The sequence below is a fragment of the Streptomyces yaizuensis genome, assembly GCF_034961445.1.
In the GTDB taxonomy this organism is placed as follows: Bacteria; Actinomycetota; Actinomycetes; order Streptomycetales; family Streptomycetaceae; genus Streptomyces; species Streptomyces yaizuensis.
Genome location: NZ_BSBI01000008.1, coordinates 56616 through 114286, shown reverse-complemented (window position 1 = coordinate 114286; position 57671 = coordinate 56616). Strand labels below are relative to the sequence as shown.

Sequence of the window (57671 nt, the reverse complement as noted above, 5' to 3'; positions counted from 1 at the left end):
CCGGCGGGCGGCCCTGGAACGGGAGATCGCCGCCGGTGAGCTGGAGCGGGAGCGCGCGCGGGAGGCCGTGGAGTCGCTGGCGGCCCGGCGGGCGGAGCGCCGGGCGGCACAGGAGGCGCGGCTGCACGGGGTGGGGAGTCTGTACGAGTCGGCCGCCGCGGCCTATCTGGACGGCGTGGCCGGATCCGCCGGGGACCCGGCGGTCACGGAGGCGGCGGCCCGGCTGGCGCGGCAGTGGCCGCTGCTGCCGGCCGCGCCCGCTGCGAGTGCCGGGCGGGCGTCCCTCCCGGGCCCGGCGCCGGCACCGGAAGGCGCCGGAGCGGTACGGGGGTGAGACGCGCGGCGGCGTACGCGTGACGGCGTACGCGTGACGGCGCTGTGGACGGTCCCGGTGGGGAGCGTCCACAGCGCCGTCGTGTGCGTGCCGTGCCGTGCCGTGTCGCGTACGGGCGGCTGCGGCGGCTGTGCGCGGCTACGGGTCAGCCGACGTCCTGCCCGCTGTCCCGGTCGCCCTGGCCGGCCTTGTCGCTCTTGCTGTCCTTGCTGTCCGCCGGTTCGCTGCCGCTGTCGCCGTCGTCGAACCGGACGTCGAGGACGGCGTCCAGCTGGGCCGCCCACTCCGTGATCTGGCCCCGGCTGCGGGCCTCCACGTCGTTCTCGAACCAGCGCTGGGGCGAGGTGTAGACCGTGACACCGAATCTGCGGCCGAACCGCGGGATGCCGATCTCGACGGCCTTGATCTCGTCCCAGCCGAACTCGGCCTCCTCGGTGTCCAGCCGGAAGGTGATGCCGGATCCGTCGGCGACGATCGCGCCGCGCCGGTCGCTCACCTCGAAGACGGGCCCGTCGTCGTCCTGGGCCCGCTCCTGTTCCTGCTCCGGCTCGGAGTCCGGCTCCGGCTCTGCCTCCGAATGCGGCTCCGCATCCGGTCCTGGTTCCTTCGCGGTCACCTCCTTCACGGGGGTGTCGTCCTGCGGATCGCCGTCCTGCGCCGGTACGCCGTCCGCCGGGGCCTCGGCCTCGGTCACGCGGCTCTCCGTCCGCTCCGCGCCGCCCCGGTCGGGGCGGGCGGGAACGAGCCCGGGGATGAACGCCGGGTCGACTCCGGCCGCGTGCGTCGGCGGGGTGCTCTGACCTATGTGCTGCTGCTCCACGGCGAGCAGTATGGCGGAGATTGCTGTGACGGGCACCCGCCGACGGGGTGGACTCTTTGCTTCCGTTTATCTGAGCGGCAGCGCACGCGGCCGTACGGGCGGCTCACGGAGCGGGCGGACACCCGGGCGCGGGCGCTTCCCGCGCACCTCCCGCGCCCCTCCCGCGCACGTCGCGGCTGCAAGGTTTCGACAAGGGCACAGCAAGGCTTTCGCCCGTACGGCCGGGGATGCTCTGGTCAGGAGCACATCACACAACACCGGGGGAGACAGTGGCGATCGAGAACATTCCCGACAGCGAGCGAACCGGGGGCGGCCGTGGCACCACCCAGTGGCTGACCCTGCCCAACTGCAAGAAGGTCCTGTTCGTCGTGCACACCGAGGTCTACGGGCAGCGGCTGCGCGACCTGCTGCCCCTGCTGGAGTCCGATCTGCGGGTCCAGGTCGGCTTCACCATCGCCCCGCACGCCTTCAACCCGGGCGCGGAGCGCTCGCTGCGCTCCCTGGGCGGCGCCGTGCTGCCGTGGGAGGAGGCGCTGCGGACCACGTTCGACCTGGTGCTCGCCGCCGGTTCACAGGGTGTGGACAAACTCCGCGGACCGCTGATCCGGCTGCCCCACGGCGCGGGACACATGAAGCTCTCCCGGCTGACGGACGACCGCGACCCGGGCGAGGCCGGTGCCGGGGCCGGTGCGGAGCGCGCCGTCGGCGGACTCGGCCGCAAGTACCTGGTCCGCGACGGCCGGGTGGTGCCCAGGGCGCTGGCCCTGGCCCACCGGGACGACCTCGTCACCCTGGAGCGGTCCTGCCCGGAGGCGCTGCCCATCGCGGAGGTCGTCGGCGACGCCACGTACGACCGGATCACGGCGAGCCGGCCGCTGCGGCGGCGCTACCGGGCGGCGCTCGGGCTGCGGCGCGGACAGCGGCTGGTGCTGTTCTGCTCGACCTGGGGCACCGGCTCGTCCTTCAACCGGCTCGACGCGCTGCTGCCCCGGCTGCGGACCGAACTCCCGCCCGACCGGTACCGGGCCGCCGTCCTCGTCCACCCCAACGTCTGGTCCGGGCACGGCGAGTGGCAGGTACGGTCCTGGCTCGCCGCGGCCCGTCGGCAGGGCGTCGCCGTCGTCCCGCCCGAGGCGGACTGGCGCACCCTGCTGATCGCGGCGGACCACGTCGTCGGGGACCACGGCTCGGTGACGCTGTACTCGACGCTGACCCGGGCGGCGCCGCTGCTGGCCCGCTTCCCGGCGGAGGACGTCGACCCGGCGTCGCCGGGTGCCGAGCTGGCCCGGATCGCCCCCGCGCTCTCGCCGTCCCACCCGCTCACCGAGCAGCTGGCGTACGCGCGGGCGGCGGCCCGGGCGGCGGCGCCCGAGTACGCGCGGATAGGCCGCCGGATCTCCTCGGAGCCCGGCCGCTCCGGCCGCAACACCCGCCGGCTGATGTACCGGCTGCTGGGCCTCGGCGAGCCCGCGTACGAGCCCGTGCTGCCGCCGCTGCCGCTCCCGGAGCCCTGGGACGCCGCGACGGCGGGCGAGGTCCCGGCGTAGCGACGGCAGGTTCCGCGCGACGACCCGTACCCGGCCTCCCAGCCCCGGCGGCCGGGTACGGGAGGCGCGGGCCCGTGGTCAGGAGGGATCCGGCGGGCCCAGGTCCGCGCCCACCCGCTGCCACAGCTCGCGCACCCGGGCGGCCTCCTCGCGGTCCACCGTCTCGTACCGGGCCAGGGAGAGCGCGTACCACTCACGGGCCGCCGCCCGGTCCCCGCGCTCCTCCGCCGTCCGGCCCAGCAGCGCCAGGACACGGCCCTGCCAGTGGACGGAGCCGGTGTCCTCGAACTCGGCGAGCGCGGCGCGGAGCAGGGCCTCGGACTCGGCCGCCCGGTCCGCCCGGTCGGGGGGCGCCGTCCGCGCGGCGGCGGACGCCTGCCCGTGGGCGAGGCCCAGGAAGGCCAGGGCGCGGGCCGCGTCGTAGGGGTCGTCGACGGCGAGCAGCTCGTCGCGGGCCCGCCGCAGATCGGGGAGCGCGTCGTCGGGGCGGCCCTGCTCCAGGGCGATGTCGCCCCGGCACAGGCGGGTGAGGGCGGCGCCCCGGCGGTGGCCGATCTCCTCGCGCAGGACGAGGGCCGCGTCGAAGTACTCCAGGGCCTCGGCCGTGTGCCCCGCGAGCCGCAGGGTCTGGCCGAGGCCGTGCAGCGCCTGTGCCTCGGTCCGCCGGGCGGCCAGGAGCGCCCCACGGCCCGTGCCGGGGCCCGTGCCCGTCCCGCCGTCCGTCCCGGTCGACGCGAGTGAGGCGACGTCCTCACGGGCCGCGTCCAGCGCCTCCCGGAACCACTCCACCGCCTCCGCGTACTGCCCCGCGTTGCGCAGCCCCGCCCCGCCGGACGTCAGCATCCGCCGCACGGCGCCGCCGTCCCCCGCGCGCCGGGCGGCGGCGAGACCCCTCTCGTGCGCCTCGATCCACAGCTCGTACGGGCGCAGCCGCAGGAACAGCGGCCACATCGCGTCGGCGAGCTGCCAGCAGGCCGCGTCCCAGCCCCGGGCGTCGGCCGTCCGCAGCACCGCCATCAGATGCGAGCGCTCCGCGTCCAGCCAGCGCAGCGCCCCCGGGGCCTCGGTGAACGGCGGCGGTGCCCCGGCGGGCCGTTCGTAGTCGCGGGCGAGCGTCCGGTGGGTGGGGCTCAGCAGCTCCTCGGCGGCGGTCGCGGCCCGCAGGTAGAACTCCACCGTGTTCCGTACGGCGCCGGTGGCGTCGGCCGTGGTCTCCGACCGGGCCGCCATGCCCCGGGCGTGGGTGCGGACCAGGTCGTGGAAGCGGTAGCGGCCGAGGCCGGTGCGCGGGTCGGGGCCCAGGTCCTCCACGAGGCTGACCTCGGCCAGCTCGTCCAGGAGGAGATCCGCTCCGGCCGGGGGCACGGCGCAGGCGGCGGCGGCCACCGGGGCGCTGAGGACGGGCACCGGGGCCAGGCTCAGCCGCCGGTAGAACCGGGCGAGGTCGGGGGTGAGCAGCCGGTACGACTCGTCCAGGGCGGTGCGTACCGCGTAGTCGCCCTCCACCCGGAGCGCGTCCAGGGCGCGTTCGCCGCCGTCCCGCAGCGCCGCCGCCATCACGGACAGCGGCTGGCGGGGGCGGGCGGCGAGCCGGGCGGCCGTGACGCTCACCGCGAGCGGGAGCCCGGCGCTCGCCTCCACCATGGCGAGCGCGGCGGCGGGCTCCCGGTGCACCCGCTCCGCGCCGATGCGGCGGCGCAGGATCTCCAGCGCGTCCTGGGTGTCGAGCACGTCCAGCGGGCAGAAGACCGCTCCGTCCAGTCCGAGTCCGGTCAGCCGTCTTCGGCTGGTGACCACGGTCAGCGACCCCGCCGAACCGGGCAGCAGCGGACGGACCTGGGCGGCACTGAGCGCGTTGTCGAGCAGCAGGCCGATCCGGGCGTCGACGGCGACCGAACGCCACAGCGCCGCGCGCTCGTTCAGCGACAGGGGGATCTGCTCGTGGCCCAGCGCCCGCAGCAGCTCCGCCAGGATCTCGCCGGGCTCGGCGGGGCCGCTGTCGGAGTGGGCGCGCAGATCCACGTACAACTGCCCCTGGGGGCAGGCGTCCGCGAGATCGAGCAGGCAGCGGCAGGCCAGCGAGGTCTTCCCGATGCCCGCGGGGCCGCTTATCACCGCCACGACCGGGGCCCGGCCGCCGGAGCGCAGCACGCTCTCCAGCTCCTCCAGCTCGCGCCGCCGGTTGGTGAAGTGCTCGGGTACGGGGAGGATCTGGCGCGGGACGGTCGGCGCGCGGGGCGGCGCGGGGGCGGCGGGAGGGGCGTGGAAGTGGACTCCGCCGTGGACGTCGTGGGCCTGGACGACCGGGCCGTCGATCCGGGCGGACGTGCCGATCGAGTTCTCCACCCGGTCCAGCCGGTCCACCCGGTCCACCCGGGCGATGCGGTCGATGTGGTCGCTGCGGTCCGCCTGCTCGCCGTCGTCGCCGCGCTCGATGTGACCGGGACGGTCGGGGCGGCTGGAGCGGTCGGCCGCGGTGAGGGTGGCGCCGAGCCAGCGCCGTAACTCCCGGGCCAGCAGGGGCCGGAGCAGCGCCGCTTCGGCCAGGTCGCCGGTCAGGATCCGGACACGTTCGTCGTCGCCGGGGCCCCGGTCGGCGGCGGCCCAGTGGGCGACGGAGTCGACCAGGGTGTCGTCGGCACGGCCGCGCACGGCCGCCACCAGCTCCGCCAGGGCGCCCGGCCGGGCGGTGGCCAAGATCAGTGCGGCCCTCAATTCCGTGGCCTTAACCTGGTCCATTCACCGGCCCTCCCTCCGGAAGTAATTCCGGTATTCGACGCCTCTCCGTCTCCCTACCCGCACAGGGATTCGTTTAGACCGGTGACGGATCGATTCTGACCGCTTGGGCGTTCGAATCGACTGATTAAGCCAAAAATGCAGAAAGGTAACACCGCTGTTTGAATGCCATTAACCGTATGGGATCCTCTGATGTCAACCAGGGCGTGCTGTGACCGGTCGACGGGGGCGGACATGGAAGGTGCCGGGAGTGGGGGCCGGGCCGGTGCCGGGGCCGGCGTCGGGGACACGGATACCCGTCCGGACGTCGACATCCACCTCCTGGGGCCGGTCCGTATCGGCGCCGGCCCGGCGGCCGACCTCGTCGGCCCGCCGAAGGAACGGCTCGTCCTCGCCGCACTCGCCGTCGACGCCGGCCGGCCCGTCCCCCGCGACACCCTGATCCGCCGGGTGTGGGACGAGGAGCGGCCCGCCAAGCCGTACGCGAGCCTCTACCCCCTGGTGACCCGGGTGCGGAAGCGGCTGGAGGCGGCCGTCCCCGGCGCCCGGCTGGACGGCCACCGCCACACGTACACCCTGGCCCTGGCCCCCGAGCGGGTCGACTCGCACCTCTACCAGACCCTGACGGCCCGCGCCCGCGCCCTTGTCGACACGGGCGACGACACCGAGGCGCTGGAGCTGTTCCGGCGGGCCGACGCGCTGTGGCGCGGCGAGCCGCTGGCCGGGCTCACCGGTGCGTGGGCGGAGGCCGTCCGCTCGCTGCTGACGGGAAAGCGCCGCGCCGCGCACACCGGCCGGATCGCCGTCCGGCTGCGCCAGGGGCACTTCGCGGAGGTCGTCCCCGAACTGACCGCCCTGGTCGGCCGGTACCCCGCCGACTAGACCCTCGCCGGTCAGTACATGGTCGCGGCGTACGGCTGCGGACGGCAGCAGGAGGCACTGCGCGGGTACGCGGCCCTCCGCCGACGGCTGGGCCGGGAGCTGGGGGCCGACCCCGGCGAGCCGCTGGCCCGGATCCACCGCCTCATCCTGGACGGGGCACCGGTGCGGGAGCTGCTGAGCTCCCCGGAGGCCGGGCCCGCGGCGCCCAGGACGCTGCCGCGCCACGCCGAGCGGCTCGTGGGGCGGGAGGAGGAGCTGTCGGCGATCGTGCGGGCCGCGACGGCGCCGTGGGCGGGCGCACCACCACCGGGAGCGGGAGCCGGGGCGGCCGGGACCGGGACCGGAGCCGGGACCGTACCGGCGCCCCGTACCGCCGCCGACACCCTCGCCTTCGCCGCCGCTCCCGGCCCGGGGGCCGGACGCGGCGCCGTCATCGCGCTCCAGGCCGTCTCCGGCATGGCGGGCGTGGGCAAGTCCCTGCTCGCCTGCCACGCGGCGCGCCGCCTCGCCCCGTACTTCCCCGACGGCCAGCTCCATCTGCATCTGCGGGCCCATCTGCCCGGCCTGCGGCCGCTCACCGCGCGGGAGGCGCTGACCTCGCTCCTGCGGGACCTCGGGGTGCCGCCCACGGACATCCCCGACGACCTCGCCGCCCTGACCGGCCGCTGGCGGACCCTCATCGGCTCCCGGCGGGCCGTGATCGTGCTCGACGACGCCGTGGACGCCCAGCAGCTGGAACCGCTGCTGCCCGGCGCCTCGCCGTCCCTGGTGATCGTCACCAGCCGGCGGCGGATCACCGGGATACCCGGTCTCGTCCCCGTCCGGCTCGGGGTGCTGCCGCCGCAGGACGCCATCGCCCTCTTCCGGGGCCTCGCGGGCGAGGAGCGCACCCGGCACACCGGCGAGGTGCTCGACCTCGTCCGGCTCTCCGGCTATCTCCCGCTCGCCATCGAACTCGCCGCGTCCCGGCTCGCCTCCCGCCCCTCCTGGACCACCGGCCATCTACTGAGCCGGATCACCCGCAGCGCCAGCCGGCTGGGCGAGTTCCGCGACGGCGACCGGGCGGTCGCCGTCACCTTCGATGTCTCCTACCGGACCCTGCCCGAAGCGGAACAGGAACTGTTCCGGCTCCTCGGCCTCCGCTTCGGCGCCGACTGCGACGCGTACGCCGCCGCCGCGCTCGCGGGCGTCGGCGTCGACCGCGCCGAACGGGCCCTGGAGCACCTGCTCGACGCCCATCTCCTCCAGGAGCCCGCACCCGACCGCTTCACCCTGCACGACCTGCTCGCCGAGTACGCCCGCGAGCTGGTGGCGGCCGATCCGGCGCCCGTGCGCGAGCGGGCCGTGCGGCGGCTGGTCGACTTCTACGTCCAGGCGTCCCACGCGGCGGACCGGACGGTCTTCCCCCGGCGGCTGCGCCCCGGGCTGACCCGGCCCCCGTCCGCCGTCCCGGTGCCCGACTGGGACGGCCCGTCCGCCGCCCGCCGCTGGTACGCGGCGGAACGCGCCGGACTCGTCGCGGCGGAGCGCCACTGCCGGGAGCACGGCCGCGACCGGGAGGCGGCCCTGCTCGCCGACTCCCTGGCGGGCTTCCTCATCGAGGAGGGGGCGGCGACGGAGGCGCAGGAGATGCACCGGGCCGCCGCCCGGCACTGGCAGGCCGCCGGCGACCCGCGCGCCCGCACCCACTCCCTCGTCGAACTGGCCACCGCCCTGTCCTCCCGGGCCGGGTACGAGGACGCGCTCCGCATCCACGAACAGGCCCTGAGCGGCGCCCGGGAGCTGGGCGACACCGCCGTGGGCACCGAGGTCGTCCACCGCATCGGCGTGGTGCTGTGGCACCTCGGCCGGTTACCCGAGGCCCTGGAGCGCCAGCGCGAGGTGCTGGCGCTGCGGCTGCGCGCCGGCGACCCCGTCCAGGTCGCCCGCTGCCGCAACAACCTGGGCATCACGCACCTGTATCTCGGCGACTTCGAGGACGCCCAGGAGTACTTCGACGCGGCGCTCGCCGCGTTCGGCGCCGCCGGCGAGACCCATGAGTCGGCCCGGGTGCTGAACAACCTCTCCGAGTTGAACGAGCGCACCGGGAACCTGGCCGCCGCCCGGGATTTCCTGCACCGGGCCGTGGACCTCTTCGTCGAATCGGGCAGCGGCTCGGAGCTGGCCATCGCCCGCGTGAATCTCGCCGGCACCATGACGTCCCCGGCCGAGCTGCACACCATGGTCGATCTCTATCAGGAATCCCTCGGTACCTTTCGCCGGCTGGGCGATCAGCGCAATGTCTCGATCACCCTCCAGAAGATGGGCTGCGCCATGCACGCGGCGGGCGAGTACCGGGTGGCGTCCCATCACCATCTGCGCGCCCTGGACGTGGCCCGGGGCATCGGCGCGGCCCATGAGGAGATGCAGGCGCTGTACGGGCTGGGTCTCGCCGAGGCGGGGCTCGGCCGCACCGGGGCCGCCGTCGTGCACCTCACCGCCGCCGTCGAGGCCGCGGAGCGGGCCGGAGCGGCCCGGGAGGCGGCCAGGGCCCGCGCGGCCCTGAGCGGGCTGACCGCCCGCGCCGGCGATGCCGCCGATGCCGCCGGAGCCGCCGACCGCCCCCGGGAATGCCCCGCCTGAAGCATTCCGCATTACCAGAAGAGGGCCGGTGAGGGGGCGTTTCCCGGGAAATCCGGAGGCCGGTTGCGTCCATGATCCAGTTGGGGTAGATATTCGCCGGGGCGGGTGAATGCGCCCGCCTGTCCGAGGCGTAAGAAATGGGCAAAAGAAAAACATGTTCGAAAGCTCTGTGGTGCGGGCCGCCGGAAAGACGGGGGCCGTGCTCGTCGTGATGTCGGCGGTCGTCATGGGCACCGCCATATGCATCCCGTCGTCGGCGACGGCGGTCCCGTCGGCGGCCGAGAACCGTCCAGTGGCAGGGGACGACGGCAACGGCACTCCGGCGGCGGCGGACGGCTTCGCCTGATCCCGTCACCGCCCGACACGGTACGGGGCCAGCAGCGGCCCCGTACCCCTCTCGTGACGGTGGCGGTGACGGTGACGGTGACGGTCACGGTGACCGTGACCGGTCCGCGGGGTCGGGATCAGTCCGCGGGATCCGGGTCGTCGTCGGAGTACGCGGCGGTGGTCGCCCCCGCCAGCACCAGCTGCGTCAGCGGCATCCCGTCGTCCGTGTCCAGGACGACCCGGTACAGCCCCTCCGAGGGCACGGTGACCCGTGCCGCGAGCGCGTCCCCGTCCCCGTACAGCCGCGCCTCGACACCGGGCCCCTTCGTACCCACCTTCTCGACGGAGCACTCCAGTTGCCCCAGACCCTCCGCCCCGTCCACCCGCAGCGTCCACGGGACGCCGGGCGTCACGAGGTCCGGGACCCGGAGCCCCAGCGTCCCCGGGGCCATCGTCGGGCCCAGGTGCTCGTCCTCCGCGAGGAACGACGCCACCGCGTCCAGCGCGGCCTTCCCCTTCGCCAGGGCGCCGTGGTGCAGGGCGAACGGCACCCGCACCCGGGTCGGTGACGCGGACTCGGTGTGCACCGTCCCGTCGCCCCCGGCGTTGAACCGCAGCGGCAGGCCGTCGGCGCCCCGGATCACCTTGCCGTCGCTGTGGGGCCGCCAGCAGTAGGTGTGGTCGGCCACGACACCGTCCCGCAGGGTCAGCGACTGCGCGGTGCGCTGGCTGATGCCGACGACCGCCCGGTGCCCCGGCAGGGCGGCCCCGCCGATCCGCGCGTGGAAGTTCCGCGACTCCCGCGCCAGCTCCGCGTCCCCGCCGAGCGACGCGACGTCCGACGGGGTCAGCGCCCGCACGTCCCGGCCCTCGTCCAGACAGACGAAGGTCGGCAGCAGGTCGTGCAGCCCCGGCATCGTCGCCGCCAGCCGCCGCAGCCTGCGGTGCGGCAGCGGAACCGGCGCCCCGCGGCCCGAGTTGAGGATGACCGTCGCCGCCACGGAGCCCCGGAAGGGCGTACCGAGGGTCAGCACCCCCCGGGTGTCGCCCGCCAGGTCGCCGTCGCCGCCGTCGAGGAGCGCCGCCAGGGTGAGCAGCCCGCCCATGGAGTGCGCGACGAAGACGAGCCGGCCCTCGCGTTCGTCGACGCGCTGCCGGCGGGCCGCCGTGTGCGCGGCGGTCCCGCGCCACCACTCCAGGTGTTCCCGCGCCGCACGCGCCAGCAGGCGCGCGTTCACGGCCACCGGCAGCCGCCAGTCGTACGGGAACTCGCGCACCGCCTGCGGCACGGCCACGTTCCGGGCGACGGTGTCCAGCAGGGCGGAGTAGGGCTCCACCCCGCGCAGCACCGGGCTCCACCCGGGGACGCGCAGCAGCCGGGTGGCGCGGATCCGGCCCAGCCGCCCCTCGCGCTCCTCCGGCCGTACGTGCAGCGCGCCGAGGCCGCCGGGCGTCGTCCACGCCCGCAGCAGCCACCCCGCGTCGGCCAGGCCCCAGGCCACCCGGTCCTTCTCCGTGTCGTACAGCTCGCTCCCCATGATGCCGGGGACCACGACCACCGCGTCCTGGGTGGTGCCGGGGGGTATCACGGGGACCGGCGGATCGTACGGGATCGTCGCATCGGGCTGCGTCGGCTCGGACATGACGAGAAGAATAGGGACCATGGCACGGCCGGGGGGTGAAATCGCCATGATCGAGGGCAGGTTGCCGGACGGCGTGCGGGAAGCGGAGGACGTGCGGGAGGCGGAGGACGCCCTGACCCTGGTGACCGTGGCGGTCCGCGACTATCCCGACGGCGACCCGGAGTTCGCGGACGGCATCGACGAACAGCTCGACCTGCTCGCGGACTGGTGGTGCGACCCCGAAGCGCCCCGCTCCTTCCACCGGGTGCCTCAGCCGGACCTGCTCGAACGGCACGACGTGGAGCGCCATCTGCATGAGGCACGGGTGCGCGAGATCGGGGGAGAGGCACTGGTCCTGTTCATTACCGGCCATGGGAAGCGGGGCGCGTCCGGAACCCACTATCTGCAACTGCCGTGCACGCAGAGCCGGCGCCAGCTCGCGACGGCCTTCCGCACCAGTGAGATCGTGGCCGCCGCCCTCGACTGCCGCGCCCGGCACGTCCTGGTCGTCATCAACACCTGTTACGCCCGGGGCATCGCCGACGAGCTGGACCGGCTCCGGCAGGACATCGGGGCGGCCCGCCGCGGCGGCGGCAGCCTGGACGTCATCGCCACCTGCGACCACGACCAGCTGGTCCACGTACGGCGGTTCCCGTCGGTGATGCGCCGGGTCCTCACCCGGCTGCGCACCACCGCGCAGATCACCACGGAGTGGCTGAGCGTCGGGCAGCTGATGGCGGAGTTCGAGAACGAGCTGGGGTCCGGCGAGGACCGGAGGCGCCACCGGCTGCACCGCGTCGTCGACGGCAGCGGGCTGACCACGCCGACACCCTGTCTGCCGAACCCCGGCTACCGCCCCGCACGGGCCCTGGTGGCGCCCGCGCGCCGGCAGGTCGCCACCCCCGCCGACGACACGGACGTGTGGCTCGACCGCGCCAGCGGGCGCACCGAGGACTCCGACCCCGGCTGGTACTTCAGCGGGCGGCGGCTCCTCAACGAGCGGCTGACCGCCTTCCTCACCGGGCCGCCCGGGGCGCTGCTGCTGACCGGTACGGCCGGCAGCGGCAAATCGGCCGTGCTGGGCCGGGCGGTGACCCTCAGCGACCCGGCGTTCCGCGCCGACCCCCGCGCCCCCGGGGCCGTCACCTCCGCGCCGCCGGGGACCGTACCGCCGGTGGGGGCGGTGTCCGTCGCCGTCCTGGCCCGCCGCCGCGCAGCCGCCGACCTGCTGCGGGACATCCTGCGCGGGCTGGACGCCGAGCCGCTGCCGACGGGCCCCGGGGACGATCCGGTGGAGCGGTGGAGCGGGCAGCTCGACGCGCTGCTGCGGGCGCCGGGGGAGCCCGTCACGGTGGTCGTGGACGGCCTGGACGAGGCCGCGGACCCCTTCCCCGTCGTCCGCGGCGTCCTCGCCCCGCTCGCGGCCCACTGCGCCCCCGGCACCGGCCCGGGGCGGCTGCGGCTGCTCGTCGGCGTACGCGGCAGCCGCCCACCCGGTACGGGAGCCCTCGCATCCCCCAAAGGCCCCGGCGCCCCCGACGAACCGGGCCTGCTGGCCGAGTTGCGCGCGGTCCTCCCGGCGGCCGAGGTCGTGCGCACCGACGGCGACGACAGCCGCCGGGACATCGCCGACTACATCCGCGCGCTGATGGGCGACGAACCGGCCCCGGCACAGGCGGAGCCCGACGGCTCCCCGGCCGATGTGGTCGCGGACCGGGTGTGGCCCTCGTTCCTGGACGCCCGGCTCGCGGGCGAGCAGCTGCGGGACGCCGCCGACCCGGCCGCGCTCGTCAGCGACCCCGGGTGGCTCGCGCTGCTGTCGGAGGGCACGCAGGGGCTGCTCCGCCGCGATCTGGCGCTGGTCGCGGCGGAGGGGCTGCCCGCCGACGTGGCCCTGGCGCTGCTGCGGGCCAGTGCCTTCGCGCTGGGCGCCGGCATCCCGTGGTCGAATGTGTGGCCCACGGTCGCCGGGGCCCTGCTGGGGCGCCCGCTGACGGACCCGGACCAGGCGATCGGCACCCTCCTGGGCAGCAGGCTCGCCGGGTATCTCGCCCACGGCCACGAGGACGACCGCCTGGTGTACCGGCCGGCCCACCAGACGCTCGCGGACGTCCTCCAGGACCCGCGCCGCTCCCTGCTCGCCGAAGCCGTCGAACCCGCTGAAATCGCCGAACCCGCCGGGGACGCCGGGGACGCCGGTGGGTTCGACGGCGCGGAGGTCGGCGGCGACGGGGTTCCCGCCGCACGGAACGGGGAACACGGCACGCGAGCCTCCGCGGACGCCACGGCCCGCGGGCTGCGGCCCGCCGAGGAGAGGGGGGACGCGGCATGAACGACACACCGCTGTGGGACGCCCCGGGAGAGGCCCACCGGCTCATCGCGAAGGCCCTGGCGGAGCTGGTCGCGGACGACCCCGCCGTACCGCCGCACCCGTACATCAGCCGGCACCTCGCCGACCACGCTGCCCGGGGCGACGTCCTGGACGACGACCACGTACCGCCCGCGCTGCTCCCCTGGGAGAGCGGCAACAACGTCCGCGCGCTGCTGCGGCGGTCCGGTCCCGGCGACCATCAGGAGTGGCTGCGGGCGTGGGCCCGGATCGAGCCCTTCGCCCGGGACGCCGACCCCGAGTCCCGGCTGACCAGCCTTCAGCTGGCCCACTTCGCCGCGAGCGGCCGCCGGGTGCCGCTGGCGGCGCGGCCCGGGGCCCGCGGGCGCACACCGGGCTCCCGGATCACCCCGCTGTGGAGCGACTGGACGGCACAGGACAACGTCCTCGCCGTCTGCGGTGTCCCGGTCGAGTCCCTGGCGTGCCTCACCACCGCCGACGGCAGGACCCTGCTGGCCGGCGGGGACAGCGAGGGGACCATCCGCCGGTGGGAGCGGCACGGTGTCCCGTTCGGGACGCCGCTGCGCACGGGCGGCGGTGCGATCCGCCATCTGCTGCCGCTGGGGGACGGCCGGCTGGTGTCCGGCGGCGCGGACGGGGCGGTACGGCTGTGGCACGGCGAACGCGGTCTGCCGCTCGCGGCGCCCGTGCACCGCCCGCACACCTGGGTCAGCGCGCTCGCGCTGCACACCCCGCCGCAGTCGCCGCCGTGCGTGGTCGTCGCGTACGGGGACGGCGCTCTCGTGGCGCTGGACGCGGTGCGCCTCGCCCCGGTGGACATCGCGCTGCCGCTGCCCGCCGCCGACGGGGCACCGGTCGTCGTCGCGGCCGTCGCATGCGAGGGGCAGGAGGGGCAGGAGGGGCAGGAGGGGTGCGAGAGGCCAGAGAGGCCAGAGAGGCCGGAGAGGTGGGAGGGGACAGAGGGGCAGGGCACGGCGCTGGTTCTCGCGCAGGGGCGGCGCGTCACCCTCCACCGGCCGGGCCGGAAGCCGGTCCACCTGGCGGAGCACCGGGACGAGGTCCGGGCCGTCGTCCCGCTGACCACCCCCGGCCGGTTCGCGACCTGCGACGACTCCGGGGCGGTCCGGATCTGGGACGCGGCCGCCGGCCGGGAGACGGCGGCAGCGGCGCAGTCCCCCGCCGGTGCGGTCATCGCCGTCGCGCCCGTGACCGTGGACGGCCGGGAAGCTGTGGTCGCGGCGGGCATCGACCACACCCTGCGGGTGTGGGACGCCGCGACGGGCAGCCCCGTCGGCGCCCCGCTGGCGGGCCACACCGCCCCTCCCGTGGCCCTGGCCGCGCTCCCGGGCGCCACCGACGCGTACATCGTCTCCGCGAGCGGCGACGGGACACTGCGCCGCTGGCGGCTCGCCGGGCACGGCAGCCGCCCGCGCCCGCCGCTGCGCCGCCCCGTCACGGCGGCGGCCCTGCCCGGCCGGGAGATCGCGGGTCCGGGACTCCTCGTCGCCGTCGCCGACCGGACCGGGGCGACGCTGTGGGACGCGGAGACGGGACGCGGCCGCCCCCTCCCCGTCCGCAAGAGCCCGGTGACGGCCTTCGCCTGGGCCGCAGCGGTCCGGCCCGACGAGGGCCCGCTGCTCGCGACGGCGCACACCGACAGCGCGGTACGGCTGTGGTCCCTGGACGCCGGCGGCGGCACCCGGGCCCCGGTGCCCGCCGGTGAACTGCTGCGGCACAGTCTCCCCGTACAGGCCATGGTGGCCTTCCCCGCCGACGACCGATCCCTTTTGGCCACGGCCGGCGCGGATGGCTGGGTCTGTCTGTGGGACCTGGCCGGGCGGGAGCTGCTGCGCCGCTGGACCGGCCACCGGCTGAGTGTCCGGGATGTCACCGTGCTCACCGGCGCCGGGGGCACCCTCGTCGTATCGGCCGGCGCGGACGGGGCGCTGCGGTTCTGGGATCCCGCCGCTGGCGCGTCCGCCGCCGGCCCGGTGGTCCACTGCGGTCAGCGGGGCGTGCACGCGCTGGCGGTGGTGGAGCCGGGGGACGGGGAGGGCGCGCTGCTCGCGTCGGGCGGCGAGGACGGCACCGTACGGCTCTGGGACGCCGTGACCCTCGCGCCGTCGGGGGACGCCCTGGACGCCGCCGACGGTCCGGTGACGGCGCTGGTGGCCTTCCGTACCCCGGCGGGCCGGACCGTTCTGGCGGCGGCGGGTCCGGGCGGCACGGTCCAGCTGTGGGACGTCGCCGCGCGCAGGCCCCTGCTGCGGCTGGTGACGGGCAATCCGCTGAGCGTGCTCGCGGTGCGGTGGGACGACGGGGCCCCGTCCGGTCACGACGGCACTCCGGTGCTGTTGGCGGCGGGACAGGCGGGGGTCTGTGTGCTCGGTGTGCACCTGGAGCGTGGTTGAGATGACCATGCGCCGCCCGTGTGCCTCCGCACTCCCCGCATGCGCCTGCCCATGCCCGGGCAACCGGTCACCCCCCGCCCCGCCCTTCGGGACAATGATCCCTCCCCCCGCATCGGTCCGGGGGAGTCGCCGAGGACGCGGAGCGTCACCGCCCGAGGGCCCGGCCCACCCGGCCGGCCGCCCCACACCCATGACAGCAACCATCGGCCCAGCAGCGAGGACGTATGAGCAGTGCCCCGGCGGCAGTGAGAGCCGCCCGCTTATCCTTCGGCGCCGACCACGAGACCCGCACCGGTCACACCGGTCGCACCCGTGCCCGTACGGTCCGCCCCGCCGTCCCGGCCGAGGCCCGCGCCGGTGCGGACCAGGGGAAGGCGGGTGCGTGATGTCCACAACCGGCGAACCGCCCGTGACGCTCCTCTCGCCGCCGGAGCGCGGCGTCTGGCGTCTGGGCAAACGGAGCAACCCGGTCGAGTACAACCTGCTGGAGCCGGCGACCAGCGAGGGTTCCAGCGCCGGCCGGTTCAGCCTCGCCACCTACGGAATGCTCTACTGCGCGAGCGACCCGGACGGCTGCTACGCGGAGGCCCTGGCGTACTTCCGCGTCGGCCCGGAGGTGCGCGCGACGTCCGGCCCCGACTACGCCGACTGGCCCGCACATCTGATGAAACCGGGTCATCTGCCCCAGGGCTGGCGGCAGAACCACTCCCTGGTCCGGCTGGTCCCGGCCGGGGACGCGCGCTTCCTCGACGTCGACTCGCCGGCCACCCGCGAGTGGCTCACCAAGGAGCTGCACCACGAGCTGAAGGCATGGGACGTCCAGGGCGTCCTCGGTGACGACGACATCCACGGCAGGAACCGGCAGATCGCCCGTCAGATCGCGGCCTGGACCGTGGCCCAGCGCAACGGCGACGGCCACCGGCTGGCGCAGGGCATCGCCTACCGCTCCGGCTACGGGGGCAGGCAGTGCTGGGCCGTCCTGAGCGATGTGGACCTGGTGCGGGCGGAGACACACCCCATCCGGCTGGAGGACGGGGCGTTGCAGGACGTGGCGAGGGAGTACGGCCTCCGGCTCTTCTGACCCCGGGCCGGACTTCTCCCCCTTCTCCCCCTTCTCCCCCTTCTCCCCTTTCTCACCCTTCTCTCCCTTCCATCGCTTTTCCTCCTGTCCCGCGGTGGTTGGACCGCCCGGCCGTCGCCCGATCGGGCGGTCCGTCCGCCGCGCCCGGCGGCGATGTGCGTCACAGATCGGCGGGCCCGTACGCGGTGACCAGGCCACGAGGATCGAGGCGGGCTGGAGGGAGGGGTTTACGGGGTGATTTCCGGTGGGAAAAGGGTGGAGTGATCTGGGTGGGCAGGGGTAGACTCTCGTCAACAGAGCAGAGGAGCAGCGATGTTGACACTCGGCCACTTAGATCTGGGCCCCCCGCCGGTCACCGGTGCGCGCGCCCTGGCAGCGGCGGCCCCGAGTCACCGCGATCTCCTCTGGTGCGTCCGCGCGCCCGGCCCCGTTGTGGTGGGCGTGTGTCATGGACAGGGCGACCGCATAGCTCTCTGGCGTCCGTGACCATCCGCCTTTCGTACGGCCTGCCGGAGCCGGCCGGTCACTCGCCCCGCGCGGGCTTGAGTGCCCCGTCGCGACGGACTCGCGTCCCCCGACCGCTCACGCAGCCGAGTCACGCTCGGGCAGGCAGTACCACGATCACCCCTCGCCGCACCGTCCCCGACGGCCGTCGGTGAGGAGGAGAACCGAGGAGATCATGGGAACCCTGACAGTGCAGCGTGTCGAGACCGAGGCCCACGCCGACACGGTCAAGACGAAGGTCGCCGACATCGCCCGCTTCCTCCAGGAGAACTTCGGCCAGAAGCTGGCCGCGTTCATCGCGGATATCGAGGACCCGAAGCAGGTCGGCAAGTGGAGCAGCGGTCAGAACAGCCCGCGCGTCGACTCCGAACTGCGGCTGCGAGCCGCGTACCAGGTTTTCCGAATGATCACCCTCGCCGAGAACGACCACACCGCCCGCGCCTGGATGATCGGGATGAATCCCCAGCTGGAGGACGACTCGCCGATCCGCGCCATCGCCGACGACCGGCACAAGGACGTGATGGCGGCCGCCCGCGCCTACATCAAGGGTGATCTGTAGCCCGCGTACCGCCTCCGCCCCCCCACGAACGCGTCGATCCCGGCCGCCCACGGGCGCCCGGGATCGACGCGTTCGCGGGGGCGAGGGGCCCCCCGCGCCGGCCGGTGCGCCGGCCGTTCAGGAGAGTCGGGGGAGTCGGGAGAGTCAGGGAGTCAGGGGAAGTCAGGAGAGTTCGGCGAGATCCCGGGCGGTGAGGGCGATTGTCCCGGCCGCCATGTTCTCCTCCAGATGGGCGACGGAGCCGGTGCCGGCGATGGCGAGGGTCACTGGTGAGAGGGCCAGCAGCCAGGCGAGGGCGATCTGGGGGACGGTGGCGCCGTGCCGGGCCGCGACCGGGGCCAGGGCACCGCCAGCGGCATCGGAGGCACCGGCCGTACCGCCGCCCAGCGGGAAGAACGGGGCGAAGCCGATCCCGGCGTCCGCGCAGACGGCCAGGAGGTCCGCGTCGCCGCGCCGGGCGGTGTTGAAGTGGTTCTGGACGGCCGCGACCGGGGCGATCGCGCGGGCCTCGGCGAGCTGGGCGGCGGTGACGTTGCTCAGGCCGAGATGCCGGATCAGGCCCTCCTCGCGCAGTGCGGCCAGCGCCTCGAACCGCGCGGCGACGGAGCCGGGGCCCGTCCCCGCCGGGCCCCCGACCCGCAGATAGACCAGATCCAGCCGGTCCACGCCCAGGGAGTCGCGGTCGCTCTCGACCAGGCCGCGCAGCTCCCCGGGGCCCGCCTCGGTGACACCGCCGGCGCCGAAGAGCGGGCCGACCTTGGTGGCGACGACCAGCCCGGGCCGGTAGGGGTGGAGGGCCTCGCGGATGAGGTCGTTGGCCCGGACCGTGCCGCTGCCGTCGGCGTAGAAGCCCGCCGTGTCGATGTGGTTCACGCCCAGCTCCACGGCGCGCCGCAGGACGGCACGGCCCACGGCGGGGTCGCGGGCGGGGCCGCGGAAGCCGTTCGTGGGCAGGCGCATGGCGCCGAGACCGAGCCGGTTGATCGGAAGGTCACCGCCGAGGCGGAAATCGTCGCTCATGACCCCACCCTGGACGCCGGGGCGTTCCCCGGCCAACGGTGGCTGTCGGCCAGACGGGCCGGAAAGGGACCGGAACGTGCCGGAAAAGGGGCCGGACCGGGCCGTGGCCTGCCCGGCAGGGCCGTGCCGGACCTGCGGGAAAGCCCGCCATCAGGGCCCGGAGAACGTAGTGTTGGGGAATGGCCGAGGAGACGCACAACAGGCTGGACGGGCGGGCCGAGGCCGTCGTCCAGGCCGGGCGGATCGGAGAGCTGCACCAGCATCTGCACGGAGCGCCTCCCGCCGCGCCGCCGGTGCCCTTCCAGCTGCCTCCGGCACTCGGACACTTCGAGGACCGGCGGGCCGAGCAGGAGACCATCGAGCGGGCGACCGGGGCGCGCGAGGGCCGGGCCGGCCCGCTGGTCGTGGCGCTGACGGGGATCGGCGGCATCGGCAAGACCGCCCTCGGATTCCAGGTGGCGCGCACCCTCAGCGAGCGGTTTCCCGACGGGGTGCTCTACGTCGACCTCGACGACCTGCGCCGGGACGGGACGGTGGAGCTGGCGGACGCGGTCGGGGAGCTGCTGACGGGCCTCGGCGTCGCCCCGGACTGGCTGGAGCCGTCGTTCGCGGGCCGCTCCAAGCAGTACTGGACCCGGACCCGGGACAAGCGGCTCATCGTGGTCGTGGACAACGCGCGGTACGGCGGCGAGGCGGCGCCGCTGCTCCCCGCGTCCGCCGGGAGTCTGGCGATCGTGACCAGCCAGGGAGTGCTGTACGACCTCGACGGCGTCGCCGCGGTCGAGGTGCCGGTGAACCCCCTGGCGGTGGACGACGCCGTACGGCTCCTCGGGCACATCGTGGACGATCCGCGCTTCTCGGCGGAGCCGGAGGCCGTGGTCGAGCTGGCCCGCACCTGCGGCGGCCTGCCCGCGGCGCTCCAGGTGGCCGGCCAGTGGGTCCGCAAGTACCGCAGGCGCAGCCTGTCCCGGCTGGTCGCCGAGTTGACGGAGGAGCTGCACGAGAGGGGCATCCCCGTGGTCGAGGCGGTGTGGGACGCCGCGTACGCCGGGCTGGGGCAGCGGACCGCACGGCTGTACCGCCTGCTGCCGCAGTACCCCGCCCCAGTGATCACCGCCCCGGCCGCCGCCGCGCTGCTGGGCACCGGCCCGGTGGGGGCCGGGGACGCGCTGGAGGAGCTGGAGACGGCGGGCCTGCTGGAGAGCAGGCCCGAGGGCCATCGGATGCACGACCTGCTGCGCGGGCACGCCGACCGCCGGGCGCGGCAGGCCGATCCGGAGGGGACGGACCGCGCGGCGGCCCGCCGTGGGCTGATCCGCTGGTACCGGCGGCAGGCGGCGCGCGCGGACCATCTGGCGGCCGGCCCGCGGATGACGTTCGCGGACGTCGTACCGCCGCTCGGGGACGTGCCCGACATCGACTTCACCGGCAAGGCGCAGGCGCTGCGGTGGCTGGAGTCGCAGCGGCTCGCCCTGTACGGCTGTGTCCGGCTGGCCTTCGACTCCGGCCGGTACGAGGACGCGTGGGCGCTGTGCGAACCGCTGTGGACCCACTTCCTCGACCACCGGCACTACGCGGACGTCATGGACGCCTTCCGTACGGGCGTGGCGGCCGCCGACCGTCTCGAACAGCTGCCGGCGATGGTCCGGATGCGCTGCCAGCTGGCCCGGCCGCTGTGGGAGCAGGAGCGGTACGACGAGGCGGAGGAGCTGCTGCGGCAGGCGGTCGGTGCCTCCGGGGCCCTGGGGGAGTCGACGGGGGAGACCAAGCTGAAGGCGTCGGCGGTGGAGTTCAGCGGGCTGCTGAAGTCGGCGCGGCGCGACTGGGCCGGTGCCGCCGCCGACTTCGAGGCGTCCCGGCGGATCCACGAGCGGATCGGCAACGCGTACGGCGTACTCCTCCAGACGTATCTGCTGGGCCGTACCGCTCTGAACCGGGGCGATGCCGGGGCGGCGGTCGCTCTGCTGGCCGAGGCCCACGGCATGGCGGGGGCGCAGGGCAGGGAGCGGATGACGGCGCGCAGCGGCTTCGAACTCGCGCGGGCGCTGCGCGGTGCCGGGCGGGCCGCCGAGGCCGGCGGTCTGATGCGGGCGGCGCTGGAGAGCGCGCGTGCGCGCGGATCGGCCTTTGACGAGGTGCGCGTCCTGAACGAACTGGCCGCCCTCGCCGCGGAATCGGGTGATGCGGGTGATCCGGCCGGGGCGGAGGAGGCGGAGGCGTACCGGGAGGCGGCGCGGTCGCTGGCCCTGCGCTCCGGTGCGCTGCCTCCGTCTCCGGACGGTTCGCCGCCCCCGGACGGTCAGAGTTCGTAGCCGAGGTCCGACTCCTCGGCGGGGCGCAGCTCGAACCGGACCGCGACCGGGCCGGTGTCGCAGACGAGCGACGTAAGTGACGTGAGCGTCGTGAGCGGCGCGGTCGAGGGCGGTCGCGGGGTGGCGGCCAGCCAGGCGTGGACGGCCGAGAGCACGCACGCCGGATCCGCGCGCAGAATGCGGCCACCGGTCCTGTCCGGTTCGATACGGAGGCTGAACAGCCCTGCCAAGCGGTGCCGCACCAGGCACCGTTCCGGGGTGAGGACCGCGGCGGCGACCGTGCAGAACGGGAAGTCGTCCAGGACGCGGGCCGTCCACCCGGCGGCCGTCCAGGTGCTGCTGTGCGGCGCCCCGGAGGCGGGCCGCGCCCGGCGCCACAGCACCGCCGCGGACTGCGTCTGGCGCGGCCCGGCCTCCGGGTGCTCGGCCGAGAGGTGGTGCGCGCCCCCGGGCGCGTACGGGGGGAACCGCGTGACGCGGATGCGCCGGCCGTCCACCTCGGCGCGTACGGCGAGGGCCGCGGGCCGCCGGGGAACGGCGGCCGGCCGGGGGAGGGCGCGCGGGGCCACCGGGACGGCCCGGGGCCGCAGCCCCAGCAGCCGGTACAGCTCCTGCCTCAGCCGCGGCAGACACCGGCCGGGCAGGGCGAAGGCGGCGTCGGCGAAGCCGCGGGTCTCCTGCGCGGCGGCCGCGTCCAGGGCGGACTCCAGGCCGGAGGGTTCGGCCAGACGGGGGACGCGGGCCAGCAGCCGGTCCATGGGGCTGCCGGGGATCAGCTCGGACCCGCCGTCGTACGCGCCGATCAGCGGGCGGCCGAGAGCGGCGGCGTACAGGGCCGTGGAGCCGTGGTCGGTGACCACCGCGTCGGCCGCGACCAGCAGGGCGGCCCACTCCTCGTACGGTCCGGCCAGGACCAGGCCGGCCGTCAGCGCGGGGGCGAGGTGCCGGGTGAGGTCGAACGTGCCGATCCTGCTGTGCTCGTTGGGGTGGAGGACGAGAGCGAGCTGGTACGCGTCGTGGGGGAGGCGGGCGACGAGTTCGCCCGGCAGCTCCGGGCGGCGGGCGAGCAGGGACTCGGGCCCCCAGGTGGAGGTGAGCACGACGAGGCGGCGCCCGCCCGTGCCCAGGGCGGACCGGTAGTCCTCCCGGTGGGCGAGCGAGCCGAGCAGCCGGTCCAGGGTGGGGTCGCCCACCACGGTCGCCCGCGCGGCGGCGGCGGGGCAGTGCGTGCCGAGCCGGGTGAGCTGGTCGTCGTGGGCCAGCGCGTGGAGGGTGGCCCAGGGTTCGCCGTCGGCGAGCAGATAGTGGGGGTCGAGACCGGAGGGCAGGTGCGGGGAACCGTCGCCGCCGACGGTCTTGTTGTAGCCCGCGCCGTGGGGGAGGACGACGCGGGGGCCGGACAGGACGCGCAGCGCGCCCTTGGTGCTGGCGGTCAGGATCAGATCGTGCCGGGTGCCCCGGGCCTCGTCCCAGCCGACGGTGCGGGCGCCGGAGCGTTCCAGGGCGGCGAGGGCGTCCACGTCGAACGCGGAGCCCGGGACGAGGGTGAACCGGACGGCGATGCGCTCGTCACCGTCGAAGACGGGCAGGACGTCGAGGAGCCGGTGCAGGGCGCCGGCCGACCGCACGGCGACCAGCACGGCCTGCTGCCTGCCTGCCGACGGCACGGCGCTGCCCGCTGCCCGCTGCCCGCTGCCCGCTGCCCGCTGCCCGCTGCCCGCTGCCCGCTGCCCGCTGCCCGCTGCCCGCTGCCCGCTGCCCGCTGCCCGCTGCCCAAGTGAATCGTGCATCATACCTGAAAAGCCACAGAACGGATCCCTCGATGGGTGCGGGGGCGGAGGCGTCACGGGCCTCCTGCGGCACGGTGCCGATCCTACCGGCGGCAGGACGCCGGCCCTCCGGTACGGCCTTCGGCGGCTCGTCCCCCGGGCCCCAGGACGGCAACCACGGACCGTACAAGGGTGTTTGACAGCCTGTGTGAACTGCCCTTTTTCGCCAATCTTCAGGAATCTCTACAACCTTCCGGCACAGGTGTCTGTCTGGGTAGCAACAGAGATGTGTGTAGGGGTCCATAAAGAGGAGTCCAGAACGTGACCGTGCGTTCCTTTGCCCGGCGGATGCGACCGCGAGTCGAGCGGAAGGCCACCGAGAAGGTGTGGCAGCTGCGCACCCTGCGGCGCCGCCGCAGGGCAGCGGACACGGACCCGGGGCTCCGCCCGGTGACCGTACGTGGCCAGCAGCTTTACGGCCGGGTCGTGACCCGGTTCAGCGCCGCCGAGGCCGCCGCCTCCAACCTCGCCCTGGTCGTCGCCGCGCTCGAACAGGAAGGCATCCCCTACTTCCTGGTGCCGACCTCGCGCACCCGCCACACGGTCGGCCTGAACGCCGCCGACCGCGGGCGTCTTCTGGCCACCCTGGAGGCGCAGAACGAGGGCAAGGCCGTCTTCATCGGCCGGCCGGTGGCGGGCGGGAAGCTCAAGCACCCCGCGCTGTTCATGGACGGCGTCCTGCCGGCCCCCCTGCGCACCGCCCCCGTCCTGCGGATCGGTGAGAACCACCTCGGGCCCGCCGGCCAGCTGCTCGCCGGTCTCGAACTCGCCTGCGACATCGAGTTCTGGGAGGACGGGGCCGGGATCCTCGCCACCGACGACGGGCCCCGGCGACTGGCCAAGGTGCAGCCGCAGGCGTCCGAGGACGTCTTCGCCGAGTCCCTGATCGCGCCGCGGAACAACGGCGTCACCGATGTCCTGCCGGCGTCCGAGCAGCGGCCCGCCACGGTGCGGATCGGCGACCGCGAGCTGCCGGGCTTCGTCCCGCTCACCCTGCCCACCGTGGACGACGTGACCTTCCCCGTCGACATCGTCTACACCTGGGTGGACGGCGAGGAGCCGGAGATGCGGGCCAAGCGGGCCCGGTACCAGGAGAACGGCATCGCCGACATCCTGGACAAGGAGACCAACGCCTCCCGCTACACCAGCCGGGACGAGCTGAAGTACTCGATCCGCTCGCTCGCCATGTACGCCGACTTCGTCCGGCACATCTACATCGTCACCGACGGCCAGAAGCCGCACTGGCTCGACGACCAGGCCCCGGGGATCACGGTCGTCGATCATCGCGACATCTTCCCGGACGATGTCCTGCCGGTGTTCAACTCGCACGCGATCGAGACCCGGCTGCACCACATACCGGGCCTGTCGGACCACTACCTCTACTTCAACGACGACGTGTTCGTCGGCCGCCGGGTCACCGCCGAGCACTTCTTCCACGGCAGCGGCCTGATGAAGGTCCCCGTCTCCCCGCTCAAGATCGGCATCGGCAAGCCGCACGGCGAGGAGACGGCCACCAACTCCGCCAGCAAGAACGTGCGCGCGCTGCTGCTGGAGAAGTTCGGCCGGATGACGACGAACAACTTCATGCACACCCCGCTGCCGCAGCAGCGGCAGACGCTGCGGGCGCTCGAAGAGCTGTTCCCGGAGGACATCCGCCGCACCACGGCGTCCCGCTTCCGCTCGCCGCAGGACATCGCGATGACGGCGCCGCTGCTCTACCAGTACGCGCTGATGACCGGCCGCGGCGTCCCGGGGAAGTACAACTTCCGGTACGTGAACATCAGCCGCCCCGACGCCGAGAGGCGCCTGAACGATCTGCGCCGCAACCGCCGCTTCGACGTCTTCTGCCTCAACGACGTCGATGTGCCGCCGGAGGAGCAGGAGCAGGTGGACATCCGGATGCGGGAGTTCCTGGAGGACTACTTCCCGTTCCCGAGCCCCTTCGAGAAGCAGAACTGACGAGGGCCGGCCATGGACATCCGTCACCGCGTCGCGGCGTCCGGGGGCCTGCGGGCCGCCCGCGGCCTGCTGATACGCCTCGGGCTCTGGCTGGCGGCCCGGCTCTGGGCGCTGCGTGCGGCCCGGGCCCGGCGGCGCCTGCGCTCCGCCGTCCCCGGAGTGCGGGGCATCACCTTCGGGCCGGTGCGCCTGTACGGCCGTACCGTCGCCGGCTACACCGCCGAGGACGCCGTCGAGGCCGATCTCGAACGGGTGTGCTCGCTGCTGGAGGAGCTGGGCACCCCGTACTTCCTGGTCCCCGTCGACCACGGGCACGGCGCCCCGCGGCAGGTCATCGGCGTCGAGGAGCGCTACCGCGAAGCGGTCCTGACCGGGGCGGGCCGGCGCTTCGCCGACGCCGTCGGATATGTCGGCGCCGTCGGCCAGGACGGCGCCGTGACCAGGGCGGTGCTGTGGGCCGACGGGAGGCTGCCGCGGGCGCTGCGGCGGGCCGCGGTGCTCCGTACCGGAGTGGTGCGCCTGGGCCCGGGCGGGCAGGTGCTCACCGGCCTGGAGGCGGGTTGCGACATCGAGTTCTGGCGGTACGGCCTGGCCTTCGGCGACGCGCCGGGCGCCGATCCCTCCTGGCTCACCGTGCCCGGCAGCCGGCTGCCGGACGTCTTCGGCCCGGCGCTCGTCGCCCCCCGCCGCAACCCCGTCTCGGAGGTGCTTCCGGTGGCGGCGCAGCAGTCGACGGCGGTGGCGGGCCGCCGCCGCAGCGTGCCGACGTTCGTCCCGTTCGCCGAACCGGGCGTGGACGAGGTCCTCTTCCCCGTGGACGTCGTGTACACGTGGGTCGACGGCGACGACCCGGCGCTGGCCGCGAAGCGCCGGGCCCATCAGGCCGGCTCCGACAACACCATCGCCGCGCGCGAGACCGGCGCCTCCCGCTACACCAGCCATGACGAGCTGAAGTACGCGCTGCGCTCGCTGGAGATGTACGCCGGGTTCGTCCGGCATGTCTACCTTGTGACCGACTCCCAGGTCCCCGCCTGGCTGGACCCGCACGCGGAGGGCCTGACGGTGGTCGACCACCGGGACATCCTCCCGGCCGACGCGCTCCCCGTCTTCAACTCGCACGCGATCGAGAGCCGGCTGCACCACATACCGGGCCTGTCGGAGCACTACCTCTACTTCAACGACGACGTGTTCATCAACCGCCCGGTCCGGGCCGAACACTTCTTCCACGGCAACGGCATCGCGCGGATCCCCCTGTCCCCGCTGAAACTGGGCGTCGGCGCCGCCCACCCGCTGGAGCCGGCCCCGAACTCCGCCGGCAAGAACGCCCGCGAAGTGATCATGCGTTTCCACGGCAGGTACATCACCCACAAGTCGCTGCACACTCCGCATCCCCAGCTGCTGTCGGTGATGCGCGAGATGGAGGGCCTCGGCATCGAGGAACTGGAGCGGACCTCGTACTCCCGCTTCCGCTCCACCTCCGACATCGCCCCGGCCGCCACGCTCCACCACCACTGGGCGATCGCGACCGGCCGGGCCGTCGCGGAGGACTACCGCTTCCGCTATGTCCAACTGGGCGCCCCGGACATGCGCCGCCGCCTGGACCGCCTCGCGGCGGGCGAGGACATCGACTTCTTCTGCCTCAACGACGTGGACACCGCCCCGGCGGCCAGATCGGGCGCCCAGGCCGCCATCCGCACCTTCCTGGAACGGAAGTACCCCTTCCCCAGCCGCTTCGAGGGCGCGGCCCGCCCAGCCCCGCGCCCGTTCGCACCGCTGACGGCGGGCGTCCCGCCGCAGCCGACGCGCAGGGAGGCCCAGCACTGGGACTGAGGCGGCCGGCACGGGGCCGCTTCGTCACGAGGCTCCTCCCGCGCGGCTCTTCCCGGCCGTGCGACGCGCGTGCTCGGCGTCGAGATCGTCCAGCTCGTCGTGCAGCGCCGCGCGCTCGCGTTCCGTGACCGGCCCGTGTTCCTCCTCCAGCCAGTCGACGAGTTCGCTGAACCGGTCGCGGTCGCGGTCGCGCTTGAAGCGCAGGGCTTCGGCCGCATACGCCGAGAGGCCCCGTTCGCCGGCCTCTCCACGGGTCTCCTCGGGTCTCCTCGGGGATCGTCGCCGTCACCTTTTACCGGGTTCGGCGGTCCTGTGGTTGTCGCACGCCGCCATCCTCCGCGATACCGAGGCCGGTGAGCAGCTCGCGGACGCGCTGTTCGATGTCGTCGCGGATCGGCCGTACGGCGTCGGTGCCCTGCCCGGCCGGGTCGTCCAGTGTCCAGTCCAGATACGTCGTGCCCGGGAAGACGGGGCAGGTGTCGCCGCAGCCCATGGTGATGACGACATCGGATGCCCGGACGGCGTCCACGGTGAGGATCTTCGGGGTCTCGGCGGAGATGTCGATGCCGGCCTCGGCCATGGCGGCGACGACGGCCGGGTTGACCGTGTCGGCGGGGGCCGATCCGGCGGAGCGGACCTCGACGCGGTCGCCGGCGAGGCGGGTGAGGAAGGCGGCGGCCATCTGGGAGCGGCCGGCGTTGTGGACGCAGACGAAGAGGACGGACGGCTTCGGTGTGTCAGACATGGGCGGGACCTTCGGTGGCGATGGCGATGGCGGTGGCAGGGGCAGGGGCAGGGGCAGGGGCGGTGGCCGTGTCGGGCCGACGATCCAGTTCAGCACCAGCGACATCATCACGAGCAGGCCGAACACGATCGACAGAGGCATCCGCCTGACCTGGGCCCGGCCGCCCACGGGGCCGGTCTCTCCGGGCCGGTGGGTCCACCGGCGGAATGGCCGAGGCGTCCCACCGCGCACGGTGGGACCCCTCGGCCCGGTGCCGGAGCGCCCCGGTGCGGGCTCCCGGCCGTTCCGTCAGGCGCGGAGGAGGTTCCAGCCGCCCAGCCCGTTGCAGAAGTGCGCGGCCCAGTTTCCGGGCCGGAACCCGGGCGGGACCGGCGAACCGGGGCAGATGGCCAGGCCGGGGCGGGCGATCATCTGGAACCAGGTGCCGACGCCGGCGCATCCGTTGGTGTTGAAGCCGATGATGACGTACCCCGGCGGGATCGGCGATCCCCCGCAGGTCCACAGGCCGTCCTGGGCGGGCACCTGGAGCCAGGCGCCCGCGCCGCTGCACCCCTGGGGGTTGTAGTTGATGAGGACCCACCCCGCCGGGATGGGAGACCCGGAACAGGACCATACGAAGGTGGCCCCGGCGGGCCCGGCGGGCGCGGCGGCGGCCGGGGCCGCCCCGGCGAACGCGGCGGTGACGATCAATGCCGCGGTGCCGAACAGGGCGGCGACCCGCCGCCGGAGCCTGCCGGCCGGCTTGCGGGGCGCGAGCTGCGAAGAAGAAATCTGCATGGCACACCTGTCCAATCGCGTTCGGTCGGAACATTTCGATGGGCAGAACAGTCGTGCGATGGAGCAGCCGCACTGTACAGAAATACCGTTCGTGTCCATGACATTCCGCCGTCGGATGAGGTGAATTTGACTGAAAAGTGCCGATATTTCATGCCAGCAGTCTGGTTTGAACGCCTTTGGCGACCTCGCGAAGACCCCGCCCGCCCCGGGGGCGCGGCAGACCGGCGGGGGATGTGCGGGGGTGCGGAAGGGGTGGCTCCGTGGCGCACGTCATACCGCTGCGGCCGTTCCTTCGATCCTCACGGCATCCCGGAGGGGCGGAAGGAACACGAGGGGCCGGGAGCGGGAAACGTCGAAGGCCCCCACCTTGCGGTGAGGGCCTTCGACGTTAGTGCCCGGTGAGGCACTGGCGGAGGATACGAGATTCGAACTCGTGAGGGGTTGCCCCCAACACGCTTTCCAAGCGTGCGCCCTAGGCCACTAGGCGAATCCTCCGCGGCAAACAATACAAGACGTTGGGGAGTGCTCGCGAACTCGTTCCCACCCCGGGGATCGGGTACCCTGTGTGCAGCCCCTCACGTGGCGCTATCTGACTGAACTCCCCCAGGGCCGGAAGGCAGCAAGGGTAGGTCGGCTCTGGCGGGTGCGTGGGGGGCGCTTGCGTTGGTGGGGCCCGGGGAGTGGGACGGGGACGGTTGTCGGTGGGGGCCGATAACCTCGTAGATGTGTCGTCCCTTGCGCTGTACCGCCGATATCGCCCCGAGTCCTTCGCCGAGGTCATCGGGCAGGAGCATGTCACCGACCCGTTGCAGCAGGCCCTGCGGAACAACCGGGTCAACCACGCGTACCTGTTCAGCGGGCCGCGCGGATGCGGGAAGACGACCAGTGCGCGGATCCTCGCCCGCTGTCTGAACTGTGAGCAGGGGCCGACGCCGACGCCCTGCGGGGAGTGCCAGTCCTGCCAGGACCTCGCGCGCAACGGACCGGGTTCGATCGATGTGATCGAGATCGACGCGGCCTCTCACGGTGGTGTGGACGACGCCCGTGAGCTGCGCGAGAAGGCGTTCTTCGGCCCCGCGAGCAGCCGGTACAAGATCTACATCATCGACGAGGCCCACATGGTCACCCCGCAGGGCTTCAACGCCCTGCTGAAGGTGGTCGAGGAGCCTCCGGAGCATCTGAAGTTCATCTTCGCGACCACCGAGCCGGAGAAGGTGATCGGCACCATCCGGTCGCGCACCCACCACTACCCCTTCCGGCTGGTGCCGCCCAGCACCCTGCGGGAGTACCTGGGTCAGGTCTGCGGCCAGGAGGACATCCCGGTGGCCGACGGGGTGCTGCCGCTGGTCGTGCGGGCCGGGGCGGGGTCCGTGCGGGACTCCATGTCGGTCATGGACCAGCTGCTCGCCGGGGCGACCGCGGAGGGTGTGACGTATGCCATGGCCACCTCCCTGCTCGGGTACACCGACGGTTCGCTGCTGGACTCCGTCGTGGACGCGTTCGCCACCGGGGACGGGGCGGCCGCGTTCGAGGTCGTGGACCGGGTCATCGAGGGGGGCAACGACCCCCGTCGCTTCGTGACGGACCTGCTGGAGCGGCTGCGGGACCTGGTGATCCTCGCCGCCGTGCCCGACGCCGCGGACAAGGGCCTCATCGACGCCCCCGTCGACGTGCTGGAGCGGATGCAGGCACAGGCGTCCGCTTTCGGCGCGGCCGAGCTGAGCCGGGCCGCCGACCTGGTGAACGCGGGGCTCACCGAGATGCGCGGCGCGACCTCGCCCCGGCTCCAGCTGGAGCTGATCTGCGCCCGGGTGCTGCTGCCCGCGGCCTTCAGCGACGAGCGCTCCCTCCAGGCCCGGCTCGACCGGCTGGAGCGGGGCGCGGCGGCCGCCGGACCGGCCGTCAGCTTCCCCGCCGGTGCTCCCACCATGGGATATGTCCCCGGTGCCGGGGCGGCTCCCCATATGCCGGGCCCGGACGGTCCGATTCCGCCGCCGGTGGCCCCGCCCGTGTCCGCCGCACCCCCCGCAGCGCCGGCTCCCGTGGCCCCGGCTCCCGCGCCGCAGCCCGAGGCCGCTCCGGCACCTCCCGCGCCCCCCGCCCAGGGCGCCCGGCCCGGCGCCTGGCCCGCCGCCACCGCGCCCCCGGCCGGCCCCGCCGAGACCGCAGCCCCCGCAGCCCCCGCCGAGCGGCGGCCCGGTGGCTGGCCCACCGCCACCGCCCCCGGACAGGGCCCCCGCCCTGCCCCCCAGCAGGCCCCGGCTCCCGCCGCGCCCGAGCAGCACCAGCCGCAGGCCGCCCCCGCCGCCCAGGCCCCGTCCGCCGCCGCGGCCCAGGGCGCCGCCCAGGTGCGGTCGATGTGGCCGGACGTCCTGGAGGCCGTCAAGAACCGCCGCCGCTTCACCTGGATCCTCCTCAGCCAGAACTCGCAGGTCGCCGGCTTCGACGGCACCACGCTCCAGCTCGGCTTCCTCAACGCCGGAGCCCGTGACACCTTCACCGGCAGCGGCAGCGAGGAGGTGCTGCGGCAGGCCCTCGCCGAGCAGTTCCACGTGCAGTGGAAGATCGAGGCGATCATCGACCCCTCCGGCGGCTCCGGAGCGCCCGCCCCCGCGGCCCCCGGCGGCTTCGGCGGCGGCCGCCCGTACCAGCCCGCGTCCCCGCCGCCGCCCGCGCAGCCCGCCGCGCCCCGGCCCCCGGCGCCGTCCGCCCCGCAGCCGTCCGCGCCCCCGCCCGCCGCCGCCCCGGCGCACGCGTACAGCCCGCCCCCGGTCCCGCCGGAGGACGACATGCCCGAGGACGACGACCCGGACCTCGTGGACTCCGCGCTCTCCGGTCACGACCTCATCGTGCGCGAGCTGGGCGCCACGGTTGTGGAGGAATATACGAACGAGTAGTGACCACTGCTTAGGACGGGAGTACAGGCCGGTGCACCGCGCCGGTTAGGCTGACGCCGTGAAGGTCCTCGTCATCGGCGGCGGCGCCCGCGAACATGCCCTGTGCCGCTCTCTCTCCCTCGACCCCGACGTCACCGCTGTGCACTGCGCGCCCGGAAACGCCGGCATCGGCGAGGTCGCCGAGCTGCACCCGGTCGACCAGCTCGACGGCGACGCCGTCGCCCGCCTCGCGGCGGAACTCCAGGCAGGCCTGGTCGTCGTCGGCCCCGAGGCCCCGCTCGTCGCCGGAGTCGCCGACGCCGTGCGCGCCGCCGGGATCCCCTGCTTCGGCCCGTCCCGCGAGGCCGCCCGGCTGGAGGGCTCCAAGGCGTTCGCCAAGGAGGTCATGGCCGCCGCCGGGGTGCCCACCGCCCGCAGCTATGTCTGCGTCGACGAGAAGGAGATCGACGAGGCCCTGGACGCCTTCGGCGCCCCGTACGTCGTCAAGGACGACGGCCTCGCCGCCGGCAAGGGCGTCGTCGTCACCCACGACCTCGCCGTCGCCCGTGAGCACGCGCTCGCCTGCGACCGCGTCGTCATCGAGGAGTACCTGGACGGCCCCGAGGTCTCCCTCTTCGCGATCACCGACGGCGTGACCGTCGTCCCGCTCACCCCCGCCCAGGACTTCAAGCGCGCCCTCGACGGCGACGAAGGCCCCAACACCGGCGGCATGGGCGCCTACTCCCCGCTGCCCTGGGCCGACCCCGAGCTGGTCGACGACGTCCTCGCGACCGTCCTCCAGCCGACCGTCGACGAGCTGCGCCGCCGGGGCACCCCGTTCACCGGGCTGCTGTACGCCGGGCTCGCCCTCACCTCGCGCGGGGTACGGGTGATCGAGTTCAACGCCCGGTTCGGCGACCCCGAGACCCAGGTGGTCCTGGCCCGGCTGCTCACCCCGCTCGCCGGCCTGCTGCTCCACGCCGCCGACGGCACCCTCGCCGACGAGCCCGCGCTGCGCTGGCGCGACGACGCGGCCGTCACCGTCGTGGTCGCCTCCCACAACTACCCCGGAACCCCTCGTACCGGTGACCCGATCGACGGCCTGGACGAGGTCGCCGAGCACGACGCCCCGCACGCCTACGTCCTGCACGCCGGGACCCGGCGGGACGGCGGCTCCGTGGTGAGCGCCGGTGGCCGGGTGCTCTCCGTCACCGCGACCGGGGCGGATCTCAGCCAGGCCCGCGAGCGGGCGTACGAAGCGATCGGCCGCATCCGCCTGGACGGCGCCCAGCACCGTACCGACATCGCCCGCCAGGCCGCCGAGGGCTGATCCTCCGCACTGCCGGACCCGCAGCCGGAAGCCGAGGTCGCAACAAGCGGCCGGAAGACGACGGTGAGCAGGGGCGTACCCGACACGGGTGCGCCCCTGGCGCCGTCCTGCCCACGGCACCCACGGCCTCCCCCGGGACCTGCGGAAACCCCCTGCGTTACGGGGGAGTGGGCACGCATGTCCCGGGCCCCGGGAGGGCTCCGGGACCCCCGCGCCGCCCGGCGCCCCCCGGGACACGAGTGGCGCACACCGACCCGTGAGACACCCCTCGCCCCGCCGCTACGGCGCCCCCGTGGGACTCCAGCGGCGCTCCAGCGCGTTCCCTGCCCACAGCTGAACCGCCGCCGCTTCCCATCCGTCATCACCATTACCCAACGCCATTCCATCGGGTGACGAGTGAGCCATCCGGATGACGGCCGCCGCCACCCCAACTAGGGTGCGGCGCAAGCGTTCCGGCACTTGGCCCACCGGCATTGCGATGTCGGTGGCGGGTGCCACAGTGGGGGAGTGACCAACACCGTCGCAGGGCAGAGGGGGTGAGGACCGGCCGTGTCCATGACCGGGATCGGTGAATCCATCGGTGCGCAGGCGGCGCGCTCACGGGCGCTGGCCGTGCTGCGCGTGCGCGGCAGAGCGCTCGCCGTCGCCCTGCTCCCGGCGGCGTTCGCCGTCGTGCTGGTCGCGGGGGAGGCCACCGGCCATACCCGCGGCGGCCTCTGGGACGCCGCGCGGTGGGCCGTCGGGGCGGTGGCCGTGGTGGTGCTGCTGCTCGCGTTCGCCGTCGCCGCCGTGATCGTCCGGGCCAGTCCCGCGCTCAGCCCCACCGTCGAGCTGCCCGAGCGCTCCGCCCCCGACCTCTACCGGCTGGTCAGGGATCTGGCCGAGCGGCTCGACGTGCCCGCGCCCTCGGCGCTGGCGCTCACCCCCGACTGCGACAGCTGGCTGGAGGACCGCACCCATCCGGCGCACGCGATATCCCCGGCGATACGGGGCAGGCGCCGCAGACGGACCGCCGAGGCCCCGGTCCTCGTGATCGGCTCGCCCTTCCTGTGGTGGATGCGGGTGGCGGAGCTGCGGGCCCTGCTCGCGCCCGTCGTCGCCGGTACGGCCCCCTCCGCGCACCCCGACATAGCCGCGGCCCGCCGCTTCGTCCGCGGCCTGGACGCGGCGGTCGCCGTCGCGGCCGCCCCGGGCCCGCCCGGTCCCGTGCGGCATCTGCGCGGCCCGTTCCTGCGTCTGGTGGGACGGATCGCCCGGCTGCTGCTGCACAGCTGCCAGAGTTACGCGGGGGAGATGGAACGCGGGGTCGCCGCCGCCGCCTCCGAGCGCGCCCAGACGGTCGACTACGGTCTGCGGATCGTCGCCCAGGAGCAGGTCGGCCTCGCCTACGCGGGGTGGGACCGGCTGCTGACCCGGGTGGCGCTCCCCGCCTGGCGCATGGGCCGCTGGCCCTCCCGGCTCGACGCGGGCGTGGTCTCCGCCCTCACCGAGCTGTCCCGCCGGGACCGGCTCGCCGAGGGCTTCGCCTCCCGGCTCGGGGAGCGGCCCGCCTGCGATCTCCTGGAGGAGCCGGGGCTGATCGACGAGGCCGCGTCCCTGCTCGCGGCGCGACTGTTCCACGGAGGGCCCGCCGAGACCGGAGTGAGCTGGTCACCGGTGGACTGGCAGCAGTATCCGGAAGAGGTCGTCGACCGGAAGTGGCGCACGGAGGCCGCCCGGCTCAACCGGGTCCTCGACGACCTCGGCGCCACCCCGTCCGACACCCCCGGCGGCCCCACCCTCACCCGGGTGATGTCCCGGCTCTCCGAGTGCGGCGAGGACGCGGGGGAGGGCCTGGCCGCCGCGATCAGCGCGGCGGTCGCCCGCGAGGAGGCGGCCCGCCAGCGCGTCGAGGCGGGCGCCGGCACGCCCGTCGCCAAGAGCCAGGGCGATGTCCTCCACGGCTGGGGAGCCGACCCGCTGCCCCTCTTCCCGCTCCAGCCGCCCCGCAGCGGACGGGAACTGCTCGCCGACCACGTCGCCGCGATGGTCTGCTGCGCCGCCGTCGACACCGCCGGGGCCGCCCCGGGGCTCGACTGGCTCGACGGCCCGGCGCTGATGATCCGCGGTGGGCGCTGCGCCGATCTCATGTCCCCGGTCCTGAGCCTGACGGAGGACGGCGACGCCAGACCCCTGCGCGCCTGGCTGGCGGGCATGGGCGTCCGCCCGGAGAAGCCCGTACGCCTGGTCTAGGACTGGCCCAGGACTGGCCCAGGCCTGGATCAGGACCGGCCCAGGGTCCGTCACACAGGCCTCCGCCGGGCCCACGGCCTCGGCCCGGCGCCCCGGTGCGGCCCGACCCGGCGCGGGCCCGCACGCCCCGTGCCGGCCCCCGCGCCCCCGCACGCCCCCCTCGTCAACACCCGCCCGCCCCGCACCACCCCGTGCGCCCGTCCGACGACCCCCGTGAATCGGTCACCTCCGCACCAATTCGCGACGAAGGGTGACCGCTCGCATGCGTTATGTGATGTGCTGGAGCCCGGCGCCGGTCGTCCGGCGCGGGGGGACACGGTTCCGGGGGCACCGGGCGGGGGAGGGCACATGGGGGCGGAGCACACCAGGCGCTGGGAATCGGGCGCCCTCGCCCACGCCGTGTCGGACCCCTTCGGACAGGGCCCCCTGCCCTGGCTGCGCGGGAACGAGCACTACTTCTCCGACACCGGCAGACTCGTCCCCTGGTACGCCGAGCCCGGGCGGCAGGGGCGGACCCTCCGCAGCGCCGACGACGTCCACCGCCAGATCAAGGGCTTCGCCGCCACCAGCGCCGTCGCCCCCGGAGAGTCGATCGACTTCCACATCACGGTGGACCCGCCCCAGCAGTTCTCGATCGACATCTATCGCATCGGGCACTACGCCGGGCACGGCGCCTCGAAGATCACCACCAGCCCCCGGCTCGCCGGCATCGTCCAGCCGCCCCCGCTCACCGCCAACCGCACGGTCTCCTGCCACCACTGGTGGCTCTCCTGGCGGCTCCAGATCCCCGCGCACTGGTCGGTCGGCGCCCATGTCGCCGTGCTCACCACGGCCGACGGCCACCGCTCCCACATCCCCTTCACCGTGCGCGACGACCACCCCGCCGACCTGCTGCTCCTCCTCCCGGACGTCACCTGGCAGGCGTACAACCTCTATCCGGAGGACGGCCGCACCGGCGCCAGCTTCTACCACGCCTGGGACGACGAGGGCCACCTCCTCGGCGAGCGGGACGCCGCCGTCACCGTCTCCTTCGACCGCCCCTACGCGGGCGCCGGCCTCCCCCTCCACGTCGGCCACGCCTACGACTTCATCCGCTGGGCCGACCGGTACGGCTACGACCTCGCCTACGCCGAGGCCCGCGATCTGCACGCGGGCCGCGTGGACCCCTCCCGCTACCGGGGCCTGGTCTTCCCCGGCCATGACGAGTACTGGTCGGTGCCCATGCGCCGCGCCGCCGAAGCCGCCCGCGACCAGGGCACATCCCTGGTCTTTCTGTCCGCCAACACCATGTACTGGCAGGTCGGGCTGAGCCCGTCACCGTCCGGGATGCCCGACCGGCTGCTGACCTGCCGCAAGCGCCGGGGCCCGGGGAAGTCCGCGCTCTGGCGGGAGGCGGACCGCGCCGAACAGCATCTGCTCGGCATCCAGTACGCGGGCCGGGTGCCCGAGCGGCACCCCCTGGTCGTACGGAACGCCGATCACTGGCTCTGGGAGTCCACCGGCGCCGCCGAGGGCGACGAACTCCCCGGCCTGGTCGCGGGCGAGGCCGACCGCTACTTCCCCCGCACCTCGCTCCCCGCGCATCTGCGCCGCGTGCTGCTCGCCCACTCCCCCTACCGGGACGCGCGCGGCATCGCCCGCCACCAGGAGACCTCCCTGTACCGCGCCCCCTCCGGCGCGCTCGTCTTCGCGTCCGGGACCTTCGCCTGGTCCCCGGCGCTCGACCGGCCCGGCCATGTCGACCCCCGGATCCAGCGCGCCACGGCCAACCTCCTCGACCGGATCTGCAAACGGGACTAGACCCTCGCGAAGCCCTGCGCCGACCCTCCGCGGAACCGCTGCCCCCGCATACGGGAGAATCAGCACCAGTCGTTTGTATCCACGGGGAGGAACCGTGTCCGGATTTGTAGAAAAGCCCGAACCGTTGCAGGTTCCCGGGCTCACCCATCTGCACACCGGCAAGGTGCGCGATCTCTACCGGAACGAGGCGGGCGACCTGGTCATGGTCGCCAGTGACCGCATCTCCGCGTACGACTGGGTGCTGCCCACCGAGATCCCCGACAAGGGACGGGTGCTCACCCGCCTCTCCCTCTGGTGGTTCGACCAGCTCGCGGATCTCGTCCCCCACCACGTCCTCTCCACCGACCTCCCGGCCGGCGCCCCCGCCGACTGGGAGGGCCGCACCCTGGTCTGCCGCTCGCTGCGGATGGTCCCCGTCGAGTGCGTCGCCCGCGGCTATCTGGCCGGCTCCGGTCTGGCCGAGTACGAGGCGACTCGCACGGTCTGCGGTCTCGCGCTCCCCGAGGGGCTCACCGACGGCTCCGAACTCCCCGCGCCGATCTTCACCCCGGCCACCAAGGCCGCCGTGGGCGACCACGACGAGAACGTGACCTACGAGGAGGTGGCCCGCGAGGTCGGCGCGGAGACGGCGGCCCTGCTGCGGCAGACCACCCTCGCCGTCTACGGCCGGGCCCGGGACATCGCCCGCGAGCGGGGCATCGTCCTCGCCGACACGAAGTTCGAGTTCGGTCTCGACGCCGACGGCCGGCTCGTCATCGCGGACGAGGTGCTGACCCCGGACTCCTCGCGGTTCTGGCCCGCCGCGTCCTGGTCGCCGGGGCGGGCGCAGCCCTCGTACGACAAGCAGTACGTCCGGGACTGGCTGACCTCCCCGGCCTCCGGCTGGGACCGCCGCTCCGAGCAGCCGCCGCCCGCGCTCCCGGCGGAGGTCGTCGCGGCGACCCGGTCGCGGTATCTGGAGGCGTACGAGATGCTCACCGGCCTGCCCTGGTCCTGAGCGGTGCGGCCGCCGGGGCCCGAGGGAACGGGCCCCGGCGGCACCTCGATCCGGGGCATGCGAAAAGGCCCGGTTCCGAAGAACGGAACCGGGCCTTCACTCTGAGCGGACGACCAGGTTCGAACTGGCGACCTCAACCTTGGCAAGGTTGCGCTCTACCAACTGAGCTACGTCCGCATGCGCCGTGGCGCGCTGACAACTATACCCAACCGCGCTCGCGGGCGAGACGCACCGCCGTGTGCCGGTTCTCCGCGCCCAGCTTCGAGACCGCCGACGAGAGGTAGTTCCGTACGGTCCCCTGCGACAGCGAGGCCCGTTCCGCGATCTCCGCGATGGGCGCTCCGTCCGCCGCGAACGACAGCACCTCCGCCTCCCGGGCGGTCAGCGGCGAGTCCCCGGCCGAGATGGCGTCGGCCGCCAACCCCGGGTCCACATAGCGGTTTCCGGCGTGCACGGTACGGATGATCTCCGCGAGGCGCTGGGCGCTGAGGGTCTTCGGGACAAAGCCCCGCACCCCCGCCGCCAGCGCCCGCTTCAGATGCCCCGGCATGCCATGGCTGGTGACGATCATCGTCCGGCACCCGGGCAGTTCGGTCCGCAGCGCTGTGGCGACACTCACACCGTCGGCACCCGGCATCTGGAGATCGAGGACGGCGACATCGGGCCGGTGGGCGCGGGCCATGGCGAGGGCTTCCGTGCCCGACGCGGCCTCGGCGACGACTTCGAGATCGTCCTCCAGGGAGAGCAGCGCGGCGAGCGCGCCCCGGATCAGGTGCTCGTCGTCGGCGAGGAGCAGTCGTACGGGCGTCATCCGGTGCTCCCCAGGGGGGCCGGGTTCTGCGGGATCACCGAGGGCTTCCCACCGGGAGCCTCCACCGGGCCCGTGGCATCCGTCGCCGGTACAGGACTCACAGGACTCACGGTATCCACCGCGTCGGCCCGGTCCAGCGGAATCCGCGCCGTCAGCCGGAAGCGCCCGTCCCGCCCCGGACCCGCCACCAGTTCACCGCCGACGGCGGTCAGCCGCTCCCGCAGCCCGGCGAGCCCCGTGCCCGCCCGCTCCCCGCCGCCCCGCGCGCGGGACCTCGTCTCGGCGCCGTCGTTCTCCACGACCAGGACGGCCGCGCCGTCCACCTCGGCCACCGAGACCGTGCACCGCCGGGCGTCCCCGTGCCGCAGCACGTTCGTCGCCGCCTCCCGGACCACCCACCCCAGTGTCGACTGGACGTCCTGGGGCAGATCCAGCCCGTCGGCCACGAGCGTGCAGGTGATCCCCGCCGCCGTCAGGACGCTCCGCGCCCCTTCCAGCTCGACCCGCAGATCGGCCTCCCGGTAGCCGCGCACGACCTCGCGCACCTCGCGCTGCGTGTCCTGCGCGATCTCCTGGACCGCCAGCATCTGGTCGACGGCCTCCGGCCGGCCGCGCCGGGCCAGCTGCACCGCCAGTTCGCTCTTCAGCGCGACGACGGCGAGATTGCGGCCCACGACGTCGTGGAGATCGCGGCCGAACCGCAGCCGCTCCTCCGCGACCGCGAGCCGCGCCTGCACGTCACGGGCCTCCCGCAGCTCCCACATCACGGCGAGGATCCACATCGAGGCCCGCGCGGTGAACGCCATCCACGCGCTCACGAAGGTCACGAAGACGGCCGCGAAGAGCCGGTCCCCCGCCGTCATCGGGGCCAGCGACACCAGTCCCCAGACCACGGGCAGTACGGCGAGCTGCGTCAGCACGATGGTCCGGTTCGGCACCAGCAGGGCATGGACGCTGCTGAGCGGCAGCGCCGTCACCGCCAGCAGCGCCGTCATCGGCGCCACGGCACCGGCCCGCGCCGTGGCGACGACGACCAGGGTCTCCGCGGCGGCCACACCGGCCGTCCACCAGAACAGCCGCCCGGGCCGGGGCCCGTGCCCCAGATAGGCGTCCATCGCCCGGCGGGCCAGCCGGGCGCACAGCAGCCCTTCGGCGAGACCGAGCAGCAGCCCGGCCACGATCAGCACCCAGGGGGCCTGGGCCCACATCTCGGCCGAGAGGAAGAGGACGACCAGCGTCGCCACCCCGGTCCAGACGAGGAGGTAGATCGTCCCCCGGGTGTAGAGGTCGACCTTGGCCAGCCCGCTGCGCTTGTTCCAGCGTCCGCTCCAGCCCGTCACCCGCACCGCACCGCTCCACCACTCCTTCGCCCGGGGCCGCCGGCCGGCCCGTTCCTCAGCGCCGGGGCTCCCAGCGGAACCACCGCTGAACAGCAAACACCGAGACCGCCGCCCAGACCAGCGCGCCGATGGCGGCGACCGCGAGGTCCCGGCCGTCCGCCCCGCCCAGCCAGCCGGCCCGGATCAGGGTCATCACACCGGTCAGCGGCAGCAGTTCGCAGATCCGCGCCATTCCGTCCGGCATCAGCGAGACCGGCACCAGCAGCCCCGAGCCGCCGAGTGAGATGAGGAACATCGGCATGGTGGTGATCTGCGCGCTCTCCACGGTCCGAGTGACGGCGGAGGTGACGGCGGCCAGCGCGACGCAGACCAGCACCCCCAGCACGATCCCCGCGAGCAGCAGATCGGGGCGGGCGGGCGCGGCGAGGTCCATGGCCACGGTCCCGGCGACGACGAGCAGGACGCACTGCGCGAGCGCGATGCCGACGGCGGGGAGGGCGGTTCCGGCCAGGATCTCGGGGTCGGAGATCTCGCCGGTGCGCAGCCGCTTGAGGACCAGTTCCTCGCGGCGGGCGGTGTAGGCGGAGACCAGGTTCACATGGACGACCATGATCAGGACCATGCCGATGCCCGCGGTCAGCGACGCCTCGGCCAGGCTCATCCCGACCTTCTCCAGATCGAGCCGTTCCAGGGACGTCTGGATGGCGAACACCATCACCAGGGGCATCACCAGGGCCACGGTGAGCGCGGTCCGGTTGCGGATCAGCAGGGTCAGTTCGGCCCGGCCGAGGGCGGCCAGCCGGCCCAGTGCGGTGGTCCCGGCGGCCCTGTTCGCCGCCCCGTTCGCCGTCCCGTTCGCGGGCATCGTGGTCCTGTCCGTCCGTGTCGTCGTCGTCTTCGCCATGTCACACACCCGCCAGGTCCGTCTGGGCGATCTCCAGGAACGCCTCTTCGAGCGACGCCGACCGGGCGTCGAGCCCTTCCAGCCGTACGCTCGCCTGCGCCGCCCAGTGCAGCAGTTCGCCCAGCGACTCCTGGAGGTCGTGGGTACGGATCTCGATCCGCTGCCCGTCGGCCGCCGCCCGCAGCGAGAGCGGGAGGTGGCCCGCGGGCACCTCGGCGGGGAGGGCGAAACGGATCCGGGCGGGCCGGGAGGCGGTCACCTCGGCCGGGGTGCCGGTGGTCACGATCCGGCCCCGGTGAATGATCGCCAGCCGGTCGGCCAGCTGCTCCGCCTCCTCCAGGTAGTGCGTGGTCAGCAGCACGGTGGTGCCCGCGTCGCGCAGGGCCCGCACCAAGTCCCAGGTGTCGCGCCGCCCTTCCGCGTCCAGACCGGTGGTCGGCTCGTCCAGGAAGAGCACCTCGGGCCGGCCGAGCAGCGCGAGCGCCAGGTCCAGCCGCCGCCGCTCACCGCCGGAGAGCTGCTTGACGCGTACCTTCGCCCGGTGGCCGAGACCCACCAGGGCCAAGGCCTCGGGGACCGGACGGGCGTCGCTGGTGCAGCCGGACCACATCCGCGCGGTCTCGGTCACGGTCAGGTCGGAGGGGAAGCCGCCTTCCTGGAGCATCACCCCGATCCGGGGGCGGACGGCCCGCCGCTCGCGGTACGGGTCGTGGCCGAGCACCCGGATTGTGCCGCCGGCGGGGGCCGCGAGCCCTTCCAGCAGCTCGACGGTGGAGGTCTTGCCCGCGCCGTTCGTCCCGAGCAGCGCGAAGATCTCGCCGCGTGCCACGGAGAAGCTGATCCCGCTCACGGCCTCGAAGCCGCCCGCGTACCTCCGCCGCAGCTCGTCCACCGTGATCACGTACTGGTCTGTGGTCATGTACGGAAGCATTCCGCCGCCCCGGCGGCGCGGGCAGTGCGTCCTGTCATGGGTGCTCATGACAAATGTCATGGGATGTGCCGGGCGATTCCCGGAAACCCCGGCCCCGGGCACCCGAACCCTCGATCTCCGGGCATACGAAAAGGCCCGGTTCCGAAGAACGGAACCGGGCCTTCACTCTGAGCGGACGACCAGGTTCGAACTGGCGACCTCAACCTTGGCAAGGTTGCGCTCTACCAACTGAGCTACGTCCGCATTGCTCCCGCTCAGCTCTCACTGGGCGGTGCGACCACCACTCTACCTGATCCACATCAGTGGTCGGTAAGGCGATCAGAGCGGGTGACAGGAATTGCACACTGCGCCTTCCCCCTGGAAGGGGGATGTTCTGCTACTGAACTACACCCGCACGCTGCTGAGGTTGGTCCTTTCGGGCCTTGCCCCTCGGCGTGATCCATACTTTAGCCCACGGAGGGGGGTGCCGCGCAACTCAAGATCGAAACCAGGTTCGGACCGGACTGTGGACCGTTCCCGCGCGGCGTCCCCCCGGCGTCCCTCCGGCTCAACTCGCCTTGCGGAACGCCTCGTAGACCGCCTTGGGGATCCGTCCCCGGGCCGGCACGTCCATCTTGTTGGACTGCGCCCAGGCCCGGACCGCGGCGGGGGCCGGCTCCAGTGCGGTGTGCGTGTACGCGACCGCGCGCGGCCGCCGCCCGTGCCGCACCGCCCCGGCCTGCTTCCGGCCCGCCGCCAGGTACGGCGCCAGGGCCTTGCGCAGTTTCCTGGCATTGGCTGGATTGAGGTCGATCTCGTACGACTTCCCGTCCAGGCCGAACCTGACCGTTTCCGCTGCCTCTCCGCCGTCGATGTCGTCGAAGAGCGTGACCACTACTCTCTGCGCCACGGATATCGGTCCTTTCCCGCGGTTCCCCGCCGGTCCGACGGGGGCGGCAGGGACACCCCGGGGGTGTCCGTCGACTGCGTGCCCGCGCTGACATGCTGGGACACCGGCATTCCGGCTGTCGAGGGGTTTAAAGGTGCTGTCCTCTGCATTCCTTTGTACAGCGCCCACCGGTGCATTGTGAAGCCCACCCAATTGTTTGCGCGTGTCCGATCAATGTAGGCCGGAATTTTCTCCCGGATTTCCTCGCTCCGTTGCCCCGTCCGTGTTCCCGTGTGGAGTGTTCCTATATCCACCCATATCTACGCGAGTAGATTTCTGGGCCGGGTACGCTGAGGGAACCGCCTTCGCACCACATCACCGGGAGTGCCCGTGGCACGCGTCGTAGTCGACGTCATGCTCAAGCCCGAGATCCTCGACCCGCAGGGACAGGCGGTGCAGCGCGCACTGCCCCGCCTCGGATTCGACGGGATCGCGGACGTTCGTCAGGGAAAGCGTTTTGAGCTGGAGGTGGAGGGGCCGGTCGACGAAGCCGCCCTCGCCCGCATCCACGAGATGGCTGAAACGTTCCTCGCCAACACTGTCATCGAGGACTTCGTCGTGAAGGTGGAGTCGTGACCTCCACCACTGCCTCCGAGCCGGGCCCCTCGGGGAACACCCGGATCGGAGTGGTCACCTTCCCCGGGACGCTCGACGACCGGGACAGCCTGCGGGCCGTACGGCTCGCAGGGGCTGAACCGGTCCCCCTCTGGCACCGCGACAAGGACCTCAAGCAGGTCGACGCCGTGGTCCTCGCCGGAGGCTTCTCCTACGGCGACTATCTGCGCGCGGGGGCCATTTCCCGGTTCTCGCCGGTGATGGAGACCATCATCGACCAGGCCCGCGCGGGCCTGCCGGTGCTCGGGATCTGCAACGGTTTCCAGATCCTCACCGAGTCCCATCTGCTCCCGGGAGCCATGCTCCGCAACAACCACCTCCACTTCATCTGCCGCGACCAGCGGCTGCGGGTGGAGAATGCGGACACCGCCTGGACCGCCGATTACGAGGCCGGCCAGGAAATCTCCGTACCGCTCAAGAACATCGACGGCCGCTATGTCGCCGACGAGCGGGTCCTCGACGAGCTGGAGGCGGAGGGCCGGGTCGCCTTCCGCTATCTGGGCACCAACCCCAACGGCTCGCTGCGGGACATCGCCGGCATCACCAACGCCGAGGGCAATGTCGTCGGCCTGATGCCGCACCCCGAGCACGCCGTGGAGCCGCTGATCGGCACCGGCCGCACCGACGGTCTCGCCTTCTTCACCTCTGTCATCAAGAAGCTGGTCACGTCATGACCCTCGATACCGTCAAGCACGCCACCGACACCCCGGACGCCGCCCAGCCCTGGGCCGAACTCGGCCTGAAGCAGGACGAGTACACCCGGATCCGGGAGATCCTTCAGCGCCGTCCCACCGGTGCCGAGCTGGCCATGTACTCGGTCATGTGGTCCGAGCACTGCTCGTACAAGTCGAGCAAGGTCCATCTGCGGCAGTTCGGCGAGAAGGCCCCCGAGAACGACGCGCTCCTCGTCGGCATCGGGGAGAACGCCGGAGTCGTCGACGTCGGCCAGGGGTACGCGGTGACCTTCAAGGTCGAGTCGCACAACCACCCCTCGTACATCGAGCCCTACCAGGGCGCGGCCACCGGCGTCGGCGGCATCGTCCGCGACATCCTCGCCATGGGCGCCCGCCCCGTCGCCGTGGTCGACCCGCTGCGCTTCGGCGCGGCCGACCACCCCGACACCAAGCGGGTCCTGCCCGGCGTGGTCGCGGGCGTCGGCGGCTACGGCAACTGCCTCGGCCTGCCCAACGTCGGCGGCGAGGTCGTCTTCGACTCCTGCTACCAGGGCAACCCGCTGGTCAACGCCGGCTGCATCGGCGTCATGCGGCACGAGGACATCCACCTCGCCCAGGCGTCCGGCACCGGCAACAAGGTCATCCTCTACGGTGCCCGCACCGGCGGCGACGGCATCGGCGGCGTCTCCGTGCTCGCCTCCGAGACCTTCGAGTCCACCGGCCCGGCCAAGCGCCCCGCCGTCCAGGTCGGCGACCCCTTCCAGGAGAAGCTGCTCATCGAGTGCACCCTGGAGATCTTCGCGGAGAAGCTGGTCGCGGGCATCCAGGACCTCGGCGGCGCCGGGCTCTCCTGCGCCACCTCCGAGCTGGCCAGCGCCGGCTCCGGCGGCATGCGGATCGACCTGGACACCGTGCCGCTGCGCGACGCGACCCTCTCGCCCGAGGAAATCCTCATGAGCGAGTCGCAGGAGCGCATGTGCGCGATCGTCGAGCCCGCCAAGGTCGGCCGCTTCCTGGAGATCTGCGAGAAGTGGGACGTCATCGCCACCGTGATCGGTGAGGTGACCGAGGGCGAGCGGCTGGAGATCTTCTGGCACGGCGAGCAGATCGTGGACGTGCCGCCGCGCACCGTCGCCCACGAGGGCCCGGTGTACGAGCGCCCCTACGCCCGCCCCGCGTGGCAGGACGCCCTCCAGGCCGACGACGCGGGCCGGCTGGCCCGGCCGGGGACCGCCGAGGAGCTGCGCGCGCAGGTCCTGCGGGTCGTCGGCTCGCCCAACCAGGCGTCCAAGGCGTGGATCACGGACCAGTACGACCGCTTCGTGCAGGGCAACACCGTGCTGGCGCAGCCCGAGGACGCGGGCGTGATCCGCATCGACGCGGAGACCAACCTCGGTGTGGCGGTCGCGACCGACGGCAACGGCCGGTACGCCAAGCTGGACCCGTACACCGGCACCCAGCTCGCGCTGGCCGAGGCGTACCGCAATGTCGCCGCCACCGGCGCCCGCCCGCTGGCGATCTCCAACTGCCTCAACTTCGGCTCCCCGGAGGACCCGGGGGTCATGTGGCAGTTCGCGGAGGCCACCCGGGGGCTCGCCGACGGCTGCCTCCAGCTCGGCACCCCCGTGACCGGCGGCAATGTCTCCCTCTACAACCAGACCGGTGACACGGCGATCCACCCGACGCCCGTCGTCATGGTGCTCGGCGTCATCGACGACGTCACCCGCCGCACCCCGATCGGGTTCGGCGAGGAGGGCCAGCTGCTCTACCTCCTCGGCGACACCCGCGAGGAGTTCGGCGGCTCGGCCTGGTCGCAGGTGGTCCACGACCACCTCGGCGGGCTGCCCCCGGCCGTCGACCTGGACCGCGAGAAGCTGCTCGGCGAGATCCTGATCTCGGCCTCCCGCGACGGCATGATCGACGCCGCCCACGACCTCTCGGACGGCGGTCTGATCCAGGCCGTGGCCGAGTCGGCGCTGCGCGGCGGCAAGGGCGCCCGGCTGGTCGTCCCCGACGGGCTCTCCGCCTTCACCTTCCTCTTCTCCGAGTCGGCGGGGCGGGCGGTGGTCTCGGTGCCGCGCAGCGAGGAGCTGCGCTTCACCGACATGTGCGGCGCGCGCGGCCTGCCCGCGACCCGGATCGGCGTCGTGGACGGCGACACGGTGGAGGTGCAGGGCGAGTTCGGCATTCCGCTGAGCGAGCTGCGCACCGCGCACGAGGAGACGATTCCGGCGCTGCTCGCCTGAGCCTGCGGCAGGCGTCCGCTCCTGACGGGCCCCCGCTCCCCCCTTTCCGGGGAGGAGCGGGGGCCCGTCCCTGTTTTCCCGCCGTTCTCCCCTCACTGTTGCACGTAATTACGTAGTTACGTATATTCAAGGCCATGGAGCTGGAGGAGCGGGTCGCCGCGCTGGAGCGCCGGATCGCGGCACTGGAGGGCGAGCGCGAGCACGCCCCCCAGCCGCCGCCGGGCGGCGACTTCTGGGCGCTGGCGGGGTTCAAGGAACGGCTGGCGGCGGCGGGTCCGGCCGCGGCCGATGGCGGTGTGCTGTTCACGGGCACGGTGGGACTGCCGACCGGCGAGCGGTACGACTGGCAGTACGGCGAGCTGACGAGCGCCCTGCTGGACGTGGACTGGACGGAGACGGCGGACGCGTTCGCCGCGCTCGGCCACGCCGTACGGCTGCGGCTGCTGCGGGAGATCGTCGGCGGGCGGAACACGGCCGCCGCCCTGGCCGAGCTGGACGGGCTCGGGACCACCGGCCAGATCTACCACCATCTGCGGCAGCTCACCGCCGTCGGCTGGCTCCGGACCGTGGGCCGCGGCCGGTACGAGGTGCCGCCCGCGCGGGTGGTGCCCCTGCTGGTGATGGTCTCGGCGTCCCGCCCCGTCTGACCCGCCGTCCGCCTTTTCCGTCCACCTTTTCCGGCCGTCTTTTCCGTGCACCGCGTACACCGCCCCGAAGGGGACTTGAGGGGGAACACCGCCATGCCCGCATCGATCCGTACCCGCAAACTGCCGATGGTCCTCCTCCGGTTCTTCGGGAGGGCCTTCGTGGTCCTGATCGTCTGCGATCTCCTGCTCGGGATGGACCTGCCCCTCTGGCTGGTGCTGACGCCGGCGGTGCTGATGACCGTCTTCGGCGCCGTGGCCAGCCGCGCGGCCGGCAAGGAGCACGCCGCACGCGACCAGCCCTTCACCGTGGAGATCGAACCGCCGGTCCGGGGCCGCTGGTCGGCGACGAACAGCCCCGCCGACAAGGTGCCGAGCCACGGCACGCACGCCTACGGCCAGACGTACGCGATCGACATCACGGCCGAGCCGGAGCCGGAGCCGGAGCAGGAGCCGGGGTCCGCCCCGGGGACGTCCACGCGGCCCGCGTTCGCCCTGCTGTGGCCCCTCGTCCGCCGCAACAGCGCCTTTCCCGCCTTCGGCCAGGACCTGTACGCCGTCGCCGATGCCACCGTCGTCCACGCCTCCGACCGGCAGCGGGACCATCTCAGCCGCAACTCGCTGCTGATGGTGGCCTATCTGATGCTGCTGGAGGCGCCGCTGCGGGAGCTGCTGAGCCCCGGTCTGATCGTCGGGAACCGGGTCGTCCTCGACCTCGGCGACGGTACGTACGCCGTGTACGCGCACGTCCAGCGCGGTTCGCTCGCGGTCCGGGCGGGGGACAGGGTCCGGGCGGGCGAGCGGATCGCGCGCTGCGGCAACTCGGGCAATTCGACCGAGCCGCACGTCCACTTCCACCTCATGGACGGCACCGACCTGGACACGGCCCGGGGCATCCCGTTCCGCTGGCGCGGGGTCGGCCTCCCGGCGGGCGGGGAGTTCTTCACCGCCCGGTCGGCCGAGGAGCGCGCCACCGTGGACGCAGCGGCCGCCATGACCGCCGCGACCCCCGAAAAGCCGTCGAATCCGCCGGCCGTCGCCGATTAGGCTCGGGGGCATGCCCCCGGCCAAGCAGCGCACCCGTTCCTACGACGCCGTGAAGACCCGTACGGCGGTCCTCGCGCAGGCCGCCGCGCTGCGGTCGGCGGTCGGCACCCTCACCCCGGAGCAGCTGGACGGCCCGACCCGGCTGGACGGCTGGCGGGTCCGTGAGCTGGTCGCCCATCTCTCCATGGTGCTGGGGACGCTGACGCACGCCCTGACCCTGCCCGCGCCCCCGAAGGCCGGGCTGACCCTCCTGGAGTGGCCGGCGCGGGTGAGGTCCGTGGCGGGCGCGATCGACGACGACGTACGGGCGGGGGCGGAGGCCGCCGGCGACGGCGTGGCCGACGCGTTCGGCCTTGCGGTCGACGCGATCGGCCCGGCGCTCGCGGACCCGTTCGACGGCGATCGTCCGGTCATGACCCGGCTGGCCCCCATGCGGCTGACGGATGTGCTGGTCACCCGCTGCCTGGAGTTGATCGTCCACACCGACGACCTGAACGACGCCACCGGTCTGGACGTGCCGTACGACCGCCAGGCCCTCGCCACCGCCGTCCGGCTGCTCGCCGACGCCCTGGCCGCGGATGCCCCGGGCGGGGCGGTGGAGGTACGGATTCCGCCGTTTGCGGTGGTCCAGTGCGTCGAGGGTCCCCGGCACACGCGGGGCACCCCGCCGAACGTCGTGGAGACCGATCCGCTGACCTGGGTACGGCTGGCCACCGGGCGGGCCGGCTGGGCGGCGGAGCTGGACGCGGCGCGGATCTCCGCGAGCGGGGAGCGGGCGGACCTGTCGGGGCTGCTGCCGGTGCTGGGCTGACCCGGCCCGATGTCGGCGCCCGCACCCGTACCTGCACCGGCACCGGCACCGGCACCGGCACCCATGCCCGCACCCGAACCCGTACGCCGTGATCCGTACGCGGACCGCCGGAGTTCGAACGGGGAACCGAATCGGCGGCCGTTCCGTCCCAGGAGCATGCGCCGTCACCTGAGTGTCCCCCTCACCGCCCTCACCCTGCTCGCCCTCACCGCCTGCGGCAGCACCACCGCCTCGGAGAGCGGGGACGGCAAGGACTCCCGGCCCGGCGGCGGCAGCAGCGCCGCGCCGTCCGTCGACCCCTCCGCGGCCGCCCTGACCGGGGTGCGGTGGACCGTCGACAGCCTCACCGCCGACGGGAAGAAGCGCGCGGCCCCGGCCGGGTCGAAGACCCATCTGGAGCTGACCGGCAAGGGCCGCCTCCAGGGCAGCCTGGGCTGCAACCAGTTCGGGGCCGAAGCCGTCCTGCGCGGCGACACCCTCACCCTCCGGCAGGAGGGCATGACGCAGATGGCCTGTTCCACCGAGATCCAGGCCTTCGAGAACGCGCTGTCCGAGGTCCTCAAGGGCCGGCTGAAGGCGGTCCGCGACGGCGACCGGCTCACCCTCACCGCCCCCAACGGCACCACGGTCGCCCTCACCACCGAGGAGCCCGCCCCGCTGGCCGGCACCGTCTGGACGGTGACCGACCTGCTCACCGGCGATCTGTCCGAGCCGGTCCCCGGCGGTACGGAGGGCCGGGCCAAGCTCACCTTCGCCAAGGACGGCAAGGGCGGCACGATCAGCGGCAGCCTCGGCTGCAACACCTTCCGCGGCAGTGCCACCGCCACCGGCGACAAGATCACCCTGGGCCGGATCTCCACCACCCGCAAGCTCTGCACGGGCACGGCCGGGCAGGTCGAGGCCCATCTGCTCACGGTGCTCGACGGGACGGTCCGCTACACCCTCCAGCACCGGAATCTCACCCTCACCGGCCCCTCCGGAGCCGGTGCCCACGCGCTGGCGGAGCGGTAGCGTACCCTCCCCAATTCGGACCAGTGGTCGATCTCGCCTACACTCGGGTCCGTGCCACGTGGTGACGGTCGACTCAATCACGATCTGCTCCCCGGTGAGAAGGGCCCTCAGGACGCCTGCGGCGTCTTCGGTGTCTGGGCTCCGGGTGAAGAGGTCGCAAAGCTCACGTACTTCGGGCTCTACGCCCTCCAGCATCGAGGCCAGGAATCCGCGGGTATCGCGGTCAGCAACGGATCACAGATTCTCGTCTTCAAGGACATGGGACTGGTCTCCCAGGTCTTCGACGAAACCTCCCTCGGCTCCCTCCGCGGCCATATCGCGGTAGGACACGCGCGCTACTCCACGACCGGAGCCTCGGTCTGGGAGAACGCGCAGCCGACCTTCCGGGCGACAGCCAACGGCTCCATCGCCCTCGGCCACAACGGCAATCTGGTCAATACCGCCCAGCTCGCCGAGATGGTCGCCGATCTCCCCCGCCAGGACGGCCGAGCCACCCAGGTAGCGGCCACCAACGACACCGACCTGGTCACCGCGCTGCTCGCGGGCCAGGTGGACGGCGACGGCAAGCCGCTCCCGATCGAGGCCGCGGCCTCCCGGGTGCTCCCCGAGGTCCGGGGCGCCTTCTCGCTCGTCTTCATGAACGAGTCCACCCTCTACGCGGCCCGGGACCCGCAGGGCATCCGCCCCCTCGTCCTCGGCCGGCTCGACCGCGGCTGGGTGGTCGCCAGCGAGTCCGCGGCGCTCGACATCTGCGGCGCGACCTACGTCCGGGAGATCGAGCCGGGCGAGCTGATCGCGATAGACGAGAACGGTGTCCGCACCTCTCGATTCGCAGAAGCAAAGCCCAAGGGCTGTGTCTTCGAGTATGTCTACCTCGCCCGCCCCGACACCGACATCGCCGGCCGGAACGTCTATCTCTCCCGTGTGGAGATGGGCCGAAAACTGGCCAGGGAAGCACCGGTCGACGCCGATCTGGTGATAGCCACTCCGGAGTCGGGCACCCCCGCCGCCATCGGCTACGCGGAGGCCAGCGGCATCCCCTACGGCTCCGGTCTCGTCAAGAACGCCTATGTCGGGCGGACCTTCATCCAGCCCTCCCAGACCATCCGCCAGCTGGGCATCCGGCTGAAGCTGAACCCCCTGAAGGAAGTCATCCGGGGCAAGCGGCTGGTCGTCGTCGACGACTCCATCGTCCGGGGCAACACCCAGCGGGCCCTGGTGAAGATGCTCCGCGAGGCCGGCGCGGCCGAGGTCCACATCCGGATCTCCTCCCCGCCCGTCAAGTGGCCCTGCTTCTTCGGCATCGACTTCGCCACCCGCGCGGAGCTGATCGCCAACGGGATGACCATCGAGGAGATCGGCGCCTCGCTCGGCGCGGACTCGCTCTCGTACATCTCCATCGACGGCATGATCGACGCGACCACCATCGACAAGCCGAACCTCTGCCGTGCCTGCTTCGACGGCGAGTACCCGATGGAGCTTCCCGACCCCGAGCTGCTCGGCAAGCAGCTGCTCGAAACCGAGCTGGCGGGCGGCGCCGACGCCGCCGACGCACTCCGCCGTCCGTAGCCGCAGCAGCCCGGTGCCCCGCAGTAACGACAGGAAAGCTTTCTCTGCCATGACAGCCGAGTCTTTTGCCGGAGTTCCGCAGCCGCAGACCGCCACCGCGGCCGGCGCCAGCTATGCCGGCGCGGGAGTCGACATCGAGGCGGGCGACCGCGCCGTCGAGCTGATGAAGCAGTGGGTCAAGCGGACCAACCGCCCCGAGGTCCTCGGCGGCCTCGGCGGTTTCGCCGGACTCTTCGACGCCTCCGCCCTCAAGCGGTACGAGCGCCCCCTGCTGGCCTCCGCCACGGACGGCGTGGGCACCAAGGTCGACCTCGCCCGCCGCCTGGGCGTGTACGACACCATCGGCCACGACCTGGTCGGCATGGTCGTCGACGACATCGTGGTCTGCGGCGCCGAGCCGCTCTTCATGACCGACTACATCTGCGTCGGCAAGGTCCACCCCGAGCGGGTCGCCGCGATCGTCAAGGGCATCGCGGAGGGATGTGTCCTGGCGGGCTGCGCCCTCGTCGGCGGCGAGACCGCCGAGCACCCGGGGCTGCTCGGCCCGGACGACTTCGACGTCGCGGGCGCGGGCACCGGCGTGGTCGAGGCGGACCTGCTGCTGGGCCCCGATCGCATCCGTACGGGGGACGCGGTCATCGCGATGGCCTCCTCCGGCCTTCACTCCAACGGGTACTCGCTGGTGCGCCATGTCCTCCTGGACCGGGCCGGGATGGCGCTGGAGGCCGAGGTCGCCGAGTTGGGCCGGACGCTGGGCGAGGAGCTGCTGGAGCCGACGCGGATCTACTCGCTGGACTGTCTGGCGCTGACCCGGACCACCGAGGTGCACGCCTTCAGCCATGTCACCGGCGGCGGGCTCGCGAACAATCTGGCCCGGGTGATCCCCGACGGTCTGCACGCCGTGGTCGACCGTTCCACCTGGACGCCGGGCGCGGTCTTCGACCTGGTCGGCACGGCCGGAAAGGTCGAGCGGCTGGAGCTGGAGAAGACCCTCAACATGGGCGTCGGCATGATCGCCGTCGTCCCTGGGGAGACGGCCGACGTGGCGCTGACCCTGCTCGCGGACCGGGGCGTCGACGCCTGGATCGCGGGAGAGATCACCGAGCGTGGCGAGAACACCACGGGTGCCGAGCTGGTCGGGGAGTACGCGGTCTGACGGAGGCGGGGCCCGGCCGGCGCGTCCGGCCGGCCCGTCCCCGCGGGTTCGCCCCGCCGGAGCGGAAGAGCACAGAACCCGGTCCGGAGAATCCGGACCGGGTCAGTGATTCTGCGGCGTCAAGCGCCGCGACGCTGAGACGGCGAGTCCGATTCCTCGTCGTCGTCATCGTCGTTGTACATATCCGCGTACTGTGCGTACGGGTCGTCTTCCTCGTCGTCGTCCTCGAACGGCTCCGGATTCGGAGGCTGGCTCGAAGTCGAAGCGCCCAGCTCGTTGGCCAGACGCGACAGGTCAGTCCCGCCGCTGTTGTACTTCAGCTGGCGGGCGACCTTTGTCTGCTTGGCCTTGGCCCGGCCGCGCCCCATGGCTCGACCCCCTCGGTGACGGGGCTCGACGACCCCAGAGTCTTGACACGCGTTCATGAGTCGGAACGGACTCTCCGCGGAGAGACCGGCCCGTAGGGCTTCAACGGTACCTGCTTCCGCAGCCATACGGTACGCCGCCCGCATGACGTGCCACTTCGCAGAACCCGCGAGGAGCCCCGTCCTCGCTGGTCACCTGCGATATTAACCTCTTCTTGGCACTCGACCCGCCGACCGGGGGTGAGTCCGCGTCCCCACTCCGGCGGGCCGAGCCCCGGCGAAGATCAGCGAAGGCGGGCGTCCGCCATCCGCTGCTCGGCGATCCGGTCGGCCGCGACGGCCGGCGGAACCCCATCGCTCTTTGCACGAGCGAATATTTCCAGCGTGGTGTCGTAGATGCGGGCCGCCTTCGCCTTGCACCGGTCGAAGTCAAAGCCGTGCAGCTCGTCGGCGACCTGGATCACCCCGCCGGCATTCACCACGTAATCGGGCGCGTAGAGCACCGACCGGTCGGCGAGGTCCTTCTCGACACCGGGGTGGGCCAGCTGGTTGTTGGCCGCGCCGCAGACCACCCGCGCGGTGAGCGCCGGGACGGTGGCGTCGTTCAGCGCGCCGCCGAGCGCGCAGGGGGCGTAGACGTCGAGGCCCTCGACCCGGATCAGGGTGTCGGTGTCGGCGACGGCGGACACACGGGAATGTTTGGCCAGAATTCGCTCCACGGCGTCCCGGCGCACATCGGTGATCACCACCTCGGCCCCGTCCTCCAGCAGGTGCTCCACCAGATGGTGGCCGACCTTGCCGACGCCGGCGACGCCGACCTTGCGCCCGGCGAGCGAGGGGTCGCCCCACAGATGCCGGGCCGAGGCGCGCATGCCCTGGAAGACGCCGTACGCGGTGAGCACGGACGAGTCGCCCGCGCCGCCGTGCTCGGGGGAGCGGCCGGTGGCCCAGCGGGTCTCCCGGGCGACGACGTCCATGTCGGCCACGTACGTACCGACGTCGCAGGCGGTCACGTACCGGCCGCCGAGCGAGTCCACGAAGCGGCCGTAGGCGAGCAGCAGCTCGTCGGACTTCAGCGTGTCGGGGTCGCCGATGATCACGGCCTTGCCGCCGCCGTGGTCGAGACCGGCGAGGGCGTTCTTGTACGACATGCCACGGGCGAGGTTGAGCGCGTCGGCGACGGCGGCGGCCTCGGTGGCGTACGGATGGAAACGGGTCCCGCCGAGGGCGGGGCCCAGGGCGGTGGAGTGGATCGCGATCACGGCCTTCAGGCCGGAGGCGCGGTCCTGGCAGAGCACGACCTGTTCATGCCCGCCCTGATCCGACTGGAACAGGGTGTGCAGGACATCGGCGGGGGCTCCGGTCACATCGGTCACGGTGGTGACTCCCAAGTACGAAGCGGCGGGTGGTGAAGGACCCGTCCTGTGGGTGGGGAGGATCCGACAGTGCACGAGAGTAAGTCCTTCCGGGGCGCCCGGTGGGTGCCGTGCCCGGGATCACCCCCGCGCGGGGGATGCGCGTGGAAGGATTTACGCATGCCAGCGGTGTCGTCGGTCCTCGTTCCCTACGCGGCCTACCTACGGGTCTACGAGCCCCTGGCGGCGTTCCCGCCGCCCGAACGGGAGCGCTGGGCCCGCTACGCCGAGGGCGGCCGGGCCCTCACCGCCCAGGACGAACTGCGGCGGTCACTGGCTGATTTGCTCCCCACCCCGCCGGTCCCGGTACCCGTCCACGAGAGCGCCGACGCCTTTGTCACGGAGGCCGACGGCGAGGTGCGGATCTGCCCCTGGGGGACCCGGCTGCGCGGCTGGCTGGCCCTGGAGGAGCTGACCGGACGGCTGCCGGCCGCGCTGCTCGACGCGGCGCTGCCGCCGGTGGTGCGCCGGCAGGTCGCGGCGGACTGGGAGCGCTGGCGGGAGCGCCATCCGGACGCCCGGCCCTGGATCCGGAGCGCTCTGTGGCGGGTGCCGGTGCGCTGGTTCGTCCTCTTCGACGACGGGGAACGGGAGTACGAGCCGCCCGGCGACGGCGCGGCCGTGCTCCGCTACCGCACCCCGATGGCCCAGGCCCGCCGGCGGGTGGCCCGGACCCTGCGGGTGCTGCGGGACGCGCAGGGCCCGCGGAGTGCGATGGGTGCGACCGGTGCGGCGGACGCGAAGAATCCGGTAGATCCGGTGGATCCGGTGGACTCCGTGCGGGGTGCGGCGCGGCTCGGCGAAGGGCTGCTCGTGGTGGGGAAGTGGCTGGAAGAGTTCCATCCGAGGTCCCTGGTCGAGCTGGACTACGGCGGCCTGGTGCACGCGCTTCCGGCGGACCGGCTCGCCGGTGATCACTCGGCGGCGGATGTGGCGGCGGGCGTCGCGGCGCTGCGGTCGGGGGACCGGGAAGCCGCGGCCGAGTCATATGCCCGGCTTGTGGCGCGTTGGCGTGCGGTCCGGGACCGGCAATTCGCAAACTGAGCGAATGTGTGGATGATTGAGGCCCTCCGTTCAGGCCCTAGGTCCCGATCCGGGCCTTTGCCTCAAGCGTGACGGACTGCACTAACTGGGCTCTTGCGCCTATCGCCTACCCTCGTGTCAAAATAGGACAAGGAGTCCGGGGAGGGTTCCTTCCGCCCAACTAAGGGCGGATTGCTTTGCATTGCGCTCTATGGGGGGTCTGGTGGCTCCTGCTCGCTCTGTGACTGATCGTCACTGTGACGTGACTGTCCGCTATGGCATGGTCCATCGAGGTTCAGCCACTGATGGACACCTCGGAGGGCAATTCCGTCGGTTTGGCCGACGTGGCTGGACAGATGGTGTAGTTGTAGTGCCGAGGACAAGCCGTTCGTCCTATAACCGACTCGACCCGCGCCTGCCATTTCGGGCAACGCGGGTCAAGGTGCAGAATTTAGAGGAAAGAACCGAGAAGGTTCGGTTCTCCCGAGGAGGCCGCTCATGACCGCTCGCACCCCTGATGCCGAGCCGCTGCTGACCCCGGCTGAGGTTGCCACGATGTTCCGCGTGGACCCGAAGACGGTGACCCGCTGGGCGAAGGCAGGCAAGCTCACGTCGATCCGCACGCTCGGCGGACACCGCCGCTACCGCGAGGCGGAGGTACGGGCGCTGCTCGCCGGTATCCCGCAGCAGCGCAGCGAGGCCTGACCCTCGCTGAACGGGCCGGCCCGGGACCCCCATCCCGGTGACGACCCACCACAAGCACGGTATGACGGGCATCTGCCCCAACAGGGCCTGTCATGGATCGCGCTGGACTCCGCCGAGTCCAGCGCGATTTTTTCTGCCCGCTTCCGGGAGCGGGCTCCGTCCGCCCGGCGGTGGGGATTCGTCCGGCTCGCGGTGTGGGGGAGGGGTGTGCGAGGCGTGGGGGGACTGTTCGGAGGACAGTGCCATTGCACATATTAAATTGATTGGGTGTAGGTGGGTGGTAAGTGCCGGGGTTTTGAAAACCTATACGGTGACACCCGTCACACCATGTACCTCTTGCCAATGTCGAGTGTCCCGCTCCGCGGCCCCGGTTCAAGCGGGCCGAAGTCACTCTCCGGCAGGACCTTCGTCCCCGTCCGTCGCGACCCGCGCCGCCGCGGCCGGCGGATGGCCGCCCGTAGCGCCCCCGGTGACGGCCGCGGAGGCCCGTCCGGGGTGATCGGTGGTCGCGGCCCCCGAAGGGCCGTCAGATGTCCCCCGAGGGGCCGTGGGAGCGCCGCCGGCGGGCGACTGGCCGTGCTGGTGCCGGCCGGGTCCCGCCTCGCCCTCGCTGGGCTCCATGGCGAGCCGCAGCAGCCGGTGGCAGATGGGGCAGTGCCGGGTGAGATGCCGATAGCCGGAAGCGGCCGACAGATGGGCCCGCAGCAGGGCCCTCGTCGCGTGCCGCTTCACCGTGGCCGCCGCCATGCACGTCACCTCCGCCTGTGGTGGGTGCGGGCCCGCGCCGGGCCGTTAAGGAGTGGGTACCGGTGCGGAGGGGGGCCGTCAAGGAGGCGGGTGCGCCGAAGGCGCGTACTGGCGGTGGGTGGTGGGCCCCCGGGGCACAGGGTCTCCTGGTACGCGGAAGGCCCGCACCGGCGAACCAGTACGGGCCTTCTTTACTGCGGTCCTGACGGGATTTGCTGTGTCGATTCGCGGCTCCGCCGCGCGGCGCGGCCTCAGGGCCCCGGGTCTCCTGGTGTGCGGAGGGCCTGTGCCGGCGATCCGGTAGGGGTCTGGTCCGGCGCGGTCCGGACGGGATTTGCTGTGTCGATTCGCGGCTCCGCCGCGCGGCGCGGCCCCCAGGGCCCCGGATCTCCTGGTACGCGGAAGGCCCGCACCGGCGAACCAGTGCGGGCCTTCTTTACTGCGGTCCTGACGGGATTTGAACCCGCGGCCTCCACCTTGACAGGGTGGCGAGCACTCCAAGCTGCTCCACAGGACCAGGTTTCGCAGTCCGATTGTTGCGCTGGGCTGCGAGAAGAGACTCTACAGCAGGGGTGGCCCGCTGGTCGAACTCGCTCTGGGTGATCGGGTCGTCACGGCGCCAGGGCGTCGATCGCCTTCACGATGCGTTTGTCCGAAACCGGATACGCGGTGCCCAGGGCGTGCGCGAAGTAGCTCACCCGCAGCTCCTCGATCATCCAGCGGATGTCCAGGACCTCCTGCGGCACCGGCCGCCCCTTCGGGAGCTGTTCCAGCAGCCACGCGTACTCGTCCTGCATCTCGTGGACCTTCTCCATCCGGGTGGTGTCCCGCTGGACGGAGGTCGGCATCTGCTGGAGCCGGCGGTCCGCCGCCACCAGATAGCGCATCAGGTCCGGCAGCCGCCGCAGCCCGGTCGCGGTGACGAAGCCCGCCGGCATCAGGGCCGAGAGCTGCTGTCGTACGTCCTGGACGTTGTTGATCAGCGCCAGGCTGTTCGTCGCCTTCAGCCGGCGCTCGCACGCCTGCCAGGCGGCCAGGATCTGCTGCACCTGGCCCACCGTCCGCACGGTGGTGTCCACCAGGTCGGCCCGGACCAGGTCGTACAGCTTGCGGAAGGACTCCTCGTCCCACGCGGGACCGCCGTGGTCGGCTATCAGCCGGTCCGCCGCCGCCATGGCGCAGTCGTCGAACAGGGCCTGCACCGAGCCGTGCGGATTGCCCGAGAGC

General features: G+C 73.4%; 43 protein-coding genes, 5 tRNA genes, 1 other RNA gene and 1 pseudogene (2 of these 50 cut by a window edge). 29 read left to right on the top strand and 21 right to left on the bottom strand.

The features are described from left to right. Positions 1–334: the 3' portion of a hypothetical protein gene (locus SYYSPA8_RS20040; protein ID WP_323448605.1), read on the top strand. It extends 1250 nt beyond the left edge of the window; only the last 334 of its 1584 coding nucleotides appear in the window; the start codon falls outside the window, past its left edge; its stop codon occupies positions 332–334. 145 nt (positions 335–479) lie between these two features. Here the strand turns inward: SYYSPA8_RS20040 and SYYSPA8_RS20035 are convergent, their stop codons facing one another. After that, positions 480–1190 carry a hypothetical protein gene (locus SYYSPA8_RS20035; RefSeq protein WP_323448604.1) on the bottom strand — a complete coding sequence of 237 codons (711 nt, stop codon included), beginning with the start codon at positions 1188–1190 and terminating at the stop codon, positions 480–482. A 233-nt stretch (positions 1191–1423) separates the two neighbouring features. Between SYYSPA8_RS20035 and SYYSPA8_RS20030 the strand changes: the two genes are divergently transcribed. After that, complete coding sequence (locus SYYSPA8_RS20030; protein ID WP_323448603.1) at positions 1424–2701, top strand: hypothetical protein; 1278 nt, start codon at positions 1424–1426, stop codon at positions 2699–2701. Between the two features lie 78 nt (positions 2702–2779). On the opposite strand, the gene SYYSPA8_RS20025 is transcribed toward SYYSPA8_RS20030, so the two are convergent. Continuing rightward, positions 2780–5440, bottom strand: a complete 2661-nt coding sequence (locus tag SYYSPA8_RS20025) for an ATP-binding protein (protein WP_323448602.1) — start codon at positions 5438–5440, stop codon at positions 2780–2782. 162 nt (positions 5441–5602) lie between these two features. Here SYYSPA8_RS20025 and SYYSPA8_RS20020 point away from each other — a divergent pair. The 3 genes and pseudogenes from SYYSPA8_RS20020 to SYYSPA8_RS20010 form a co-directional block, all read left to right on the top strand. Continuing rightward, positions 5603–6457: pseudogene (locus tag SYYSPA8_RS20020) on the top strand (AfsR/SARP family transcriptional regulator); the annotation flags it as partial. A 318-nt stretch (positions 6458–6775) separates the two neighbouring features. Further along, on the top strand, positions 6776–8941 hold the full coding sequence (locus tag SYYSPA8_RS20015) for a tetratricopeptide repeat protein (RefSeq protein WP_323448819.1): 2166 nt from the start codon (positions 6776–6778) through the stop codon (positions 8939–8941). Positions 8942–9095: 154 nt separating this feature from the next. Further along, positions 9096–9287 carry a hypothetical protein gene (locus tag SYYSPA8_RS20010; protein WP_323448601.1) on the top strand — a complete coding sequence of 64 codons (192 nt, stop codon included), beginning with the start codon at positions 9096–9098 and terminating at the stop codon, positions 9285–9287. Positions 9288–9405: 118 nt separating this feature from the next. On the opposite strand, the gene SYYSPA8_RS20005 is transcribed toward SYYSPA8_RS20010, so the two are convergent. After that, the gene (locus tag SYYSPA8_RS20005) at positions 9406–10911 is read right to left on the bottom strand and encodes a lipase/acyltransferase domain-containing protein (RefSeq protein WP_323448600.1); all 1506 of its coding nucleotides are present in this window, start codon (positions 10909–10911) and stop codon (positions 9406–9408) included. Positions 10912–10930: 19 nt separating this feature from the next. Here SYYSPA8_RS20005 and SYYSPA8_RS20000 point away from each other — a divergent pair, with 19 nt between their 5' ends. The 4 genes from SYYSPA8_RS20000 (at position 10931) to SYYSPA8_RS19985 (ending at position 17795) form a co-directional block, all read left to right on the top strand. Beyond that, positions 10931–13222: a hypothetical protein gene (locus SYYSPA8_RS20000; protein WP_323448599.1), complete on the top strand. Its 2292-nt coding sequence runs from the start codon at positions 10931–10933 to the stop codon at positions 13220–13222. Beyond that, a complete protein-coding gene (locus SYYSPA8_RS19995; RefSeq protein WP_323448598.1) occupies positions 13219–15651 on the top strand; it encodes a WD40 repeat domain-containing protein in 2433 nt (810 codons plus the stop codon). The genes SYYSPA8_RS20000 and SYYSPA8_RS19995 overlap by 4 nt, the downstream gene beginning before the upstream one ends. Before the next feature lie 385 nt (positions 15652–16036). Beyond that, positions 16037–16732: an RES domain-containing protein gene (locus SYYSPA8_RS19990; RefSeq protein WP_323448597.1), complete on the top strand. Its 696-nt coding sequence runs from the start codon at positions 16037–16039 to the stop codon at positions 16730–16732. Positions 16733–17411: 679 nt separating this feature from the next. Further along, positions 17412–17795, top strand: coding sequence for an XRE family transcriptional regulator (locus SYYSPA8_RS19985; RefSeq protein WP_323448596.1), 384 nt, complete (start codon positions 17412–17414; stop codon positions 17793–17795). Positions 17796–17957: 162 nt separating this feature from the next. Here SYYSPA8_RS19985 and SYYSPA8_RS19980 read toward each other — a convergent pair whose 3' ends face one another. Continuing rightward, positions 17958–18815 (bottom strand): aldo/keto reductase, encoded by an 858-nt coding sequence (locus SYYSPA8_RS19980; protein ID WP_323448595.1) that lies wholly within the window; start codon positions 18813–18815, stop codon positions 17958–17960. Between the two features lie 179 nt (positions 18816–18994). On the opposite strand from SYYSPA8_RS19980, the gene SYYSPA8_RS19975 reads away from it, so the two are divergent. Further along, positions 18995–21127, top strand: a complete 2133-nt coding sequence (locus SYYSPA8_RS19975; RefSeq protein WP_323448594.1) for a hypothetical protein — start codon at positions 18995–18997, stop codon at positions 21125–21127. Here the strand turns inward: SYYSPA8_RS19975 and SYYSPA8_RS19970 are convergent. Next, on the bottom strand, positions 21115–22917 hold the full coding sequence (locus SYYSPA8_RS19970; RefSeq protein ID WP_323448593.1) for a translation initiation factor 2: 1803 nt from the start codon (positions 22915–22917) through the stop codon (positions 21115–21117). The genes SYYSPA8_RS19975 and SYYSPA8_RS19970 overlap by 13 nt on opposite strands. 300 nt (positions 22918–23217) lie before the next feature. Here SYYSPA8_RS19970 and SYYSPA8_RS19965 point away from each other — a divergent pair, with 300 nt between their 5' ends. Both SYYSPA8_RS19965 and SYYSPA8_RS19960 read left to right on the top strand, forming a co-directional pair. After that, positions 23218–24915: a stealth family protein gene (locus SYYSPA8_RS19965; protein WP_323448592.1), complete on the top strand. Its 1698-nt coding sequence runs from the start codon at positions 23218–23220 to the stop codon at positions 24913–24915. A gap of 12 nt (positions 24916–24927) precedes the next feature. Next, complete coding sequence (locus tag SYYSPA8_RS19960; protein WP_323448591.1) at positions 24928–26745, top strand: stealth family protein; 1818 nt, start codon at positions 24928–24930, stop codon at positions 26743–26745. Between the two features lie 292 nt (positions 26746–27037). Here the strand turns inward: SYYSPA8_RS19960 and SYYSPA8_RS19955 are convergent, their stop codons facing one another. The 3 genes from SYYSPA8_RS19955 to SYYSPA8_RS19945 form a co-directional block, all read right to left on the bottom strand. Continuing rightward, positions 27038–27490: an arsenate reductase ArsC gene (locus SYYSPA8_RS19955; protein ID WP_323448590.1), complete on the bottom strand. Its 453-nt coding sequence runs from the start codon at positions 27488–27490 to the stop codon at positions 27038–27040. Between the two features lie 288 nt (positions 27491–27778). Continuing rightward, on the bottom strand, positions 27779–28267 hold the full coding sequence (locus SYYSPA8_RS19950; protein ID WP_323448589.1) for a hypothetical protein: 489 nt from the start codon (positions 28265–28267) through the stop codon (positions 27779–27781). A gap of 407 nt (positions 28268–28674) precedes the next feature. Beyond that, a tRNA-Ser gene (locus SYYSPA8_RS19945) sits at positions 28675–28762 on the bottom strand. A 71-nt stretch (positions 28763–28833) separates the two neighbouring features. On the opposite strand from SYYSPA8_RS19945, the gene ffs reads away from it, so the two are divergent. The 6 genes from ffs to SYYSPA8_RS19915 all read left to right on the top strand — a co-directional run bounded on the left by ffs (position 28834) and on the right by SYYSPA8_RS19915 (position 37502). Further along, positions 28834–28932, top strand: an RNA gene (gene ffs, locus SYYSPA8_RS19940) — signal recognition particle sRNA small type. A 60-nt stretch (positions 28933–28992) separates the two neighbouring features. Next, positions 28993–31164, top strand: coding sequence for a DNA polymerase III subunit gamma and tau (locus tag SYYSPA8_RS19935; protein WP_323448588.1), 2172 nt, complete (start codon positions 28993–28995; stop codon positions 31162–31164). Positions 31165–31222: 58 nt separating this feature from the next. After that, positions 31223–32473, top strand: a complete 1251-nt coding sequence (purD, locus tag SYYSPA8_RS19930) for a phosphoribosylamine--glycine ligase (RefSeq protein WP_323448587.1) — start codon at positions 31223–31225, stop codon at positions 32471–32473. Positions 32474–33022: 549 nt separating this feature from the next. Next, positions 33023–34705, top strand: coding sequence for a hypothetical protein (locus SYYSPA8_RS19925; RefSeq protein ID WP_323448586.1), 1683 nt, complete (start codon positions 33023–33025; stop codon positions 34703–34705). A 348-nt stretch (positions 34706–35053) separates the two neighbouring features. After that, positions 35054–36505: a N,N-dimethylformamidase beta subunit family domain-containing protein gene (locus tag SYYSPA8_RS19920; RefSeq protein WP_323448585.1), complete on the top strand. Its 1452-nt coding sequence runs from the start codon at positions 35054–35056 to the stop codon at positions 36503–36505. 94 nt (positions 36506–36599) lie between these two features. Next, a complete protein-coding gene (locus SYYSPA8_RS19915) occupies positions 36600–37502 on the top strand; it encodes a phosphoribosylaminoimidazolesuccinocarboxamide synthase (RefSeq protein WP_323448584.1) in 903 nt (300 codons plus the stop codon). Between the two features lie 104 nt (positions 37503–37606). On the opposite strand, the gene SYYSPA8_RS19910 is transcribed toward SYYSPA8_RS19915, so the two are convergent. The 8 genes from SYYSPA8_RS19910 to SYYSPA8_RS19875 all read right to left on the bottom strand — a co-directional run bounded on the left by SYYSPA8_RS19910 (position 37607) and on the right by SYYSPA8_RS19875 (position 42377). Continuing rightward, positions 37607–37679: transfer RNA gene (locus SYYSPA8_RS19910), tRNA-Gly, on the bottom strand. A gap of 22 nt (positions 37680–37701) precedes the next feature. Continuing rightward, entirely contained in the window at positions 37702–38313 is a 612-nt protein-coding gene (locus SYYSPA8_RS19905) for a response regulator transcription factor (RefSeq protein ID WP_323448583.1), read from the bottom strand. After that, positions 38310–39653, bottom strand: coding sequence for a sensor histidine kinase (locus SYYSPA8_RS19900; RefSeq protein ID WP_323448582.1), 1344 nt, complete (start codon positions 39651–39653; stop codon positions 38310–38312). Before SYYSPA8_RS19900 ends, SYYSPA8_RS19905 begins: the two co-directional genes overlap by 4 nt. A 55-nt stretch (positions 39654–39708) precedes the next feature. Then, the gene (locus SYYSPA8_RS19895; RefSeq protein ID WP_323448818.1) at positions 39709–40518 is read right to left on the bottom strand and encodes an ABC transporter permease; all 810 of its coding nucleotides are present in this window, start codon (positions 40516–40518) and stop codon (positions 39709–39711) included. Positions 40519–40558: 40 nt separating this feature from the next. Continuing rightward, positions 40559–41476: an ABC transporter ATP-binding protein gene (locus SYYSPA8_RS19890; RefSeq protein ID WP_323448581.1), complete on the bottom strand. Its 918-nt coding sequence runs from the start codon at positions 41474–41476 to the stop codon at positions 40559–40561. Positions 41477–41658: 182 nt separating this feature from the next. After that, positions 41659–41731 (bottom strand) — tRNA-Gly (locus SYYSPA8_RS19885). Positions 41732–41810: 79 nt separating this feature from the next. Beyond that, positions 41811–41882: transfer RNA gene (locus SYYSPA8_RS19880), tRNA-Gly, on the bottom strand. 153 nt (positions 41883–42035) lie between these two features. Then, the gene (locus tag SYYSPA8_RS19875; protein WP_323448580.1) at positions 42036–42377 is read right to left on the bottom strand and encodes a histone-like nucleoid-structuring protein Lsr2; all 342 of its coding nucleotides are present in this window, start codon (positions 42375–42377) and stop codon (positions 42036–42038) included. Between the two features lie 369 nt (positions 42378–42746). Between SYYSPA8_RS19875 and purS the strand changes: the two genes are divergently transcribed. The 9 genes from purS to purM all read left to right on the top strand — a co-directional run bounded on the left by purS (position 42747) and on the right by purM (position 52189). Further along, complete coding sequence (gene purS / locus SYYSPA8_RS19870; RefSeq protein WP_078076409.1) at positions 42747–42992, top strand: phosphoribosylformylglycinamidine synthase subunit PurS; 246 nt, start codon at positions 42747–42749, stop codon at positions 42990–42992. Next, positions 42989–43705, top strand: a complete 717-nt coding sequence (purQ, locus tag SYYSPA8_RS19865; protein ID WP_323448579.1) for a phosphoribosylformylglycinamidine synthase subunit PurQ — start codon at positions 42989–42991, stop codon at positions 43703–43705. Before purS ends, purQ begins: the two co-directional genes overlap by 4 nt. Next, positions 43702–45951 carry a phosphoribosylformylglycinamidine synthase subunit PurL gene (gene purL, locus SYYSPA8_RS19860; RefSeq protein ID WP_323448578.1) on the top strand — a complete coding sequence of 750 codons (2250 nt, stop codon included), beginning with the start codon at positions 43702–43704 and terminating at the stop codon, positions 45949–45951. The genes purQ and purL overlap by 4 nt, the downstream gene beginning before the upstream one ends. A gap of 134 nt (positions 45952–46085) precedes the next feature. Further along, a complete protein-coding gene (locus SYYSPA8_RS19855) occupies positions 46086–46598 on the top strand; it encodes an ArsR/SmtB family transcription factor (RefSeq protein WP_323448577.1) in 513 nt (170 codons plus the stop codon). 93 nt (positions 46599–46691) lie between these two features. Then, complete coding sequence (locus tag SYYSPA8_RS19850) at positions 46692–47642, top strand: M23 family metallopeptidase (protein WP_323448576.1); 951 nt, start codon at positions 46692–46694, stop codon at positions 47640–47642. A 10-nt stretch (positions 47643–47652) separates the two neighbouring features. Beyond that, positions 47653–48453, top strand: a complete 801-nt coding sequence (locus SYYSPA8_RS19845; RefSeq protein WP_323448575.1) for a maleylpyruvate isomerase family mycothiol-dependent enzyme — start codon at positions 47653–47655, stop codon at positions 48451–48453. Between the two features lie 156 nt (positions 48454–48609). Continuing rightward, positions 48610–49464 carry an META domain-containing protein gene (locus SYYSPA8_RS19840; RefSeq protein WP_323448574.1) on the top strand — a complete coding sequence of 285 codons (855 nt, stop codon included), beginning with the start codon at positions 48610–48612 and terminating at the stop codon, positions 49462–49464. A 51-nt stretch (positions 49465–49515) separates the two neighbouring features. Further along, a complete protein-coding gene (gene purF / locus SYYSPA8_RS19835) occupies positions 49516–51033 on the top strand; it encodes an amidophosphoribosyltransferase (RefSeq protein WP_323448573.1) in 1518 nt (505 codons plus the stop codon). Positions 51034–51082: 49 nt separating this feature from the next. Then, complete coding sequence (purM, locus tag SYYSPA8_RS19830; protein ID WP_323448572.1) at positions 51083–52189, top strand: phosphoribosylformylglycinamidine cyclo-ligase; 1107 nt, start codon at positions 51083–51085, stop codon at positions 52187–52189. 119 nt (positions 52190–52308) lie between these two features. Here purM and SYYSPA8_RS19825 read toward each other — a convergent pair whose 3' ends face one another. Both SYYSPA8_RS19825 and SYYSPA8_RS19820 read right to left on the bottom strand, forming a co-directional pair. Then, positions 52309–52557, bottom strand: coding sequence for a DUF3073 domain-containing protein (locus SYYSPA8_RS19825; RefSeq protein WP_323448571.1), 249 nt, complete (start codon positions 52555–52557; stop codon positions 52309–52311). Positions 52558–52838: 281 nt separating this feature from the next. Continuing rightward, entirely contained in the window at positions 52839–53930 is a 1092-nt protein-coding gene (locus SYYSPA8_RS19820) for a Leu/Phe/Val dehydrogenase (RefSeq protein ID WP_323448570.1), read from the bottom strand. Positions 53931–54089: 159 nt separating this feature from the next. On the opposite strand from SYYSPA8_RS19820, the gene SYYSPA8_RS19815 reads away from it, so the two are divergent. Then, positions 54090–55013, top strand: a complete 924-nt coding sequence (locus SYYSPA8_RS19815) for a hypothetical protein (RefSeq protein WP_323448569.1) — start codon at positions 54090–54092, stop codon at positions 55011–55013. A gap of 477 nt (positions 55014–55490) precedes the next feature. Next, positions 55491–55697 (top strand): developmental transcriptional regulator BldC, encoded by a 207-nt coding sequence (gene bldC / locus SYYSPA8_RS19810; protein ID WP_003949541.1) that lies wholly within the window; start codon positions 55491–55493, stop codon positions 55695–55697. A gap of 387 nt (positions 55698–56084) precedes the next feature. Here bldC and SYYSPA8_RS19805 read toward each other — a convergent pair whose 3' ends face one another. The 3 genes from SYYSPA8_RS19805 to hrpA form a co-directional block, all read right to left on the bottom strand. Then, positions 56085–56444 carry a DUF6274 family protein gene (locus tag SYYSPA8_RS19805; protein ID WP_323448568.1) on the bottom strand — a complete coding sequence of 120 codons (360 nt, stop codon included), beginning with the start codon at positions 56442–56444 and terminating at the stop codon, positions 56085–56087. A 442-nt stretch (positions 56445–56886) separates the two neighbouring features. Beyond that, positions 56887–56961: transfer RNA gene (locus tag SYYSPA8_RS19800), tRNA-Asp, on the bottom strand. Positions 56962–57055: 94 nt separating this feature from the next. Beyond that, positions 57056–57671, bottom strand: the end of a protein-coding gene (gene hrpA, locus SYYSPA8_RS19795; RefSeq protein WP_323448567.1) for an ATP-dependent RNA helicase HrpA. 3317 nt of this gene lie beyond the right edge of the window; the window shows 616 of its 3933 coding nt (coding positions 3318–3933); its start codon lies beyond the right edge, outside the window; it ends in the stop codon at positions 57056–57058.

Bases quoted from the DNA above. Each gene is read 5' to 3' on its own strand.
- SYYSPA8_RS20015 (WP_323448819.1), top strand. From the start codon at position 6,776: ATGGCGGGCGTGGGCAAGTCCCTGCTCGCCTGCCACGCGGCGCGCCGC.
- SYYSPA8_RS19825 (WP_323448571.1), bottom strand. From the start codon at position 52,557: ATGGGGCGCGGCCGGGCCAAGGCCAAGCAGACAAAGGTCGCCCGCCAG.
- SYYSPA8_RS20000 (WP_323448599.1), top strand. From the start codon at position 10,931: ATGGCACGGCCGGGGGGTGAAATCGCCATGATCGAGGGCAGGTTGCCG.
- purL (WP_323448578.1), top strand. From the start codon at position 43,702: ATGACCCTCGATACCGTCAAGCACGCCACCGACACCCCGGACGCCGCC.
- SYYSPA8_RS19990 (WP_323448597.1), top strand. From the start codon at position 16,037: ATGTCCACAACCGGCGAACCGCCCGTGACGCTCCTCTCGCCGCCGGAG.
- SYYSPA8_RS19815 (WP_323448569.1), top strand. From the start codon at position 54,090: ATGCCAGCGGTGTCGTCGGTCCTCGTTCCCTACGCGGCCTACCTACGG.
- SYYSPA8_RS19920 (WP_323448585.1), top strand. From the start codon at position 35,054: ATGGGGGCGGAGCACACCAGGCGCTGGGAATCGGGCGCCCTCGCCCAC.
- SYYSPA8_RS19970 (WP_323448593.1), bottom strand. From the start codon at position 22,917: ATGCACGATTCACTTGGGCAGCGGGCAGCGGGCAGCGGGCAGCGGGCA.
- SYYSPA8_RS20010 (WP_323448601.1), top strand. From the start codon at position 9,096: ATGTTCGAAAGCTCTGTGGTGCGGGCCGCCGGAAAGACGGGGGCCGTG.
- SYYSPA8_RS19975 (WP_323448594.1), top strand. From the start codon at position 18,995: ATGGCCGAGGAGACGCACAACAGGCTGGACGGGCGGGCCGAGGCCGTC.
- SYYSPA8_RS19840 (WP_323448574.1), top strand. From the start codon at position 48,610: ATGCGCCGTCACCTGAGTGTCCCCCTCACCGCCCTCACCCTGCTCGCC.
- SYYSPA8_RS19845 (WP_323448575.1), top strand. From the start codon at position 47,653: ATGCCCCCGGCCAAGCAGCGCACCCGTTCCTACGACGCCGTGAAGACC.
- SYYSPA8_RS19805 (WP_323448568.1), bottom strand. From the start codon at position 56,444: ATGGCGGCGGCCACGGTGAAGCGGCACGCGACGAGGGCCCTGCTGCGG.
- SYYSPA8_RS19960 (WP_323448591.1), top strand. From the start codon at position 24,928: ATGGACATCCGTCACCGCGTCGCGGCGTCCGGGGGCCTGCGGGCCGCC.
- SYYSPA8_RS19985 (WP_323448596.1), top strand. From the start codon at position 17,412: ATGGGAACCCTGACAGTGCAGCGTGTCGAGACCGAGGCCCACGCCGAC.
- purM (WP_323448572.1), top strand. From the start codon at position 51,083: ATGACAGCCGAGTCTTTTGCCGGAGTTCCGCAGCCGCAGACCGCCACC.
- SYYSPA8_RS19890 (WP_323448581.1), bottom strand. From the start codon at position 41,476: ATGACCACAGACCAGTACGTGATCACGGTGGACGAGCTGCGGCGGAGG.
- SYYSPA8_RS19955 (WP_323448590.1), bottom strand. From the start codon at position 27,490: ATGTCTGACACACCGAAGCCGTCCGTCCTCTTCGTCTGCGTCCACAAC.
- SYYSPA8_RS19855 (WP_323448577.1), top strand. From the start codon at position 46,086: ATGGAGCTGGAGGAGCGGGTCGCCGCGCTGGAGCGCCGGATCGCGGCA.
- SYYSPA8_RS19995 (WP_323448598.1), top strand. From the start codon at position 13,219: ATGAACGACACACCGCTGTGGGACGCCCCGGGAGAGGCCCACCGGCTC.
- bldC (WP_003949541.1), top strand. From the start codon at position 55,491: ATGACCGCTCGCACCCCTGATGCCGAGCCGCTGCTGACCCCGGCTGAG.
- SYYSPA8_RS19850 (WP_323448576.1), top strand. From the start codon at position 46,692: ATGCCCGCATCGATCCGTACCCGCAAACTGCCGATGGTCCTCCTCCGG.
- SYYSPA8_RS20005 (WP_323448600.1), bottom strand. From the start codon at position 10,911: ATGTCCGAGCCGACGCAGCCCGATGCGACGATCCCGTACGATCCGCCG.
- SYYSPA8_RS20025 (WP_323448602.1), bottom strand. From the start codon at position 5,440: ATGGACCAGGTTAAGGCCACGGAATTGAGGGCCGCACTGATCTTGGCC.
- SYYSPA8_RS19950 (WP_323448589.1), bottom strand. From the start codon at position 28,267: ATGCAGATTTCTTCTTCGCAGCTCGCGCCCCGCAAGCCGGCCGGCAGG.
- SYYSPA8_RS19895 (WP_323448818.1), bottom strand. From the start codon at position 40,518: ATGCCCGCGAACGGGACGGCGAACGGGGCGGCGAACAGGGCCGCCGGG.
- SYYSPA8_RS19980 (WP_323448595.1), bottom strand. From the start codon at position 18,815: ATGAGCGACGATTTCCGCCTCGGCGGTGACCTTCCGATCAACCGGCTC.
- SYYSPA8_RS19905 (WP_323448583.1), bottom strand. From the start codon at position 38,313: ATGACGCCCGTACGACTGCTCCTCGCCGACGACGAGCACCTGATCCGG.